Below are 57,671 nucleotides of genomic sequence, written 5' to 3' on the forward strand. Positions count from 1 at the left end.
GCCCGAGGCAGTCCTCACCCGCCGTACGAACGTACCCACCGGCCAAGCCTACCCAGGGTTGTTAGTGACCACCCTGAGCCCCGAAGCTGCAGGTCAACGAGTCACGACACGAAGAATCTTGACCGACCTAGCCAACTCAGGTCGGAGACTCTCGAGGGAGCCGGCGGCGTTGCGGTACCCAATGTTGTTGCGAGTCAGGAGCATTTGGCCGCTCTGGACGCCGCCCACGACAACGAGGTCGTGCCTGATCCACCGATTCCGCCTCAATTCGGTAAGCAGATAGATAGCGCCTTGAGGCAGAAGTTGCACCAGCGACTGCTGCATGCTTCAGGTCAGCTGGGCAGCGTATACAGGGCAATGGTGGCCCATCCCGACGCAGGACCCACGCAGCTTCTTCCGCATACCGAGGCTGCCAACGTAGGCGCCGTAGCGAATCGGAAGGTGGTCGTTGAAGCCATCTTCGAAGGATACGAGCCGTCAGGACCTACCGTCGCGCTCCAGGCGGCTCGCACGGTATCCGGGCTGCTAAAGGCGGAGGCGGAAGACGACGTCAAGAATCACCTAGCCGACGTGCTGACAAGGCTGCAGGCCAGAGCGGGTAACGAGCAGGCCGTCGAGGCTGAGAGCGCCGAGCTGACGGCGCAGTCGGCGGAGTTGGCTACTGCGCTCGAGCAGGCATCCGGTGTTTACGTGTACACATACCCGCATTACTATCGCCATCCCTACATCGCCGGCACCGAGCGACGGATGTTGAAGGTGGGGCGAACCACGAATAAGGCTTGGGGTCGTGTGATCAGCCAGGCGCGCCAAACGGGGATGCCAGAGGATCCATTGTTGTTGCGGGTGTACACGACCGAGGACCCGGTGAGTGTCGAGAAGACCTACCACATGATGTTGGACGCGGCGGGCCATGACCGGAGCATTGGGGCCGCAGTCGGCAAGGAGTGGTTCGTGACAACCCTGGAATTCTGCGACGCCATCGCAAGTGTCTTGAATTTGGAGGCGCTCAAGGGCAGCGAGGAGCCTTGAGCGTTCGTCAGTGCTCAGTGCGGGTCGGCATCGTGCCCCGCAGAGATCGCCTCGGCCGTGGCCGGTAACCAGTAGTGCTGGATCGGGCAGAACATGCTGTCGTTCAGTTCGGACCGACTGATGAAGAATGATTCTGGAAGGTCGTGAGCGCGAATCAGGTGTCGTGTTCACCTGCTCAAGAGGCAGGGGCGTCCGGAGCGCCACGGGTCGTGCCTAGCCATGGCCCAGTCAGGGGGCGAGATCGAGCGAGAGATCCGCGTGGGCACCGACGTAGGCCAGCATCTCCTCCTGCCGCGGTTGACCGAGGGTGAGTCGGTAGGCGCCTAGGGTCTTCAGGAGCCTGCGGTAGTGCTGCGTGCCGCGGCTCATGGGGAGGACCGGCACGAGGCGTTGGATCGTGGCGGCTCCCGCATACACCCAGTCGGGGAAGATCTCAGAATGGTCGCCTCGTTCCGCGGCAGCGAGCTCGAACAGTGCGGGCCAGGGGCTGGAACCGCCGACGAGTGCGGGGTTCGCGCCATGCCGCTGCGCGACGTTCTTGCGCACCGCGTGGCCGCGATATCGATGCACGCGTCCCTCGCGCTGTTCGAGGTCAACCGGGTTGGAGGGAAGGTTCCAGTGCACGACGGCATGGGAGTAGTGGTGGAAGTCGAGTCCTTCTTGGCCCACAGAAGTGGATGCCAGCACGAAGGGCCAGAAGGGTGAGTTGAATGCCTCGCGCACGTGCGTCTCACGCTGCATGGTCTGGTCATCGACCGCCGCTGCGCGGCCATAGCGGGCGGCGAAGTGGGTGCGGATCCAGCGCCTGTCCGGGACATCCGCACCATTGGTGAAGAAGTCCATCCTCTGGGGCGAGGCAAGCAGACCGCTGCCCTCGCGGAAGGTCTCTGCCAGCCTGCGCAACTGCTCGGCCCGATCCTCCCCGCCAAGAGAGTGAGCGGCGACAAGGACGGGGCCATATTCATCCAGCACTGCCTGCAGATTGCCGTCCAGGGCATGGTCGAGCACCTGCCGCCAGTAGGCATCGCCCTCCTGTTCCTCCACCACCGCCATGATCTCGGCACCGTTGAACAGGGAACGCAGGGACCAGGCCCATGCCGAAGCCGTCTCGCGCAGGTCGGGCGCAGCCAGGTCATCGGGGGAGTCGAGGATCCGGGCCAGCGCACGCAGCGAGCACACGCCTGGGCCGCCAACCGCAAGCCCAGCGAGGACCTCGGCGAGATCCGCGGGTCGGGGGCCGAGGTCTTCAGCCCGGATGCCGAGGGCCTCGTCCAGATGTCTCCTGAGCCCGCTGGTCCCGGCATCCGCATCACCAAGACGGCCGAACGCAAGCCCCTCGACGGTGGGCAGCCCGGCCAGCCGGTCCAGCAGGAGAGGGGCTGCCCAGTACCACTTCTGGTCGGCTGCTCCCTCCGACCTGCCCGCAGGAAGACCTCCCAACAGCCGCTCGATGCGCACGCGCACCTCCGCCAGCAGCCCATCACGGTCGAGCGGCAAGGACTTCCCCAGATCGGCCGCGACCCGCAGAGGATCGCCGACTCGTGCCAGCGTGACCGAGGGATTAAGCAGCGCCAGGACAGGCATCCCGGTGAGTCGCCCCTCGCTGACAGTGAGGTTCAACAGGCCACCGCGGCGGGTCGCGAAGTAGCCACGATCGCGCATCGTCGCCGACCGCTCGGCGAGGAGGCGCTCGACCTCGTAGCTCAGGCTGGTTGCGATCCCCTTGGGTGCGACGCTCCAGGACGAGAACACCAGCCGCTTGGTGAAGGACTGGAACGCAGGCTCGGCATAGACGCCGCGGGGAGAGTAGTAGGGCAGGGACGGCGCGAGCCAGGCCGCTTGCCAAGCGCCCGACCCCAGCACATCGTCGACCAGCCACCGAGCGCGGGAGTTGCCGGACTCGATCTTCTCGAAGGTGTTGACGTCATCCGGTGTGAAGCGGGTCCGGAGGAGCCCGTCCAGAGTGCCGGTGCCCGCACTGAGTTCGTCCTCGATCCGCCGCTTGACGTGATAGCGCTCCATCAACTCAAAGACGTGAGGGGAGCTGCGCCAATACTCCAGTCCCTCGTGGGACCCGAGCGCCCGCGAGACCCTGGCCTGGGCGAGGTAGTCCTGGACGTCGACGGTGGCGATCGTGAGGACGTCCCGCCGAGTGGTCAGCATGCCGTCACGATCTGGCGTTGCCGCCAGGCGCTCGGTCCTGGCCATCACTCGGCGCAGTTCGGCCTGTGCGACGTCCTTGGCGGCGACGGCGTCGGCGCGGTCGCCGCGGAGGAGTGCAGCACGCATCTCGCTCATGGCGTCCCGCACGACACGGGCTCGCGCCTTGCCGGCCAGCACCTCGACGGTGTGCAGGAAGTCTCGATAGTGGTCGTCGCCCTCCGGCTCGTCCGGCAGCGTGTACATCTTGAAGGGCGTGGCCGACAGGAGCAGCGTGCGTGCCGTTCGTGTCTCGCCGTCGCGTTCGACCTCAACCGGCCCGAGCAGCGACTGGACCAGGCGCGAGGCGTCGTCGTCACCCGTCAGCAGCTGACTGAAGCGCTGGAACTCGTCGAGGATCACCAGATCCGGGTGCAGATGCGAGATAGAGATCCGGGCAAGTGCCTGCCGCAGCTGGCTGATCAGCCGATAGCGCCGCGCGGACACTGCGTGCGTGACCGATCCACCCTCGCGCACCCAGCGGAACTCATCGACGCTCTCCAGCAGAGCCTCCTGCAGCGGCCGCCCGTCCGAGGCCGGCAGTCGCAGGGCCTCGGCGAAAGCGTCAACCAGCGGTTGTCCGACGGAGGCTCGGCGTGCCTCGTGAATCTCACGCCTGATCCGTGGCTCGCCAGCACCGCCCTGAAAGAACTTCATCCACTTCCGGCCGTTCAGCGCGGCGCCACCCCAGGCTCGTTCGAGCATGACCAACAGCAAGGCCCGCTCCCACACCGTGCCGCCACTGCTGCCGAGGTGGAAGGAGGTGCCCGGCGTGAACGAGATGATGTTGACCTTTTGCTGGTCCATCTCGTGCAGGACGGTGGGCAGCAAGGTTAGCCGGTCGGCATGCGGGATCTCGGTGTGCAGGCCGGCGTGCAGACGGCGCAGGTTCTGCCGGGCGATCTGACTGTTGGAGCAGATATAGACGATGTCGATCCGGTCGTCCCTGTCCCAGAGGTGCTCGACCGTCCGGGCCAGCACGCCCTTGGCCACGAGCGTCTTGCCGAGCCCGACCTCGTCGGCCACGAGGAACCGTGCCGAGGGCTCGTCCTCACCCCACAGCCTCTCGCACGCGGCGTCGACGGTGCGCAGTTGGAAGTCCTTCAGGCCGGCAAGTGCGGCGCTGAGGTCGGGCCGGTTCTCGCTCATCGTCGCTCACCACCGGTGGCCTCCCAGACCGCCTGCCACAGTGCCAGGAACTCCGCCGACACCACACCGGGCTCGTCCTGGTTGATGCCCAGGTCGCGCAGCAACGCCTCCACCCGGTCCAGGGCCTCGCTGCCGTCCGCGGCCGCGCGCAGCAGGGGCTCGAGAATCGACAGGTCCTCGAACGTCACCGGCGGTCGGGTGTGTGTCGTGCCATCAGCCTCGGACAGTCGCAGGTCGTCCCAGAGCGAGCCGACGTCAGCATCGTCGAGCAGGAACCGGAGATAGCGCACGATGCTCTCCTCCGACCCGAGATAACTGCGCAGGACCTCTGATGCCCGGTCCTCTGGCGCTCCCACCAGTTCCGCCTTGAGCACGCTCGCGATCTCCAGGTCGTCATCCCTCCCGTGGACAGGGACCTGAGTGACCACTTCCAGGTATGCCGTGAGCTGGGTCAGGTGCACCCCGCGCCACAGTCCGTGCTCAGGTGATAGGCGGTCGGTCCGTGGCCGGCTGACGAGCCGAACTCGGGTGGTTCCCGGGCTGGTGGGGAGGGGGCGCGCGAAGGTGAGGGACACGGCATACCTGTTGTCGTCGTCCTCGCAGGTGAGTTGTGGACCGGCCTTAAGCAGCGCTTCATGATGGAGTGCCGCGTCCCTCTCAGCCTTCAGCTTCGGATCCTCGACCGCTTCGGGGTTGGGCACCTCGTGATCCTGGATGATGTGGCCGAAGGTGATCCGGTCTCGGGACGGCTCACCGTCGGGGAGGAGCGCCTCGACGCCGCAGACGCGGCGCGGTCCGGTGAGCAGCACCCCGAACTCGACATTGCCGTTGAACGCGGCATGGGTGGCGTTGGCGGAACCCGTGTAGGTGTGCCCCGTGGAGCCGACATCCCAGACCAGGACCTTCGCGTGCAGTCCGGTGCGCACCTCCTCGGGCTGCGATCGCGGCGAGGAGGTGTCGGTGGCCAGCTCCGCCTCAGCATGGGGGTTCAGGACCTTGACGTCGGTGTGCCGGACCGCGTTGGCCCCGATGAGGTCATAGGTCTCCTCCCGGGACACGAGCACCGGGGACCGACGTGCCTTGATCCGGGTGGCCGTCGGGACGTCCAGGAACGGGGAGATCACGACAGCCCGGTCCGGGCGCTCGGGCAAGGGCCAGGCCGAGGCGCCGTCGCGAATGAGTCCGAGCGGGTGGAGCTCGCCGCCGGTGAAGGGCTTGGGCAGCTCGAACCAGACATTCCTCAGCGAGTCGGCGAGGTCCATCGCCTGCGCGGGTCGGTCGGGGGCGATGTGCCCCACGGCCATGCCGGGAAGGGTCCGCACAAAGTCCGCCGCGGGGGAGCCGGCGATCCCAGCGCCGTGCGAGCCCTCATCGAGGATGAGCAGCGTGTCCCAGGACGAGTCGTCCGTCAGATTGCGGCTGCAGACCACCAGGCGATGGACCAGCTCGTCATCACGACGGAAGCGCAGCGCCCACACCTTGGGGTGGAAGATGTGGCCGGGCACCGGCGGCAGGACCTGCACGACGCAGTCTTCGGCGAAGGTCAGCAGCCGTGGGTAGGAGCCGGGGGAGCCGATGGCTCCGGCGTGGCAGTAGACGGTGGTGCGGTCGGCATACCTGCGGACCGACTCCAAGAGTGCCAGCGTGTCGACGGGCGCGTGCCCCTCATCTGGATCGTCCTCGAGGAGTTGGACCTCGCGGTCATGGGCGGCCATCGCCAACGGTGGCAGGAAGAGCATCCGCAGGCCGAGGGTGTAGGTCGTGCCGATGGCCAGGTCGACGTGGTGCCCTGTCGGTGGGCGAAAGGCATCGACGAACAGGGCGCGCGTGGACGGCTCAAGCATCGACCAGCTCCAGTCCTCGGTGGATGTCATCGACGAGCTGCTTGGCCTCGGGCCAGCGATAGAGCATCCGCCCCATGCCGCTGCCGCCCTCCCACGCCTCGAGTGCGTCGCTGTTCACGAAGCGGGAGCGTCGGCCCTTCAGGCTCAGCTCGCGGTCACGAATGAGCTTCTCAGCCATGGGGTCGCGGGTCAGATCACGTCCGTCGCGCACCAGCGCGACCCAGGCGTCCACGTAGGTGTGGGTCGCGGGGTTGTGGCGCCACCGGGCCTGGGCCAAACACCGCCAGAAGTCGTCGCGGTCCCAGGCCGCTGCTGCCTGCTGTGTCTCCTCGTGTGCCGCCCAGGCCTGGAACCGGTCGGTGTATGTCTCCACGCCTTCTGCCCAGCCCTTGTCACGGGCGAGCAGCAGGTTGTAGAGGATGGGCGCACCTTCGTGCAGCAGGCTAAACCTGCGTGCGTGCTCGAGGCTCCTCGCCGGGCCGGTGGGCAGGTCAGCCAGCAGGCTTTGGTCCCAGGGCATGTCGGTGTCGCCGCGGACACCGTGCTGGATCAACCAGCCGAGATAGCGGTCGCTGCACGTGTCGAGGATCCGGTCTCGCAGGAACTCAGCCTCGTCGCGGGTGAGGGCAAAGTCAGTTGTTCGCAACCAGTCATCAGGCTGGGTCGGCAGCTGGCGGAAGCAGGGGTCGACATGCCGGACGTGCTGGGGGTCGTCGTCCTCGTCCACCGACGCGGGTGGCCGCTCCGTCGCGTAGCGCAGGTGCTGCTCGATGGTGTGCCCACATCGCTTGATGCCGTAGATGGCCAGCGCTCCCCAGTATGCGACGCTCGCCATTCGCCCGAGGCTGGCGCGGGCGTCGCGACCGATCACGCCTCCGTCAATGTCGCCGGCACGGAGAGACTCGATGAGCCGGATCTCCTGTTGTCTGAGCTCGTGCACCGCGCGATCGGAAGGGAGGCGACGGGAGGAAACAGTGGTCACCGACCAGGGCACGAACAGCAGATAGCGCGCGCGGGTGTGCAGGGTGGACGTCCCGGGAAAGAGCAGCTCGCTGAACGTGTTCCGGACGGTGCCGACACCCATCTCGTCGACCGTTCCCTTGTCCCGGAAGGCGTCCAGCAACCGATCCATGTCCTCACGGTGGGCCGAGGAGTAGTCGACCCAGGCGAACGATGAGGACATGGGCGCCACTCTGCCTCACCCGGGTCAGGGTCGCTCGCCATGTCGTCAGCTCGGCGACCGACACTCCCCGTTTGGCGCGAGTCACCGATCTATAACAGAACGGGCCCTTCTCTTGCTTGAACCTTGAAGTGCAGGCAACCTTGCTGGGGGTCGTCCGACCGCGAGTTTCGGTCCCTGGTTATGGTCATGTTTCGTCGATGAGGGAGTGACGTGGTGCTGCTTAACCCCATGGCCATCTGGGGCATAGTCTGCGGTCACCCGAGTCCGCCTGAAACTGTCTCGACCAACGCATCGTCCAGGAGCAGTGCCCCGTGAGCAGCGCCTCCCAGCTCGCTGTTGCGCCAGGTTCCGTCGTCGTTGTCAGGGACGCGGAGTGGCTGGTGACCAGCGTCGAGCAGACGACTGACGGAGCGCTTGTTTCCGTGCGGGGCCTCACGGAGCTGGTCCGCGACACCAACGCGATGTTCTATGAGGGCCTCGACGACATCGAGGTCCTCGACCCCGCTGAGGCGACTGTCGTCGGCGACTCCTCGCCAGGCAACCGCACGACACGACTGTGGCTCGAGGCCACGCTGCGCAAGACACCGCTTCCGGTCAACGACACAGCCATCACCGTCTCCGCTGAGGCGCTCGCCGACCCCCTTGACTATCAGAAGGAAGCAGTCAGGAGGGCGCTCAATCCCGCGAACCTGCGCCCTCGCATCCTGCTCGCCGACGCCGTGGGGCTGGGCAAGACCCTCGAGATGGGCATGATCCTCTCTGAGCTGGCGCGGAGGGGCCGGGGCGAGCGGATCCTGATCGTCACGCCCCGCCACGTCTTGGAGCAGATGCAGCACGAGATGTGGACCCGCTTCGCGCTGCCGTTCGTCCGGCTCGACTCGGTCGGCATCCAGCGGGTCCGCCAGCAGCTCCCGGCGACCCGCAACCCGTTCTCCCTCTACAAGCGGGTCATCATCTCGATCGACACGCTCAAGAGCGACCGCTACCTCGCGCACCTGCGCAACCATCGCTGGGACGCCGTCGTCATCGACGAGTCGCACAACATCACCAACTCGGCGACGCAGAACAACCGACTCGCTTCCGTCCTGGCCCCCCAGACGGACGCCCTCATCCTGGCCTCGGCCACGCCGCACAACGGCAAGGCCGAGTCGTTCGCAGAGCTCATCCGCCTGCTCGAGCCGACGGCCGTCCGCCCGGACGGCTCCCTCGACGAGGAGGAGGTCGAGCGGCTGGTTCTCCGTCGTCACCGACACAGCCCCGAGGTCGCCCGCGTCGTCGGGGCAGCCTGGGCCGAGCGCAGGGAGCCCGTCAACAAGCTGGTCCCGGCCTCTCCAGCCGAGGACGACGTGGCCCACGAGCTCGCCGACACCTGGCTGCACCCGCAGAGTGGCAGCACTCCGCACTCCAAGGGCAGCCGACTCTTCTCCTGGACGCTCGCCAAGGCCTTCTTGTCGTCGCCGGCAGCGCTCGAGGAGACCATCACGGAGCGGATCAAGCGGCTCAACGACAAGCTCCCCGCCGAGGCCACCGAGATCGAGGCCCTCGAGCACCTTCGGGATCTCAACCAGGCAGCCCACAAGGAGACCGGCGGCAAGTATGCCGCGCTCCTACACCTGCTCGGCACCGTCGGCATCGCCAAGAACAGCTCCGAGCGGGTCGTCATCTTCGCCGAGCGCATCGCCACGCTGCACTGGCTCGCCGACAAGATCCGCACAGACCTCAAGCTTCCGCACGACGCCGTCGAGATCCTGCACGGTGGTCTGTCCGACCAGGACCAGCAGGCGATTGTGGAGAGCTTCAAGCAGGAGAACTCACCGATCCGAGTGCTTGTCACCGGTGACGTTGCCTCCGAGGGCGTCAATCTGCACCTGCAGTGCCATCAGCTGGTCCACTACGACATCCCCTGGTCCCTCATCCGGCTCGAGCAGCGCAACGGCCGCATCGACCGTTATGGTCAGCGCAAGAATCCGCAGATCACCGCATTGCTGCTGGTGCCCACGCACCCCAAGTTCTCCGGCGACCTGCGCGTCCTCACCCGCCTGGTCGAGAAGGAGCACGAGGCGCACACCACGCTCGGCGACGCGGCCAGCCTGATGGGGGAGTACGACGTCGAGGCCGAGGAGAAGTCCATCCGCGAGGTCCTCGAGGGCAAGAAGGACTTCGACGAGGTGGTCCAGGACGCAGAAGGAGCCGCCGCCAAGGACGACTTCAGCGGGCTGTGGGCGCGACTCCTCGGCAGCGGCACGACGCCCCAACCGGCGCTTGCCGAGGATGTCGAGGACCACGGAGGCCTGTATGCCGAGTCCGCAGACTTCCTGCGCCAGGCACTCGTGCAGGTCTACACCCAGCCGGAGGAGCCCTTGTCTGCCCAGGGTGGCGGAGTGGGCTGGCGAGAGCACTCCCACGAGCGGATCGTCGAGCTCAGCCCGCCCTCGGACCTGAAGAAGCGCCTCGAGGTGCTGCCTCAGTCTTATCTCGCGGACCGCAAGGTCACCGAGCGGTTCAAGCTCGTCACCACGAAGGAACGCGGCAGAGACCTACTGAAGAACGCGCTGAGCGACGAGTCCGACTCCACCTGGCCGGAGGCCCACTTCCTCGGCCCGCTCCACCCGGTGCTCGACTGGATCAGCGACCGGGCCCTGGCCAGCCTGGGGCGCAATGAGGTCTTCGCCGTGCGCGGCGAGGTCGACACCCCGTCCGTCCTGCTGCTCGGCTCGCTCACCAACCGGGCGGGACATACGGTGACCTCGGCCTGGCTGCAGGTGGAGTTCCCCAGCGGCGAGCCGGGCTTCGCCGTGGTGCAGCCCCACGTGTCGCCGGAGTCCATGCTCGGCTCGCTCGGGATCACCGGGCAGATGAGCAACCCTGGCGCAGTGGCCCAGGCGACCGCCCTCAACCGCTTCATCCCGGTGGCCGTGCGCGAGGCCCAGCAATATCTGCGCAACGCTTTCACCGAGGCGGAGGCCGATGCCCGCGCCCGAGTCGACGCATGGGTCAATCGCGCTCAGCACTGGACCGAGGAGGCCGACGCACTCATCCAGCGCTCCCAGATCAAGACCCGCCGGATGAGCGTCGCCGAGGAGCAACGCCTCGCCCGCGAGCAGGCGCCCGATCGACAGCTGGTGCGACCACTGCTGCTGGTCGTCCCCGCCGACCACTCCGTGCAGGAGGGCTGACATGGCCACCAGCGACGCCTTCGTCATCGGCGAGGAGTGGATCAGTGAGCACTACTTCACCTCCGATGCACGCAACGAGTCGTTCCACTCCCAGGTGATCGCCCGCCGCAAAGAGTGGGATGACGAGGAGGCCGAGACCGCCCGGTCCCGGTTCACCGAACAGCGCGGCGATCTGGAGCGTCGCCTCGGTGGGCTCGCCGAGGAGCCGAGCGAGACCGAGCTTCGCGAGTTGTATGCCGATCTGCTGGGTGTGCTGGGATACCGCACCGGGGAGTTCGAGCTGGCCACCGAGGGATCCGTCACCCTCGTGTCCTCGCCAGGCCTGACTGGCCCGGCACCCCTGGCGATCCTGACCGGGCGCCCCGCGGATGCGGTCGAGGACGTCATCGCCAAGGACGCCAGCACGCTGCTGCAGCCGACCGAGTTGGAGGACGGAACCAAGATCTCGTCGATCGCGCGTCAGCTGTCGGCCCTCTTTTTCGCTGAGGACGGCCCGGAGTTCGCGCTGGCGCTGGCCGGTCGCTGGTGCCTGGTGGCCGAGCGGGAGCGCTGGCCCGAGGGCCGCTATCTCGCGATCGACCTGCAACTCGTCGCCGAGCGCAACGACACCAAGCGCGGCGGTGAGATCGACCGCGCCCTCACCTGCCTTGCGGCTCACTCCCTCGGCCCGGACGCCGACGGGTCGATCTGGTGGACCGAGGTGCTGGCCGAGTCCATCAAGCACACCGTCGGGGTCTCCGAGGACCTGCGCGAGGGCGTGCGCCGCTCCATCGAGATCATCGCCAACGAGGTCGTCGACCGCCGCCGGGCAAAGGGTCTTGATCCGCTCCCCGCGGATCAGGCGCAGCCCCTGGCTGTCCAGTCGCTGCGCTATCTCTATCGCATCCTCTTCCTGCTGTATGCCGAGGCCTCACCCGAGCTGGGCGTCCTCCCGACCGGCGCCTCGGAGTATGACGCTGGCTATGGCATCGACCGGCTGCGCGAGCTCACCCTGGTTGACCTGCACACCCAGCAGGGCCGCGACGGCACGCATCTCTATGAGTCGATCCACCTGCTGACCGGGCTGGTCGACCGCGGCCACACCCCGAAAGTCCCAGACTCAGCCGGACCGGATGGGCTGGTGTTCCAGCCACTGCGTGCCGATCTGTTCCGTCCTGCAGCGACAGCTCACATCGACGCTGTCGGCCTCGGCAACGAGGCGGTCCAGCGGGTGTTGCGCCACCTGCTGCTCAGCCAGGAGAAGAAGGGCCGTGAGCGTGGCTTCATCTCCTATGTCGAGCTCGGCATCAACCAACTCGGCGCCGTCTATGAGGGCCTGATGTCCTACACCGGCTTCTTCGCCGAGGAGGACCTGTTCGAGGTCGCCAAGAACGGCGACCCGTCGAAGGGATCCTGGGTGGTCCCGGTCGACCGAGCCGACCACCTCGACGAAAAGGACTTCGTCCGTGAAGAGGACCCGGTCACCGGCGAGGACCGTGCCGTGCGCCACGCGAAGGGCTCCTTCGTCTTCCGCCTCGCAGGCCGGGAACGACAGCAGTCCGCGTCCTACTACACGCCCGAGGTGCTCACCCGGTTCACCGTGCAGCAGGCACTCGAGGAGCTGCTCGACCAGGACGATCAGCGCACCAGCGCTGCAGAGATTCTGGACCTGACGGTGTGCGAGCCGGCTCTCGGGTCCGGTGCGTTCGCCCTGGAAGCGGTCGACCAACTGGCCCGCGAATATCTCTCCCGGCGTCAGGACGAACTCGGCAAACGGATCGACCCGGACGAGTACCCCAAGGAACTGCAAAAGGTCAAGGCGCACATCGCGCTGCACCAGGTGTATGGCGTTGACCTCAACGCCACCGCCGTCGAGCTGGCCGAGGTCTCGCTCTGGCTGTCGACCATGGTCGAGGGTCTGCAGGCACCGTGGTTCGGCCTGCGTCTGCGTCGGGGCAACTCGCTCGTCGGTGCTCGTCACGCCGCGTATCCCGCGGCCGACGTCCGGAACAAGTCCTGGCTGAAGTCCACGCCCGAGGACCTCCCGCTCGCGGACCTGGCCCAAGAGATGGAGGACGTCGGTGTCGGCAACTCCGTGACCGCCAAGGTCTTCCACTTCCTCCTGCCGGCCGAGGGCTGGGGGAGTGCGGTCGAGGTGCCCAAGTCGGTCCGCGACCTCGCCGTCGATGAGGTCAGGGCACTCAAGACGTGGCGATCGTCCATGCGGCGGAAGCCGACGAAACAACAGGTGGACCGCCTTCTTGGTTTGACCCAGCGGGTCGAGCAGTTGTGGAACATCAGCCTGCGCCGGCTGCGGATCGCGGAGCAGGAGTCGAGCCGCAGCCTCGACCTCTGGGGTCGGGACGACACCGAGCAGAAACCTGCTGTCACGCGGGAGCAGATCGAGGAATCGCTGGCCGACGCAGATAGTGCCTATCGGCGTCTCCGCCGGGTGATGGATGCCTGGTGCGCCCTGTGGTTCTGGCCGCTCACCGAGACAGATACCGAGCCACCCACGTTTGATGAGTGGCTCGATGCCCTGACGATGCTGCTCGGGACCGACACGCGCGACAAGAAGCGCGCCTGGATGGACACCTTCCAGGACCTCACCGACTGGGAGCAGCTGGGCGAGGCAGAGGAGCAGGACCGCATATATAGCGGTGCGGTGCGGGTCGACGCGGTCTTGTCCAAGCATCCTTGGTTGGACGTGTGCGAGGTGGTGGCCGGACAGCAAGGTTTCTTCCATTGGGAGTTGGACTTCTCGACCGTGTTCGCCCGTGGTGGGTTCGACCTGCAGATCGGGAACCCGCCGTGGGTGCGGCCGCAGGCGGACGTTGATGCCCTGTTGGCCGAGGGAGACGCGTGGTGGCAGCTTGCCCAGCGCCCCAGCGAAGATGAGCGGGCGAGGATGATGGGGGTGACCCTCGCGCGGCCGTGTGTGCAGGAGCTGGTTCTGGACGCAACCGTTGAGGTCATTTCCCTTCGTGAGTACGTCGGGCATGTGGTGAACTACCCGTATGTTCAGGGGCTTCAACCTGACTTTTACAGATGCTTCATGTCGCAGGTGTGGGCGCATGCATCGACGCGAGGGCGTTCGGCACTGCTTCATCCTGAGAGTCACTTCACAGAGGAACGCGGAGCACTCTTGCGAAGCGCGACCTATGTCCGCCTTAGGAGGCACTGGCAATTCATCAACGAGTTGAAGCTCTTTGTGGATATCCACGATCTGGTGCGATATGGCGTTCATGTATATGGGTCGCGTCAGCCAGTCCACTTTCTTCACGCTGCGGTCCTGTACCACCCAGATACGGTGGAGAGATCCCTGGTGCATGATGGCACGGGACCGGAGCCCGGATACAAGCACGAGGGGAAGTGGGACCTGAGGCCTCACCGGGGGCGCATCCAACTTGTTGACGAACAGGTGCTAACCATGTGGCGGGACGTGCTTGAGCCAGCAGATGTGCCTGCGTTGGCTACCCGAATGGTCTACACGGTCAACTCTGCAGCCAGTTCTACGCTGACGCACTTGGCGGGAGCTAGTCGTATCGGTGCGCTCGACCTGTCGTTCTCGTCAGGCTGGCATGAACGTAGTGACCGTCGGGCGGGACGCTTTGAGAGCGGGTGGGGCGAGGCTGAGTGGGAGGACGCGATTCTGCAGGGTCCGCACCTGCATGTCGCGACCCCGTTTTACAAGTCACCGAACCCTACGATGAAACACAACCAGGACTGGTCGGCTGTCGATCTCGAGGACCTTGCGTCGGACGCGCTGCCGGTGACGTCGTACAAGCCAGCCGGTTCTCTCGCTGAGTACGATGCGCGGTATACGCACTGGGGCGACGAGGGGGAGGTTGCCGCGCGCGATCACTACCGCGTGGCGTGGCGCGCGATGGCGGCGAACACGGGCGAGCGCACGCTGATTCCCGCGCTGATCCCGCCGGGCACCGCGCACATCCATGGAATCTTCAGTGCAGGTAAGCCGGACTTGCCCCTCTCGACACTTGGCGCTCTTGCGGGCGTGCTCTCGTCACTACTAAGCGATTTCGCCGTCCGAGCTGCTCCCAAAGCCACGGTGTACGGATCCGTTATTCAGCGCTTGCCAGCGTCGCGCCCGGAGCACCCGCTCGTGGCAGAGTTGGTTGTGCGAACGCTCCAACTGAACTGTGTGACCGATGCCTACGCCGATCTGTGGAACGAATGTTGGGACGACTCGTTCTTACGGGACTCCGCGGTGCTCGCGCGGTATCAACCGACGGTGGGCACGCGCGAGTGGACAGCTGACGTGCCGCTGCGTCGGGCCGTTGACCGACGCAACGCACAAGTCGAGATCGACGCACTCGTCGCATTGATGCTGGACGTCCCGATCGATGATCTGTGCACGATCTATCGCACCCAGTTCGCGGTCCTGCATGGTTACGACCAGCGTGACTACACCTACGACGCCAACGGACGGCTCGTGCCGAACAGTGTTCTGTCTGTGTGGCGGAAGAAGGGTGACTCGATCACCGAGGAGGAGCGGACAGAGGCGCATCCAGGCAGCGGGATCGAGTACACCTACGAACTGCCGTTCGGCACGCTCGACCGCGAGGCCGACATGCGGACGGCTTACGCCGAGTTCGAGCGCCGGCTCGCCGAGCGGAGCGCTTGATGGCAGAGCTCCTCCCGACCCTGCAGGCCCGGGAACTCGCGAACGGGCTGGTCGACTACCTGACGACGACGTTCGCCCTGGCCGATGCGGAGCCGCGGCGAGCGTTGCAGGAGTTCCTCGAGGATCCGGACGACGGCATCTTCAAGGGGCCCTACCTGAGGCTGCGACTGCCGTTCCGACCCGCGGACGAGGGGTGGCAGCGCAGCCTGGAGTGGCGCCCGGAGTGGACGCCCTACCGCCACCAGGCACAGGCCTACGCCCGGCTGAGCACGTTGGGCCGAGCTGGTCTGGGAGCCCGACCCGAGCCGACGCTCATCACCACGGGCACGGGCTCGGGCAAGACCGAGGCGTTCCTGCACCCGGTCATCGACCACGTCCTGCGGGCCAAGCGGGAGGGCGTCACCGGGACCAAGGCGATCATCCTCTATCCGATGAACGCACTGGCCGACGACCAGGCGCGACGGCTCACAACCACGCTGACACAGGACGCAGCGCTGTCATCGATCACCGCGGCGGTCTACACCGGCAACCAGACCGGCACACGAACGACCGTGTCGGAGGCAGGACTCATCACCGACCGGGCCGTCATCCGGGACAGCGCTCCCGACATCCTGCTCACGAACTACAAGATGCTCGACCAGTTGTTGCTCCGCGCGGACGACCAGCCACTGTGGCAGCAGAGCGCGCTCTCGTTGCAATACCTGGTGCTTGACGAGTTCCACACATATGACGGCGCCCAGGGCACCGACGTGGCCATGCTGCTCCGGCGCCTCGGGCTCGCGCTCAAGCACCACTGGCCCGAGAACCACCCAGAGATCACGGACGAAGACCGCGCACGACCGCTGGGCCGGATCACGCCAGTCGCCACTTCGGCCACGCTTGGTGACGACGGCGACCCCAGCGTCATGCTGTCCTTCGCCAGGACCGTCTTCGGTGAGGAGTTCGACTCGAACGCCGTCGTCACCGAGAGCCTGCTGACCTGGGAGGAGTGGCGCGGCCACGCGGCCTTGCCACCCGGAGTCGCTCCCCGGCGACTGGACGACCTGACGGAGCCCGAACTCGCGGAGTTCGTGGCCCACATTGACGCGCTGGCCGACGATCCCGAGGCGCTGACCACGGAGCTGCTGGGGCGCCTCCACGATGGCGACATCCGTGGTGTTGACGCACTCAGCCTGATCAAGACCCATCCCGACGTCCAGGCCATCGTGGACAGGGCCAGCCGAGCCGCGGCATACCCCGACCTGCTGGGCGTGCTGTTCCCCCGGGGAACGACCGACGAGGCTGTGGAGAGGCTGCGACTCCGTGCCCTGGAGGGACTGGTGGCGGTGCTCAGCCACATTCGCGCTGACGAGGGGAGACGGGCTCTCGGCGTCGAACTGAACTTCTGGGTGCGGGAGCTGACGCGGATCGACCGCGTCGCCTCTGCGGTCCCCGCCTACCACTGGAGTGATGACGGCTCATGGGCCGGCACGGAGGACGCGGACACGCTCGGTGCGACGTTCCCGGCGATCTATTGCCGGCACTGTGGTCGGTCCGGGTGGGGCATCCAGTTAGCGGCCGTGGGCAACGACCTCGCCGCCGAGGACAGCGACATCCGGCACAACCACCTGATCAACGAAGGGCGCTTCCGGCCGCTGCTGCACGCACCGATCGAGGACGAGAAGGCTCTCACGCACGAGGGCGCAGAGGGCCACATCGAGGGGTTGCGCTGGCTCTCGGTCAGTGGACGCAGGCTCCTCGACCGGCGACCGGACGAGGACGACGGAGACCTCAAAGCGGGCCGGATCCTGCCGGTGCTCACCCGCACCGGGCAGGACGCTGACGAGCGGGCGCACAAGGACGACTGCCCCTCGTGCCAACAAGCGGATGGCATCCGGTTCCTGGGCACGGCGATCGCCACGAAGCTGTCCGTCTCGCTGTCGATCCTGTTTGGCAACGCCGTGCTGGACAGCGCGGAGAAGAAGTCCTTGGTCTTCACCGACTCGGTGCAGGACGCCGCGCACCGTGCTGGATTCGTCCAGTCGAGGTCTCACGCGATGACGTTGCGTGCCACGCTGAAGGACGCCATCGGCACGGTGCCGACGACTCTGGACACTCTCGTCGAGGACGTGATGGCCCGGGCCGGCGACGACCGATTCCACCGCTATCGCCTGGTGCCGCCGGACTGCTTGTTGCTGGAGCCGTTCGACCGCTTCTGGAAGGCCGACCGGCTGCAGGACGTGTCCGGGCGGGACCGCTCCTGGGTCAAGCGCCGGTTGCTCTTCGACGCCTCGCTGGAGGTCGGTCTGCAATCCGGGTTCGGGCGGACCCTGGAGTCGACCGGGTCGATCGTGGCCTCGGTCGACGCGGGCCCGAGCAGCACACTCCTGAGCATCGCCCGCACGGTGCTCACGCAGGACGAGGTCGAGCTGCTCGGCATCGCCCAAAACGATGATCGGCTGCTCGTCGCATGGGTGCGCGGGCTCCTGGAGCGGATGCGCCGGAACGGCGGCATCAACCACGAATGGCTGGGGAAGTATCTCCAGGAGGACGGTCGGCGCTATCGGATCTGGGGTGGGCGGCCCAAGACCGGCATGCCTGCCTTCCCCGCAGGTCGGGCCGCGCCGGCATTCCCTCGAGTCGGCGCCCTGCTGGCCCGGCAGTCAGAGAGCGGGCTCGACACGGTCCGCTCGCCGCAAGGCTGGTATGCGCACTGGGCGGTCAAGTGCCTCGGGGTGAACGCCCAGCACGGGGCGAAGCTGGCTGAGCGGCTGCTGGCGGCACTGGCCGCGGCTGACCTGCTGGCGGTGACCGAGACCCAGAGCCAGGGAAAGGTCTACGGCATACCGTCCGGATCGGTGCGCCTCCAGGCGACCGAGGCCAGCGATCTGGAGGACGGGCGCACCCTGCTGGTCTGCGACACGTGCCAGGACCAGCAGCCCGCCGCCCCGGAGGTCGCGGAGCAATTGGACGGTGCTCCCTGCCTCGTCGCCCGCTGCCGAGGCACTCTGCAGCGCACCAGCCGGAGCGACAACTTCTATCGGCGCCTGTATGACTCGGCCGACATGCGCCGGGTGATCGCACACGAGCACACCAGTCTGCTGCACGACACGGTCCGCCGGGAGGTCGAGGAGGGCTTCAAGGCATCCGAGCCCTCACCGGATGCGCCGAACGTGCTGGTCGCCACGCCGACCCTGGAGATGGGCATCGACATCGGTGACCTGTCCACGGTCATGCTGTCCTCACTGCCCGACTCGGTCAGCAAGTATGTGCAGCGCGTCGGCCGTGCTGGACGGCTCACCGGCAATGCCCTCAACCTGGCCTTCGTGACCGGTCGCGGCGACCAACTCCCGAGGCTGGGGAACCCGCTGTCCGTCATCAATGGCGAGGTGCGTCCGCCAGCAACCTATCTCGATGCTGAGGAGATCCTGCGTCGGCAGTATCTCGCCTCAATCATCGACTCCCTGGCCCGCAGCGGCGAGATCACGCTGCCGACGAAGGCGGGTGACGCGTTGCGCTCGTCGGCACCGGGGTCGTTCCTCGGCACGGTCCTTGAGGTTGCGGCGGCGAATGCGGACGAGTACCTCAGCAACTTCCTGGGCGCCTTCGACGGGCTCGACCCCGCCGTCGTCGACGGGTTGCAGCGATGGGCCGTCCCCGATCCGGACTGGGACGTGGAGGAGTCGCTCGGGGCTCTCGTGCACCGTGCCAGCACGCAGTGGCAGCGCGGGGAGGAGTCGCTGGAGCGTCGTGGTCGGGAGATCGAGGATGCGCTGCCGTCGCTGCAGGCCGCGGCGGAGAGCCCGGCTGCCTCCGACGATGACCGGCGAGCGTGGCGCTCGGCCGAGGCGGCCTACAAGCTGACGAAGCGGGAACTGGCCGACCTGCGCACCCAGCACTGGGTGTCAGCACTGGAGGAGCGGGGCATCCTGCCCAACTACACGCTGCTCGATGACATGGTGACGCTCGAGGCACGGGTCACCTGGGTCGACCCCGAGACCGGTGCCTATGAGTCCGAGGCCGAGACCGTGCAGAGGGCTTCATCGCAGGCGCTCCGGGAGCTTGCTCCGGGCGCGACCTTCTATGCCCGCGGCCTCGCGATGCGCATCGACGGCCTGGACATGGGGCAGGACGCCAGCAACGTCCGCAGCTGGGTGTGGTGTGCGGAGTGCGGCTATGCCCTCGACGTCCAGCAGAGTGCGGGCCCGGCCTTCTGCCCACGCTGTGAGAGCAGCCAGCTCAAGGACACGGGCCAGCGGTTCGACGTCGTGCGGCTGGAGCACGTCTATTCCGAGGTGCGGCGCGACCGCGACCTCATCGATGACCGGGACGAGCAGCGGCAGCGGACCGGCTTCTCGATCGCAACGGCAGCAGATCTGGACCCGGCCCAGATGGCCGACCAGTGGCACGTCGCTGACGGTGACTTCGGTGTCAGCCACTACCGCACGGTCAACATCCGCTGGTTGAACCTTGGGCCGCGCTCGCGATCGGGTGTGACGAACGTCGAGATCGCCGGGCAGTCGGTGGCTGCAGCGCTCTTCCGGGTGTGTGCCGGCTGCGGCAAGCTCGACAGCACCGCGAACCTGAACCAGCGAGACGAGCACCGGCCGTGGTGCCGTTATCGCGACAGCAAGGACGAGGACACCCGGTCGGTGGCGCTGAGCCGGGAGTTGCGCACCCAAGGAGTGGTCATCACCCTGCCGATCAGCGTGACCCTGGGGGACCGGTATGCCGTGCCGAGCCTGGCCGCGTCCGTCCTGTTGGGCCTGCGGCAGGAGATCGGTGGGGCACCAGATCACCTGCAGGTCGAGACCGTGCCGGTGCCGGTCACCGGCGGTGGGGGCGATCGGGTGCGGGAGGCGTTGCTGCTGCACGACCTGGTGCCGGGAGGGACCGGCTATCTCGCCGACCTCGCGTCGGCAGAGCGAGTGTGGAGGATGCTCGTCAAGGCCTATGAGGTCATCGCACAGTGCGACTGCCGGGATGAGGGACGCCAGGCCTGCCACCGGTGCATCCTGCCGTTCTCGCGCGGTGGAAGTGTCGAGCTGCTCTCGAACGTGTCGGCCGAACGGCACCTGCGGACACTGCTCCGTCTGGCCGAGGGGGAGACCTGGGAGGATCTCGACACCGAGCAGATGCGCTGGACGATCGAGAAAGGGCAGGCCGCCTCGGTGACCGGTGAGTCCGCGCTCGAGTTGCGCTTCCGGGCCGTCTTCACCGAGCGGCTGGCCGCTGCCGGTGCGACGGTCAAGGAGATCCCCGGTCCAAACGGCAACCAGCTGCAGGTCACCGGGCTGGGGCAGGGACGGGTCTGGCGGCTGGTGCCGCAGGAGAACATGCATGGAGCCAAGCCCGACTTTGTGCTGCGCACCGACGACCCGAACGTGCCAGAGGTGGCCATCTTCACCGACGGGTGGCAGTTCCACGCACACTGGCAACACAACCGGATCGCCGACGACGCCCAGAAGCGGGCCAATCTGCGGGATGCCGGCAAGGCCGTGCTGTCCGTCACCTATGACGACCTGGTGCAGCAGCCGGGTGGGTCAGGACCTGCGTGGCTGCAGCCTGCGGCAGTCGAGCGACTCTTTGCGTCGATGGGTGACAGCGCGGGAGGCATCACGCAGGGAGTGGTCGACGACCTCCGGGACGGGCCGCTGTCAGTGCTCCTCGGCAGGATGCAACGCGTGATCGACAAAGAGCCCCGGCGCGCGCTGAGCCGCAACCTGGGCTGGTTGTTCCTGGTCAACTCGACCTCCCTCGGCGTGCCCGCCGACCGTCCGCTGACCGAGGTCGCCGCCGCGGTGCTTGATGGCGAGCCACTGGAGGGGAACACCCCAGGAGCTTTGTGGCGACACGACCACCTCGTGGTCGTCAGCAGGCTGACCGGTCCGCGAGGGATCGAGACGGTCGTGATGCTGGAGGACCGCCCTGAGATGTTGGAGCAACCCACACACAAGGCGGCTTGGCAGGAGTGGCTGCGCATCAGCAACGCCGTGACTCCCGAGGGCTTCGTGAACGTCACCGCGCGATCGCTCGCACTGGAACCTGAGGAGTCGGTGACGTCCTCGCCGCTGGAGCAGCACCTGGAGACCTTGACTGACGCATGGACGGCCCTCTTCGATCTGGAACTCACCGAAAGGGAGCAGAGACTCGTGGCTCAGCTCGCCGCGAAAGGTGTGCCGGTGCCCGAGATCGGCGTGGAGGTCGACGGTGTGCCGATCGACGTCGCCTGGCCCGAGCGCAAGGTGGCCGTGCTGCTCGAAGCTGACGACGAGTTCGCCACCGAATTGCGCGACGGTGGATGGACCGTCGTCGACCCTGACGCAGACCTCATTGCTGCTGCTCTCAGCACGGAAGGACGCTGATGCCGACCATCGTCATGGCCAAGCAGGAGCGGGCCGTCGAGCCGATCCTGAAGAAGAAGGCTTTCGCGTTCCTCGAGAAGCTCTCCAGCGACGACACGCTCCCGGGCCTCCACATCGAGCCCATCGTCAACTCCGCAGACCCGCGCGTGCGGACCGGGCGGGTGGATGACGGATACCGGGCCGTGCTGTTCAAGATCGCCGACAAGGACGCGGTCACCTACGTCTTCCACGGGATCTGGCCACACGACGACGCCATCCGGGAGGCTGAGCGCACCACGCTGCGGGTCAACCCGATCTCGGGCATCGCTGAGATCCGACGCGTTGAAGTGCCAGCCGCCGAAACTGCTGCAGCGACCGGTGCGGCTCCCGAGCCCAGCGTCACGTCACCCACACCCAGCCCGATGGCCGAGGTGCCGGCGAAGGACTCCCTGCTGACGGCATACGGACTCGACGTTGCGGACCTGACCGGCATCGGGCTGGACGAGGACTTCGCTCAGCGGGCGATGTCGGTGGCCGACGAGGAAGCTGTGCTGGCTCTGGCTGGTGAGGCACCGGCGGACTGGCAGGGGTTGGCGCTGATCGACCTCAGCACCGGCATGTCGGTGGAAGAGGTCACCGAGCGACTCAGCCTCGGGCAGGCGGTGGACACCACCGGCAGTGAGGAGGAGCAGCTCATCCGCGGGCTGCAGCACCCGGCCGGTCAACTCTCCTTCGCCTGGATCGAGGACAACGAGGAGCTGCGCCGCGTCATCGAGGACACCGACTTCGCCGCGTGGCGGATCTTCCTGCACCCGCTGCAGAAGCAGTACGTCGTTCGCGACTACCGCGGGCCCGCGAAGGTGACTGGCGGTGCGGGGACGGGCAAGACCGTTGTGGCCCTGCACCGTGCGCGTCGGCTGGCCCTGCAGGCCGGTGCGCCGCGAGTGCTGCTGACGACCTTCACCCGCAACCTGGCGGATGCTCTGCAGCGGGACATGCGAGTCCTCGACCCGGACGTGGAGATCACGAGTGGACTGGGGGAGCGAGGGCTGCGGATTGCTGGCATTGACCAGGTGGCGCACGCGGTGCTGAAGGATGCCGGGCAGGATGTCGGCCGTGCCGCCGAGGAGGTGCTCGGTGTTGCCACCGTGGACGTCACGCGACGCACTGGACCGGAGGCGTGGAGCGAGGCCATCAGCGCGGTCGGGGCTGACGTGCCCGAGAACCTGCGCAGTCCTGCCTTCTTCGCGGCGGAATACACGATGGTCGTGCTGCCACGTCGGATCACGTCGGCGGAGAAGTATTTCCGTGCTCCTCGCCGGGGTCGGGGGGTGGCACTGAACCGTGGGCAGCGGGCGGCTGTGTGGGCGGTGATCGAGCGTTATCGAGCGTCGGCCAGGGCTCACGGGACACTCGACTTCGCGGAGGTGGCCACCCTTGCTGCTGCGCACCTGGAGCTCTCGGGTCGGCACCTGTTCGATCACGTGCTGGTCGATGAGGGGCAGGACCTCACGCCGGCGCACTGGCAGCTGCTGCGTGCGCTGGTGCCGCCGGGGCGAAACGATCTGTTCATCGCCGAGGACTCACACCAGCGCATCTATGGGCAGAAGGTGACTCTGTCGCACTTCGGGATCGAGACGCGGGGGCGCTCCCGGCGGCTGACGTTGAACTATCGGACCACCCAACAGAACCTGCGGTGGGCGATGGGCATCCTTGATGGCGCGGACTATCGCGACCTTGAGGATGAGGCTGAGGAGCACGATGAGTATCGCTCCGCGCGGTCCGGGCCGGTGCCGCAGGTGCTGCCGTGCGAGTCGTTGTCCGCTGAGTTGGACCAGGCTGCGGCGCTGGTGGGCTCGTGGCTGTCGGAAGAGGAGCCGCCTGCGCCGGAGACTGTGGCGATCCTGGTGCGGGACCGGTTCCAGCGCGACCGTGTCGTGGCCGGACTGGCCGAACGTGGTGTTGAGGTCCGGGCCGTCGATGCGGAGTCCGTGAAGTCTGGTGCACCGGTGGTGATGACGATGCACCGGGCGAAGGGGACGGAGTTCGCTCGAGTGCTGCTCTTTGGTGTGCGGGAAGGCTGGATCCCCTCGTCGATGAAGGAGTACAACACCAGCGAGGCGGATTGGGACGACGCAATGCTGCGTGAACGTTCGCTGCTCTATGTCGCTGCCACGAGGGCGCGCGATGTGCTAGCTGTCTCGTGGTCTGGACAGCAGTCCACACTGCTCCGGGGGGCAGAATCGTGATCTGCGGCGCGGCGACCAGGGAAGCCCCCAGGTGTCTGCCCTAAAGCGGCCGGAGCGCCCAACTGCGGGTCGGCGCACTGTCGAGGCCATGGCTGCCTATGCGATTGAGTCTGGAGCTGCCTCCGACGTGGATGACCTGTTGGACCAGGTCGCTGCCGTACGCGGCCGGAGACTCTTCAACGCCTTGTTGGCCATCTTGCAGATGCCACACGCGACCATGCTGTGCGACGCTGCGGAGTGGCGTCGCAAGTGGCGGCGAGCTGTGAGGCCGGGCGAACGTCCCGTCGTTTTGCTCTTTCCCTTCGGGCCAGTCGAGTTCGTCTTCGACGTGTCGCAGACTGAAGCCACGGACCACCAAGTCGTCCTTCCGTTCGACGCTGCGCCCTTCGAGATGAGACCTTTCCCGCCCGCTGCCGAACTGCTCGCTCGGCTCATCTCAGCAGTTGCGCCCATCGGAGTGAGGGTGCTCACGGCACGCCACGGAGTGCCTCTGGCCGGCAAGATCCAGCGGATTGGTGACACAAGTGGGACACCCATCCTGCAGTTCGGAGACGCTGAGTCCCGTGAGGCTGCAGCAGAGCGTTGGGTGGTCACACTGAATCAGTCGCATGCCCCGACGGAGCAGTTGGCCACCTTGGCTCACGAACTGGGACACCTGTTCTGCGGGCATGTTGGCGCCGACAGAGGAGACAAATGGCCGAACCGTCCTGTCGCAGATCGCGCAGTCCGCGAATTTGAGGCAGAGTCAGTGGCTCGTCTCCTCTTCCGCAAGGTTGCGCCAGGGTGGGAACTGCCAGACTACCTGGATCGCACGGTCGAACTCGATCACTTGTCGCCCGAGAATGGTTTGACCTATGTGGCTCAGGCGGCAGAGACGGTTCTGGACCTGCTTGATCTCCAAGACCGCCCAATACGGGGGTCAATGGAGGTGAAGGCCGCACCCGTTGAGGTTCCTGCCTGGGCCACCTCGCTGGAGGTTCGACAAGGTGCTGAGAACTCGACAGAGGTCATACTCGTGCGCTCAACGCCAGATCACCACGGACTGCCTGAGCGGGTGGCGACTGCCTGGGCAGCTGGCACCTCCACGCTTGCCGACCCATGGATCGCCACGGCGCGAACGGTGGAGGCATTCGACGGGGTTCTGTCGTACTTTGCGCGTCCGCCCGGAGCGGACGCGGACCATGATCGATCTGCCAGTCGTGTGCTGCAGCTGCTTCCCCTGGACAGTCACCGACTGACCGTCGTGTCTGCAGGCGAGGCCGACCAGGGGGCAGTCATCGAGGTGAGCACCGATGAGTCGAACCATGGCAGCGACCTGGTGGCCATATGCCGGTCGCACATACAGGGCGGTGGCCTCGAGTGCATTGAGCCCGACCTAGACCTGTCGTGGCTCAATACGAGAGTCGAATATGCCACCGGTGAGCACGGATGGGAGCAGGTGCTTGGTTGGGAGGAGGTCTTTGGCACGGATGACTGGCGCTTCCGCAGTAGTTCTGAACGGCTCTTTCTGAACGTGCGACCCGATGCCGGCCTCGTCGAGCCACAGGTGATCGAAATCCTGGCACGAGCTGTGTCTACGGCGCGGATAGACTTTGCCGACTACGAGGCCAGTCAGGGCGACGACTCGTACTCCGACCAGTAGACGCCAGCAAATTCGGGTGCGTGGATCCCTTCCGCAGAGCCGCTAGTTGAAAAGGCTCACTGCAAAGCGTAGTTCTTCGACACCGGCTTCATATGCGTCCCGGTCAATTTCTCCGTTCGCGCCCATTGACATCGCAATTGTCGAACCCGCCTGGGCGAACGCTTGTGCTTGTCCCGCCATCTCCAGATATATCTCATCGTTCCCACGAACGAAGGATCCCTGGGCCTTCTGGAGTGCCTCCAATGCCAAGTGCGAACATGTGTGGTACATGGCAGGCGCCTTTTGTATCGCCACTACGGCATTGCCTGCTTCCACTGCAAAGACTGTGTCTCGCGTGGCGTCGTGCAGTTGACGTCCAAACCTTACGATATAGAGCATCTCGTTGTCCTCTGTTTGTGTTCCACGGGGCTTGGGGTCTGCTGGCATTCCGTTGACCCAACTGTAACTGGTGTTTTCGCAGGATAAGGACACTGTGCTTGCTACCCGGGTGCTCGTCTTCGAGTGCTTCAAGCCGGCGGTGTGCGGACGATCGGAGCACCGGCAGCGGGTCAGCCTCTGCCGCCCCGGAGGTGAGGCTGGGGCCCGGTTCTAGCGCGAACACCCGGACCCGCCGCCCGCTGATCCGCTGGCTGTAGGCGCGGTAGCCGACGTAGACCTGCTCCGCCTGCCCAAGGGCGCGCTCGAGCTCAGCGCCGCCCAGCGCCCGGGCCACGACGGTCACCGACTGACCTCCGCGGGCGAGAGTGGCGCCGGGGCCGGCCTCGAGGTTGTGGACCCAGGCCGGTGTGGACTGCTGGCCAAAGTTGGTGCCGACCACCGCGATCGTGTCCCCGTGCGGCACCGCGATGAGGTGGGTGGTGCGGGGCAGGCCGCTGCGCCGCCCGGTGGTCGTCAGCTCCACGATGGGCACCCCGGCGAGCAGGCTAGCGGCCGTGTGCCGTCCGCCCGAGGCGCGCTGGACGAGGCGGTCGAGCGGGGGCAGAGCCCGCGCGAGGACGACCGCCCCGGCGCGCGTGGCGGCCACCGCCTGCACGGCTCGTCGGACCGGGCCGGGGCGCCGCACGCGCAGCCCCAGGTGTGTCGCAGGACCCATGGATCAAGTATGTCGTGGGTGCGGTGCTGAGCGACGCGCTCAACTGCTGGAGCTCGGACGACCCACGCCAGCAGCAGCGGGGCGCGCGGGAGCCGGCACTCCTCGCGGGGGTGGCCCGCCAGGTGGTCCGGGAGTATGACGCGGACCCGGACCAGGTGCACGTCGTCGGCGCCTCGTCCGGGGCGGGCGGGGCCGTGATCCTCGCGGCGACCTATCCCGACATCTTCGCGACCGCATCGTCCGTGGCCGGCGGGGAGTACGGCCTGAACCAGGTGGACCCGGACCACCCGGGCGCCACTCCTCCGGACTACACGGCGCGACAGGCCTGGTCGCAGATGGGGGAGCGGGCGCGCCACGTCCCGCTCCTGATCATCCAGGGCGACGAGGACGCCATCGTGCCGCCGCTGGTCGGCACCCGCCTTGCCGAGCAGTGGGCCGCGGTGAGCGACCAGGTCGATGACGGGCTGCTCAACGACAGCCTGGACCTGGTGGAGGAGTCGAGGTCGCGCCACCGATGGGCCCCGCCCGCCGTGCACTTGAGCACGTCGGATCCGTTTGCCGCCTGGGTTCTGTGCAATCCCCTGAGCCGACACGATCGTGCTGGTACATCAGGGGAGTTGGTCGTGGGAGAACTGTACGAGCAGATAGCGCAGCGGCGTCGTGAACTCGGACTCCGGCAGGTGGATCTGGCCGAGCTGGCTGGTGTCTCAGAACGGTTCGTCCGCCTGCTTGAGTCTGGCGAGGCGAGCGACACCGGCCTCGAACTTGACGTGCGCCGCCTCCAGCGGCGCGTGCAACTGCGGATCGGTTCGTCCACCGTGCGCCGTTGACACTCCCTATAAGTGGGACATATCTTCCATGTATGCGAACTCCTGGACCTGCGCTGCTGCCTGTGTTTCGATCCCAGGTCCAGGCTGAACTGCTGAATTGGCTCTACCTGCATCCCGATGAGCAGTTCGGGGTAAGCGACCTCGCTGCACGACTGAGGGTGCCACTGTCCACACTCCATCGCGAGATCGTGAGGCTCCATGAGTCCGGACTGATTACCAGCGCAACGCTGGGGCGCAACCGGCTCGTCCAGGCCGATCTGACCCATCCGGCGAGCCGTCCTCTCGCTGAGCTTCTCGAGATCACGTTTGGCCCTCGGCTGATTGTCGCGGAGGAATTCTCGATCCCAGGGGCAAGCTCGGTCATCATCTTCGGCTCGTGGGCGGCCAGGTTCCGCGGAGCCTCTGGGCCGCCGCCGGGGGATGTAAACGTGATGGTGATCGGTGACGTTGATCGTGCCGATGTGTCTGAGGCGGCAGACCGTGCTCAAGGGCGACTAGGGTTGGAGGTGAACCCGGTTGTGCGGTCTCGGCAGCAGTGGATCGATGCGAGCGATCCGCTGGTGAGTCAGATCCAAGGCTCGAGTTACGTGGAGGTCATCGAAGAAGGGGGGGACGATGCCACGTTGGCAGCGCGGCGCTGACGAGGTGCAGCGCCAAATCGAAGCCGGTGAGCTGCAGCAACTCGTTGGTGGAGCAGCCAATGGCGAACCGCTCCTCAAGAAGGCTGCTACCACTCTGGAGACCGCGCGCTCGGCGGTGCATTCGGACCCGGATTCGGCCTTCGTGCTTGCCTACGACGCTGCCCGCCAGGCGCTGACCGCACTCTTGGCGCACCAGGGGCTCCGGCCCACGCGCAAGGGTGGTCACATCGCAGTCGAGCGTGCCATGCAGGCGCAGTTTGGGGACGGGTTGGCGTTGAGCCAATAGCCTGCTCGGACAGTTTGGGTTCTTCTAGCCATCTGGGACTCGCGCGACGGCACCCGAAAGCCCCGGCTCAGGACTGACCAGGTCGCGCCATGCTCAGGCCGACACTCAGGGCAGCTCGTCCCCGATCCCCGGGTATGACGACTGCGCACCGGAGTGCTGCACAGAATAGGCCCCGACGCGCACCGCGTGAGTGACTGCAGTCGCCAGGTCCTGACCCTCGAGCAGTCGCGCAGCCAAGGCGCCAGTGAAGGCGTCGCCGGCCCCGGTGGTGTCCACCGCACTGACCCTCGGACTGGCGACCTGATGGGTGTCACCGTCACGGACCAGCACCGCACCCTCGGCGCCGAGGGTGACGACGACCGACGGGGTGCCGGCACCGGCGATCGCCTCGGCGACGGCCTCGGGGGAGTCGCTAGCCGGTGTGAGGCCCAGCTCCTCGACGGCCAGGTGCGCCTCGTGCTCGTTGAGCACCAGCGGGTCCGCCGAGGTCAGCACGTCGTGGTCCAGCGCCATCCACGGTGCGACGTTGAGGATGACGCCGCGGCCGGCGTCACGCGCCGCACGGGCGGCAGCCTCGATGGTCTCGCGAGGCACCTCGCCCTGCATGAGCAGGACGTCGCCCTCGTCCATCCCGGCGATTGCGGTGGTGGCCGCCTCGATCCCGACGTGGGCGTTGGCGCCGGCGATGACCACGATGGTGTTCTCGCCCGCCTCCGAGACGGTGATGATCGCCAGGCCGGTCGGCGCGTCCGGCACCGTGAGCACAGCGTCGAGATCGACACCGGCCGCGCGCATCCCGGCTAGGGCCAGCTCGGCGTCGGCGTCGTCACCGACCGCCCCGACGAAGGTCACGTCGGCGCCCTGCAGCGCGGCGGCCAGCGCCTGGTTGGCGCCCTTGCCACCGGCGGCGCGCTGCCCGCCCGTGCCCAGCAGGGTCTCGCCGGGGGAGGGGTGGCGCGGCACCGTCGTGAACAGGTCGACGTTGGTCGAGCCGATGACCAGCAGCCGCGCACCCATCAGTCAGTCCTCCACGTTGTCCGTGCCCACGCTGAGCACCCGGATCGCCTCGACCACCAGGTCCCAGAACCGGGCGTGGTCCAGCTCGGTGGCGACCTGGTGCCGACAGTCAGCGGCGGGGGGCCTGCGGAAGTCGGCGACCGTCATACCGACAGTGTGCTCGCCCCGCAGCTCGACGGTGAGCGGCACGCGGGTGGTCTGCACGATCTCCGGGTCGATGAGGTAGGCGATGGTGCACGCGTCGTGCACCGGCGGGTCGTCGAAGCCCTGGTGCTCCTGGTAGGCCGTGCGGAAGAAGCCCATCAGCCCGATAAAGAACTCACCGAGGGGCGAGTCGATCGCCCGCACCCGCTCCTCCACCTCGGCGGTCGCCAGCGCCTGGTGGGTCAGGTCCAGCCCCACCATGGTCAGCGGCCAGGCCTCGTCGAAGACGATGGCGGCGGCCTCCGGGTCGACCCAGATGTTGAACTCGGCGACGGCGGTCCAGTTGCCCTCGTGGTAGCCGCCGCCCATCACGACGACCTCCCGGACCCGCTCGACGATGCGCGGCTCGAGCCGCGCCGCCAGGGCCAGGTTGGTCAATGGACCGGTGGCCACCAGGGTGATGGTGCCGGGCTCGGCGGCCATCACCTGATCGATGATGAACCGCACGCCGTGGGTCTCCTGCGCCGGCCGGCTCGGCTCGGGCAGCTCGACGCCGTCCAGGCCGGACTCGCCGTGGATCTCCGGGGCGACCTCGACCCGGCGCACCAGCGGCCGGTGCGCACCGGCGTGCACCGGGACGTCCTCCCGGCCGCACATCACCAGCACGCTGAGGGCGTTGCGGGTGATCTTGTCCAGTGTCTGGTTGCCGCCGACCGTGGTGATGCCGAGCAGCTCGATCGCCGGGTTGCCCAGCGCAAGCATCATGGCGACGGCGTCGTCGTGGCCGGGGTCGCAGTCCAGGATGATCCGGCGCGGCTCAGACATGGTCGGCTCCCTCTGTCGCGGTGGCCGGGACGTGCCCGGTGACCACCTCGTCGTCCTCCGGCTGCGGGATCAGCAGCGACACGGCCAGGGCCAGCAGCAGGAGCACCGCACCAGCGAGTATGCCGAAGCGATAGCCGGCGGCCGCGTCCAGCTGGTTGGTCACGAAGGTGTTGATGGCGAACAGCAGGGCGAAGCTGAGCCCGGCACCGAGGTTGAACGCCCCGGAGTTCATGCCCGGCAGGTACCCCTGGTTGTCCCTGGGGCTGAGCACGATGCCCAGGCCGTTGAGCATGATGTTGCAGACACCGGCGTAGGTCACACCGATGAAGACCGAGATGCTCAGCAGCACGAAGGGGGTCGGGTTGCTGCTGAGGAACGCGGCGGCGGTCAGGCCGAGGGTGGTCAGCACCAACCCACCCTGCAGCACCCGCTTGTAACCCATCCGCGCTGCCAGCTGCCCGGCGATCGGACCCATCACCAGACCGGCCAGGGCGTAGGGCGTCAGGGTCCACCAGGAGACCTCGCCGGCGGAGATGCCGCCCAGCGCCGGGTCCTGGGCGAGGTTGGGGATCAGCCCGTTCATCACCGCGAAGACGCCGGTCATCGTCAACAAGGTGGTCGACAGCAGCGCCCAGGTGCGGCGTTCCTTGAGGTAGGTCGTGGTGACCAGCGGGTGCTCCACCCGCGTCTCGATCGCCCAGAAGACCGCGAAGGCGACCGCGGCCAGCACCATCAGCCCGACGACCATGAGCCAGTTGGCCTCGGCGAGCCGGCCCGCCTGGTCGAAGGCGAAGTAGAGCGACCCGAGGACCACGACGAGGGCGCTGACACCCTTCCAGTCCATCCTGGTGTCCCCGGGGCTGCGCGACTCGAGCGTGCCGGCGGCGATGGCGAGCACGGCCAGGGCCGCGACGACGGCCATCACCCAGAAGACGGAGCGGAAGCCGAAGGTCTCGGCGAGCCAGCCGCCCAGCAGCGCGTCGACGCCGGCGATGCCGCCGTTGATGGCGGTCAGGATGGCCATCAGCTTGGCGTAGCGCCGCGGGTCCGGGACCTGCACGCGCAGCATGATCAGGGCCATCGGCACGATCGGCCCGGAGACGCCCTGGACGATGCGGCCGAGGCTGAGCACCTCGACGTTCGGTGCAACCGCGGAGATGACGCTGCCGACACCGGTGAGCACGAGGATGCCGATCATCAGGCGCTTGCGGCCGATCAGGTCGCCCCAGCGGGGCAGGAAGAGGGAGAACAGCGCGGCGGAGGCGAAGAAGGCGGTCTGCGACAGGCCGATCTGGGCGGCGGTGGTGTCGAGCTCGCGCTCCATGGTGGCCAGCACCGGCGAGAGCATCGAGGCGTTGAGCTGGAAGGCGAAGATGGCCGCCAGCAGGGCGGCGACCAGGGCGGGCACGCTCCCGGTCGTCCTGCGTGGCGTCGGTGGCACGGTGGACATGAGGTCTCCTGGTGGATGGGTTTGGTATGCCGTGTGGCGGGTTTGCGGGGTCGCCGACATGGCCGGAGCCGCGCGGGCTCCGGCCGTCGGTGAGGGGTCAGGCGGGTGTGGGGGTGGAGGGGGTCTGGTCCCCCTCGGTGGCACCGGCGTGGGCCAGCACCCGCCGGGCGAGCGCGTGGGCGGCCTCGACGGCCGCCTCCAGGTCCGGCTCGGGTCCGGTGTCCTGCAGTATGGCGGTCAGGAACCCGGCGTTGAACGCGTCACCGGCGCCGGTCAGGTCGCGCACGACCTCGGCCGGGTGGACCGGCACGGTGGCCAGCACGTCACAGCCGCGCATGATGCGGGTGGCGTCCTTGCCGGCGCGGGCCAGCAGCACGCCGCTGAGCCGCTTGAGCAGCGGCCCGGGGCCGTCCGCGTCGGCCAGGCCGAGCATCGCTGTCTCGTCCTGGTTGGCCGAGATGTAGTCCGGCTCGAGCTCGACCATCAGGTCGACGAACTCGTCCTGACCGTAGAGGTCGATCATGCCCGTGGAGGACACGTCGAAGGAGAGCCTGCCGCCGGCGGCCTTCACGGCCCTGGCGGCCGCGATGACGCTGGAGGCGGTCGGCTCGTTCTGCAGGGAGTAGCCGGTGATGTGCAGGATCTTCACGCCCTGCAACCACGCCGGGTCGACCTTCTCGAGCAGGCCGGAGGCACCGCGGGAGGGGAACATGTTGCGCTCCCCGTCCTGGTCGATGAGGACGACGATCATGCCGGTGTCGCCGCGGCGCTGCAGCCGCACGTCCACGCCACGGTCGGTCAGCTCACGCTCGACCACGTGACCACCCAGGTCGTCGCCCACGCACCCGATGAACCGGGTGCGCCAGCGGGGAGCGGCGAAGGCCGCGACGTTGGCGGCAGAGCCGCCCCTCGTCATACTGATCTGCGACTTGGTGTCCGTGGCGGGGCGGATCTCCTCCTCGGTCCACACGACAATGTCCTGAACGACGTCGCCGATGACGCCGAGCATGTCACTTGCTCCCGTTGCTGGCTTCCAGCGCGACGGCGATCTGTGCCGCGACGCGGGCGTTGTTGCGATAGAGCGCGACGTTGGCGGTGAGGCTGGCGTCGCCGGTGGCCTGGCGGATGAACTCCAGCAGGAACGGCGTGACCGCCTGGCCGCTGACCTTCTGCTCCTCCAGCGCGGCCCAGGCCCGCTCGATGATCTCGTCCAGGCCGGTCGGGTCCAGCTGCTCCTCGACGGGGACCGGGTTGGCAACGAGCACGGCGGTGGACAGCTCCATCGCTCGCTGCGTGCGGTAGATGGTCGCGACGTCCTCGGGGCTCTCGACCCGGTGCGGCACGGTGAAGCCGGACTCGGCGACATAGAAGCCGGGATAGGAGTTGGTGCGGTAGCCGACGATCGGCACGCTGAGGCTCTCGAAGCGCTCCAGGGTGGCGTTGACGTCCAGGACGGCCTTGGCGCCCGAGCTGACCAGCACGATCGGGTTGAGGGCCAGGGCGAGCAGGTCGGCGGACTCGTCGAAGTTCTCGCTCGCGCCGTGGTGGACGCCGCCCAGGCCGCCGGTGGCGAAGACCTTGATGCCGGCCCGGTGGGCCAGGAAGGAGGTTGCCGCGATGGTGGTGCCGGCGTTCTTGCGGTTCACGGCGCCGATCGCCAGCTCGCGGATGCTGGACTTGATCACGTCGTCGTCGTTGCTCAGCTCGACGATCTCGTCCTTGGTCAGGCCCACGGTCGGGACGCCCCCGACGACACCGATCGTCGCGGGCACGGCACCGGCGTCGCGGACGATCTGCTCGGCCTCCTCCGCCACCTCGATGTTGCGCGGGCGGGGCAGCCCGTGGGTGAAGATCGTCGACTCCAGGGCGACGACGCCCTGTCCGGAGCTGACGGCCTCGCTGACCTCGGGTGCGACCTTGATGAAACCGGTGCTCATGTATGTGTCCTCCTTGACGGTGAAAGCTTGTCCTCGGTGAAAAGCTGTTCCCTTTACGGTAGGAGCGGGAGCGAGGCCGGAACCAGACCCAGTTGGCGATCGTGTCATAGAGTCTCTCTATGAGGGCATCCCTCCCGTCCGCGACCGCGCGAGTCGTCACCTTGCGGCAGGTGGCGAGCTGATGGACTTCTCGCTGCGCCAGCTGCGGGTCTTCCGCGCCCTCGCCCGGACCGAGCACTTCGGTCGCGCAGCCGAGCTGCTGAACCTGTCGCAGCCCACCGTCAGCGCCGACCTGCGCGCCCTCGAGCGTGGCCTGCGGCTGCAGCTCTTCGTCCGCTCCCGGGCCGGCACCGCCCTCACCGAGGAGGGTGCGGCGCTGCTGCCCCTGGCCGAGAGCCTCCTCGCCGGGGCGGCCGAGCTGTCCGAGGAGGCCGAGCGGCTGCGGCAGGAGCCGGGCACCGTGCGGCTGGCCGCGACGCCGAGCCTCATCAACCACCTGGTCCCGGCGCTGCTGCAGGAGCTGGAGGCCGAGGGTGCCCGGGTGCAGGTCGAGGTCCTCGAGGTGGCGACCGGCGCCCTGGAGCGCACCCTGGCGGCGGGGGAGGCCGACGTGGGTGTGGGGCACTTCGTGGAGCCCTCACCGCACACCCGGCAGGCACGCATCGCCCGCGACGAGGTGTGCGTGCTGACCGCTCGCGGCGTCCTCGACCCGACGCTCCCGGCCGACCTGACCGCGCTGCCGGGCCGGCGGCTGCTGATCTGGCCGCGGCGTCAGCACGACGACTACTTCGACTGCCTCGTCCGGGCCTGCCGGGAGCGGGGCCTGGACCCCGAGATCGTCGAGTCGCCCGGGGCGGTCTCCGGGGCGCAGTCCTACCAGCTGCGCAACGGCACCGCGTTCTCCCTGGTGCCCTTCGACTTCGCGCGCGAGGCGTCGCCGACCCTGTCCTACGCCCCGCTGGAGCCGCCGCTGCTCATCCCGCTCCAGGCGACCTGGCGGCTGCCGGTCGTCAACGGCGTGCCCGAGGTGGTGGCCACGCTGCGCCGGGTGCGGCGGGGGAGGGGGCGGGCCGCCCGCTGAGCCGCGACGGTGCAGGTCAGCCCGCCGAGCCCGCGACGGTGCCGGTCAGCCCGCTGAGTCCACCGCGGTGCCACCCAGCCGGGGGGCCAGACCGTCCAGCAGCACGCCGAGACCGAACTCGAAGGTCTCCTCCGGGGTGGTGGCGAAGACCTCCTCGTCCAGGGCTGCCATGCGTGGGAACCGCCCGCTCTGCATGGCTGCGACAAGGACCGGGCCCTGGGCCTGCCAGAACTCCTCGGTGCTGACCCCGGAGCGCTCCTCGGCCAGCTCGGCCCCGTTGGTGACGCGGGCGAGGCCCGCGACATAGGTCTCGACCATGCTGAACGCCAGGATCTTGTGGGTGTCGCTGGCCGGGGTGTCGGTCAGTCCGCCCAGCACCGCCTCCATCCCGGTCACGGCGCGGGGGCCCAGCAGCGGTCGGCTCTGGTCGACGAACGGCAGCCACCGGTGGGTGCGATAGAGCGCCCACACCTCCCGGCCGTAGCGTTCGAGCGTGGCGCGCCAGTCGACCGGGAACGGCGTGGGGTCATCGTCCCCGAGGACCCGGTCGAGCATCAGGTCGAGCAGCTCCTCCTTGCCGGGCACGTGACGGTAGAGCGACATCGTGCCCACGCCCAACTCCCCGGCGATCCGCCGCATCGAGACCGCCTCCAGCCCGTCGGCGTCGGCGACGCTGATCGCGGCGTCGACAACGGCCTCCAGCGAGAGTCGTCCGGGCTGGCCCCGCGCGGGACCGCCGGTCGGATCCCACAGCAGGGCGAGGCTGCGGTGGACGTCACCGCTGCCGCTGGTCTCGGTCATCGGAAGCCTCCTGAGAAATTCGCTTGCCAGCACGAGTGCGTACGCCGTACTCTTCTTGCGTACACTATACGCATCACTCTATCCTGGGAGGTTCGGATGGACAACCACCCGCCGGTCGCGCCGCTCGACCCGGCGCTCGCCGTGCACACGGTCGGCCTGGTCAAGCGCTACGGGCAGGTCATGGCACTGGACGGCTTCGACCTGTCGGTGCGCCGCGGCACGGTGCACGGTCTGCTCGGTCCTAACGGCGCGGGCAAGACCACCGCGGTCCGCGTGCTGACCACGCTCACCGAGGCCGACGCGGGCGCCGCGCAGATCGCCGGGGCCGACCTGGGCAGCGACCGACTTGAGGTCCGGCGCCGCATCGGCCTGGCCGGGCAGTATGCCGCGGTCGACGAGGTCCTCACCGGTCGCCAGAACCTCGAGCTGTTCGGGCGCCTGTTCCACCTCGGCCGGCCCAGGGCCCGCACCCGGGCGACCGAGCTGCTCGAGCAGTTCGCGCTCACCGACGCCGCCGACAAGGGCGTGGGTGCCTACAGCGGCGGCATGCGGCGGCGCCTCGACCTCGCGGCGAGCATGATCCTGGCGCCGCAGGTGATGTTCCTCGATGAGCCGACCACGGGTCTGGACCCGCGCGGTCGCGCCGAGGTGTGGGAGGCGGTGCGCGCCCTGGTCGGGCAGGGCACCACGGTGCTGCTGACCACGCAGTACCTCGACGAGGCGGACCAGCTGGCCGACCGGATCACCGTGATCGACCAGGGCCGGCAGATCGCCGACGGCACACCGGCCGAGCTCAAGCGGGCCGTCGGCGGCGCGCAGATCGAGGTCACGGTCGCAGACCCGGCGCAGCTCGACGCCGCCGAGGCCGCCTGTGCCGCTGTCTCGACGCTCAGCCCGCTCGTCGACCGCCCACGCCGGCGGGTCGTCGTGCCGGTGGAAGAGCAGTTGGGCTCGCTCGCCGCGGTCGCCGCCCGGCTCGCCGAGGCCGGCGTCGCGGTGGAGGACGTCGGCCTGCGCAGACCCACCCTGGACGAGGTCTTCCTGCGACTCACCGGACACCGGACCGACGAGGAGCCCGAGCTGGAGGAGGCAACCCGATGACCACCGACCTGCAACCGCTGCGCCGCTCCACGGCATACTGGGCGGTCGCCGACGCCTGGTCGATGGTGTGGCGACAGCTGCTCTACTACGTGCGCCAGCCCACCACCATCCTGTGGCAGCTCGGCTTCCCGATCGTCTCGGTGCTGCTCTTCGTCTACGTCTTCGGCTCGGCCATGGACATCGGCGGTGGCGCCGACTACACCGCCTTCGCGATGCCCGGCATGTTCGCCATGACCATGGCCTTCGGGTTCATGAACACCGCGTATGCCGTGGTGCTGGACAAGGAGAAGGGCGTCACCGACCGCTTCCGCTCCATGCCGATGGCCCCCTCGGCCGTGGTCAGCGGGCGCGGCTTCGGCGATCTGCTGGGCGCCGCCCTGGACCTGCTGGTCATCGCCGCGATCGCGCTGGTCATCGGCTGGCGCTCGCAGGGCAGCCTGTGGGAGACGCTGTATGCCTTCGGCCTGCTGCTCCTGCTGCGCTTCGCGCTGATCTGGATCGGGATCTACCTCGGGCTGGGGGTGAAGAACACCGAGACCGCGGGCAACCTGTTCGCCGTCGCCTTCCCCTTCGCGATGATCTCCAGCGTGTTCACCCCGCCCTCGATGATGCCCGGGTGGCTCGGCTTCCTCGCGACGTGGAACCCGGTGTCGGCGACGGCCACCGCGATCCGGGAGCTGTTCGGCAACCCGGTCGCCGTCGGGTCGAGCTGGCCGGAGCAGAACGCCCAGCTGCTGGCCGTGCTGTGGCCGGTGCTGATCACTGCCGTCTTCCTGCCGCTGGCGGTGCGGCGCTACCAGCGGTTGTCCCGCTGAGGTGCGGTGGCGCGGCACGGTGACCGCACGCCATACCCTTGTCCCATGACCGACCCCGCCGCAGGACCCCGCCACGACGGACGCCAGCCCGACCAGCTCCGCGAGATCCGCATCACTCGCGACTGGCTGGACCACGCCGAGGGCAGCGTGCTCATCGAGTTCGGGCGGACGCGGGTGCTGTGCGTCGCCTCGTTCTCCGAGGGGGTGCCGCGCTGGCGCAAGGGCAGCGGGCTGGGGTGGGCGACGGCGGAGTACGCCATGCTCCCGCGCGCCACGCACACCCGCAGCGACCGCGAGTCGGTCAAGGGTCGGATCGGTGGCCGCACCCACGAGATCTCCCGGCTGATCGGCCGGAGCCTGCGCGCGGTGCTGGACCTCTCCGAGCTGGGGGAGAACACCATCCAGCTGGACTGCGACGTGCTGCAGGCCGACGGTGGCACCCGGACCGCGGCGATCACCGGGGCGTATGTCGCGCTGGTCGACGCCGTCGAGAGGGGCCGCTCGCTCGGGCTGATCAAGGAGGGCGCCGAGCCGATCACCGGCGCGGTGGCCGCCGTGAGCGTGGGCGTGGTCAACGGTGAGCCGGTGCTGGACCTGGACTACATCGAGGACTCCACGGCCGACACCGACATGAACGTCGTGATGACCGGCGACGGCCGGTTCATCGAGGTGCAGGGCACCGCCGAGGGCGTGCCCTTCGACCGCGAGCTGCTCGACGCGCTGCTCGACCAGGCCGCCGAGGGGTGCGGCGAGCTGATCGCCCGCCAGGCCGCGGCCCTTGGCGGCGACGACATGGGCGGCTCCGACGCGCGCGAGGCCGGCATCGACGAGGACCAAGGCCCGCCCACCCGGTGACGGGACGCCGCGTGGCGCCCGCGGAGGTGACGGGCGCACCGGGCGGTGACCGATCGACATACTCTGGCTCAATGACTGAGGGATCCCGCCAGCCGACCGACAACCGCATCGTCCTCGCCACCCGCAACGCGCACAAGGTCGCCGAGCTGCGGGACATCCTGGCCGACGTGCTGCACCGGACCGGTCTGACGCTGGTCGGGGTGACCGACTTCCCGGACGTCCAGGACGTGGTCGAGACGGGCGTGACCTTCGCCGCCAACGCCACCCTCAAGGCGGAGGCGGTCGCCGCCCTAACCGGCCTGCCCGCGCTGGGCGACGACTCCGGCCTGGCCGTCGACGTGCTCGGTGGCTGCCCCGGGGTCTTCTCCGCGCGCTGGTCCGGTGTCACCGGCGAGGACAAGGACCGCGCCAACAACGAGCTGCTCCTCTCGCAGCTGTCCGACGTGCCCGACGAGCACCGGGCCGCCGGGTTCGTCTGCGCGGCGGCCCTGGCGGTGCCGGGCCGGGAGACGATCGTGCGCGAGGGCCAGGTCCGCGGCGAGCTCGGGCGCGCGCCCCGCGGCACCAACGGTTTCGGCTACGACCCGCTGCTCGTGCTGCCCGACGGGCGCACGCTCGCTGAGTACTCCGCCGAGGAGAAGCACGCGATCAGCCACCGCGGCTGGGCGTTCCGAGCGCTCGCCGAGGACATCGCACGCGTCCTGGGCTGACTCCCGCCTCAGCTCTCAGCGGCCTTGCGCCTCTGAGCAGCCGTGTAGGCCGAGCCGAGCCGGGCGGACTCGACGTCCTCACCCCGCGCGACCGCACCCCGCATCGAGGTCAGCGAGGCGGAGTAGGCCGCCATCGCCGAGCCCGCGGCGGCGGGTGCGTAGGTCAGCGACGCGTCGGCGCGCACGCCGAGACCTGCGCCGACCTCGATCGCGTCCTGGTTGGCCCCGAGATAGTGGAAGACCCAGCTGTAGGTCTGCTCCTGCGTCTCGATCAGCGCCTTGATGCCGGCGTGCGTCCACTCCTGGGAGCTGTTCTCGTTGCCGTCGGTCATGATCCCGACGATGACCAGGCCCGGGCGCTGCTCCTCGGGCATGGCAGCCAGGAACTCTCCGGTCTCGGTGACCAGCCGCCCGATCGAGTCCAGCAGGGCGGTCATCCCGCGGGGGTGCAGCGCCAGCGGCTCGACCTCGGCCACGTCCTTGCCGGTGTAGCGCACGACATAGTCTCCAGGCCCCGAGAAGTCCGCGAGGGTGACGGTGCAGCGCCCCGGCTGGGTGCGCTGGTCGGCGATGAAGGCGTCGAAGCCGCCCTCGACGTCGCTCTTGATCGAGGCCATCGATCCCGAGGCATCAAGCAGGAACGCCATGTGGGTGTAGTTCGGGTCAGTCACGGTGGTTCCCCTTGCTGTTGCGTCGGACGAACCTCATCGGTGCGCCCTCTTGGTGGTCGGCCCGCGCGAGCGCGATCCCCTGGGCGTCGACCCGGCCGTCTCGGGAGTATGCCGAGAGCGCGGCTGATCGTGCCAGGCGCGGCGAGACGCTGTTGGGGGCGATGCCCGCGAGCGCGGCGACCTGGCGCAGCGACGCGCCCTCGCGCGTCACGGCCTGGGCCATCGCCTCGTCGAGCGCGGTCTGGACGGCGTCCCGTGCCCGGGTCAGCGAGGTCACGGCAGCGGTGGAGGAGGTCAGGTCGGCCTCGGCCAGCGCGGTGACGGCCTCGTCGTAGCGGTGGGTGAGCTCGTCGTTCATGCCACCAGGATATGCGCAACAACTGCGCATGTGCAAAAGTTGCGCACTCTTTGCCTTCTCAAGGGCGTCCCGGTTGCGCCACCATGAAGGCCTCACGAAGGAGCCAACCGGCATGAGAGCTGCTGTGTACGACCAGTACGGCCCGCCGTCCGTGCTGCGCCTCGAGGAGGTCGCCGAGCCGGAGCCCGGCCGTGGCCAGGTGGTCGTCGATGTGGCCGCGACCTCCGTCAACCTCTCCGACTGGGAGTGCCTGCTGGGCCGGCCGGCATAAGCCCGGATCGGCGGTCTGCGCACACCCGCGCGGCGGACGCTCGGCTCAGACATCGCGGGACGCGTCGCGGCAATCGGCACGGACGTCACCGAGTTCGCGGTCGGCGACGAGGTCTACGGCGACAACCTCCGGCTCAAGGGCGGTTTTGCTGAGTATGCCGTGGCCCCGGCCTCGGCCCTGGCCCGCAAGCCCGCGGAGCTCACCTTCGTCGAGGCCTCGACGATCCCCCAGGCGGGAGCGATCGCCACGCAGGGCACGGAGCGAATGGAGGCCGGGCAGCGGGTCCTCATCAACGGCGCGGGCGGCGGCAGCGGGTCGTTCGCCATCCAGCTGGCCAAGCAGGCCGGCGCGCACGTGACCGGTGTCGACAACGCCGGCAAGCTCGACTTCATGCGCACGGTCGGCGCGGACGAGGTGATCGACTACGAGCGTCAGGACTTCACCCGCCTCCCACCGTTCGATCACGTGCTGGACCTCGTGGCCCACCGTTCGGTGCGGGCCTACCGGCGGGCGCTGTCGCCAGGTGGTCGCTAGCGCTGCGTGGGCGGCTCCGTGCCGACGATGCTGCGGGTCCTCACCGCCGGAACGGTCCTCGGCGGCCTGACCGGGCGCAGCATCGGCGTCCTCGGTGTGAAGCTGGGGCCTGACCACTTCGAGCCGATCGCCCGGCGGTGCGTCGCCGGAGAGGTGCAGATCCACGTCGACCGCACCTTCGACCTCGACGACGTCGCGCAGGCGCTGGCCCACGTCGGTGAGGGTCGCACGCTCGGCAAGGTCGTCGTGGTCCCTCGCTGAGGCCGGACCGTCCGCCTGACGCGTGCTCGGAGCGGCTTCTGCACCCGCCGCCCGGCCTCGTAGACTCGCGAGCGGGCACGCTCGCCCAGCACACGGCATACTCCCGAAAGGCTCCCCATGGCTCACCAGTGGCGCGGCGTCATCGCCGAGTATGCCGACCGCTTGCCGGCCTCGATCACCGGCACCGTGGTCACGCTGCGGGAGGGCGGCACCCCGCTGATCCCGGCCGAGCACCTGTCCGAGCTGGTGGGGGCGCAGGTGCACCTGAAGTACGAGGGGCTCAACCCCACCGGCTCTTTCAAGGACCGTGGGATGACCGCCGCGATCTCCGAGGCCGCCGGGCGCGGCGCGAAGGCGGTGATCTGCGCGAGCACCGGCAACACGAGCGCGTCGGCCGCGGCCTACGCCACCAAGGCCGGGATGACCTGCGGCGTGCTGGTCCCTGAGGGCAAGATCGCGATGGGCAAGCTCTCCCAGGCGATCGCGCACGGCGCCACGTTGCTGCAGGTGGACGGCAACTTCGACGACTGCCTGACGTTGGCGCGCAAGTTGGCCGAGGCCTACCCGGTCGAGCTGGTCAACTCGGTCAACCCGGCGCGCATCGAGGGGCAGAAGACCGCCGCCTTCGAGGTCGTCGACGCCCTCGGTGACGCTCCCGACATCCACTGCCTGCCGGTCGGCAACGCGGGCAACATCACGGCCTACTGGAAGGGCTACCGCGAGTATGTCGACGGGCCGGCCACCCACCGCCCGGCCATGTGGGGCTTCCAGGCCGCCGGCGCCGCGCCGATCGTGCTCGGCCACCCGGTCGACGAGCCGGAGACCATCGCGACCGCGATCCGCATCGGCAACCCGGCCTCGTGGCAGCAGGCCGAGGCCGCGCGCGACGAGTCCGGCGGCATCATCGACAAGGTCAGCGACGAGGAGATCCTCGCCGCGCACCGGCTGCTGTCCTCCCGCGAGGGCGTCTTCGTCGAGCCGGCCTCGGCCGCCTCGGTGGCGGGCCTGCTGAAGATGGCCGGCGGCGGCCTGGTCCCGGCCGGGGCCACCGTCGTCTGCACGGTCACCGGCCACGGGCTCAAGGACCCGCAGTGGGCGCTGAAGAGCCTGGACGGCGCCGAGGTCGAGCCGACCCGCGTGCCGGTGGACGCGGTCACGGCTGCGCGCGCGCTGGGGCTCGACGACTGATGCTGGCTGCGGGGGACCGGGTCGCGGTCAGCGTCCCGGCGAGCTCGGCCAACCTCGGGCCGGGGTTCGACGCGGTGGGCCTGGGGCTCGGCCTGCGCGAGGAGTATGCCGTGCACGTCACCTCCGCCCCTGGTCTCGTCGTGACCCTGGCCGGCGAGGGGGCCGAGGAGCTGGCCACCGACGAGACGCACCTGGTCGCCCGGGCCCTGCGCACCGCCCTGGAGGTCTGTGGTGTCGACTGGCTCGACGGGCTGCGGGAGCGCGGGCTGGGCCTGGAGCTGGAGTGCCGCAACGCGATCCCGATGTCCGCCGGACTCGGCTCCTCCGCGGCGGCACTAGTCGGTGGGCTGGCGTTGGGATTTGCGCTCGTGCGGGGCGGCTCGCTGACGGATGACGACCTGACGCTGGTCAACACCCACGCCGGCATCGCCGAGGGGCACCCGGACAACTCCTCGGCCTCGGTCTACGGCGGGATGACGGTGTCCTGGATGCCGTCGCCGACGACGGTCCGCACCGCGCACCTCACCGTGCACGAGGGCATCGAGCCGCTGGTGCTGCTGCCCGCCTCGACGCGGCTGTCGACGAGCACCGCCCGGGGTGTCCTGCCGCCGGTGGTGTCGCGCTCCGACGCCATCGAGCAGGCCGCGAAGGCCGCGCTGCTGACCCACGCCATGACGACCGACCCGACCCTCCTGTTGGACGCGACCCAGGACCGGCTGCACCAGGAGCAGCGGCGCGGGGTCTACCCGGAGTCGATGGGCGTGGTCGACGAGCTGCGCTCGCTGGGTCACGCCGCGGTGATCTCCGGCGCCGGTCCGGCCGTGCTCGTGCTGGCGCGTCGTGCCGTGGCTGACGCCGTCGTCGCCGAGGTGCGGTCGTGGGGGAGGACCTGGCGGGTGTTGCGACCGGGCGTCGCGGCGGAGGGTGTGCGCGTCGAGGGCTGACCGCCGCAATCTGGCGGGTCAATCGTGTGCGCTGGAGCGACCTCAACTTCCCCACGAGGCGAGCGGCAGCCCCCACGCGTGCGGCGGTCACCCGACCTATACAGATAGCCTGCGAAACGACATACTATCTGTATGAGTTCGGCACTGGGAGACGTGATGACGGTCGGAGCGGCCGCCGAGATGCTCGGCGTCACCACCGCGCACGTGCAGCACTTGGGACGGCTCGGCCAGGTGAACTACGTGGCCAGGGGACTTTTGGACGGCACGTCCGTGCGGGACTACCACGCTGTGCGACAGGGAAGGCGCGCACGTGGGTGGTCCTCGCGCACCGCCTGGGCGGCCATCGATCTGCTGTCCGGGGGAAGTCCGGAGTGGCTCGGCCAGGCGCAGCTCTCCAGGCTCAGGTCGCGACTGCGCACGATGGACGCCGAGGGGCTCGTCGCCGCGAGCCGCGACCGGGCCAGGCGGTGCCGCTATGCCGGCCACGAGTCGGCGCTCGGGCGGATCCGGGCGGGTGGGCGCGCGGTGGAGATCCAGTCCGTGCCGGGATTTGCCGGGCGGATGAGCACCTCGCCGCTCGAGTGCTACGTCGACGACGCACTCATCGAGGAGCTCGTCAGCAGGTTCCGATTGGAGCCGGATGTGCGCGGCAACGTCGTGCTGCACGCTGTGCGCTCGGACGCTGATGGTCTCGGTGCGCGCGGTGTCTCCATAGATCTCGTCCGCAGCCTGATGGACGGCGAGATCCTCCCCGCCCTTGACGCGGCCACGAGCGAGGATCCCCGCGAGCGTGGCCTCGCCCTCGAGGTGCTCGCCGAGAACCTCAGGTGGTTCGTCGATCATGGCTGACCGCGGGCAGTCCCGTCCCACAATCCGGGTGGGCGCGCCCGCCGGTGGCTGGCCCGACCCGTGGGCGAACGTGGCCGAAATCGCGGACTCCTTCGCTGGAGACCTGTGGACTTTGGTGGGTGGGCTGATGACCCAGCTGCACGCCATACACAAGGGGGTCGGGACTGTCCGGCCGACCCGAGACGTTGACATGCTGCTGCACATCGAGATCGCGCGCGGGGTGCCGGCACGCGCGGCGGCAGCCCTCGAGGGCCTCGGTTATCACCTGCTGCCGTCCATCGATCCGCGAACGACGACAGCGCACCGCTGGGTCCGCGGTGGTCAGGTGGTCCCCGTCAGGGGCGCCGGTGTCGAGGTCGTTGACGTCACCGGCAGCCCGGACACGGTGGATCTGCTGCGGGCCGACCATCCGGCGGCGGCCGTCGTGGAACGCCTGCGAGGACAGGACATGGTGGCCATCGCCGGGGGGACCCAGGCGCTCAAGCGAACGGTCAACGCCCAACTGACGATTCACCCAGGCCGCACAACGACGCTCTCGGTGCCCCGACCCTTCGGGGCCCTGATCCTCAAGGCCGCTGCTTACCTCGCAGACTCCCGCGACCGCGACCGGCACCTCTTCGACGCCGCGACACTTCTGGCGTGCATCGATGACCCGTTTGACGAGGCGGAGCACTTGCGTGGATCTGACAGACGACGGATCGGCACGCTGGTGGAGCGGCTCACTGAGGATCACGCCGCCTGGCGTGTCCTCAACCAGCGCGCTCGCGTCAACGGGCAGGCCGCGCTGCGGATCCTCGCGACGACCTGACTTCGGTGCTAGCGTCGAGTATGCGCGTCGCCGAGATCCTCAGGAAGAAGGGCAGCTCCGTCCTCACCCTGCCGTCCGCCGCGACCGTCGCGCAGCTCCTGGAGTGCCTCGATGACCACAAGATCGGTGCCGTCGTCGTGGTCGACGACGACAAGGTCGTCGGGATCGTCTCCGAGCGCGACATCGTGCACCACCTGCGGGCCGGCCGGGACCAGACGAGTGCGCTGTCCGAGATCATGTCTGCTGATGTCCACGTCGTCACGACCCAGGACGACCTGGATCAACTCGCCACCATCATGACGGAGCGGCGTCTGCGCCACCTGCCCGTCGTCGAGGATGGCGTCCTCAAGGGCATCGTGTCGATCGGGGACGTGGTCAAGACCCGTCTCGACGCCCTCTCCGCTGAGCGGGACCACCTGGAGGACTACCTGCGACGCGCGCCCTGATAGGTCGATCGGGCCGCGATCAGTCGCCCAGCTGCAGACGCGCCACGGCCTCGCCGTCGTCCATCTCGCCGGTGAGCACGAAGCCGGCCCCGAGATAGAACGGCTCGGGACCACCGGGCGCCTGCACCCAGCTGGCCTCGACGGCCGTGTGTCCGGCGGCGTGCAGCTCGCTGGTCCACTGGTCGAGCGCTCGTCGGCCGATGCCACGGCCTTGATGGCTCCGGTCGATGAGGAAGCGCCAGAGATACGGGTCAGGGGTGCCCTCGTTGATGGCGTCGGCCCACATGAGGAACCCGGCCGGCTCTCCGTCGGCCTCGATCCCGCGCAGCACCGCGACCACGGGGTGACCCTCCTCCGGCTCGGGGAAGAGGGCGTCGATGAAGGACTGGTCCATCGTCGCCACGAACCGCTCCTGGGAGCGGTGGGTGCGGAGCCGTCGATAGCTCCAGACGTTTTCGTGGGTGAGCTCGATGAGCCGCACCTGATCCGGCGGGGTGAGCGGCCGGTCCCTCCAGGCACGCCGCTCCTCACCGGTCATCGAGTAGAAGAGGTTGTCGTCCCAGGCCCCCCGCCACCAGAACGACTTCTCCGCGAAGTACTCGAAGGTCATGCCGAGGCGCTCCAGGAGACGGGCGGAGGCCAGGTTGTCCGGCGACAGCTCAGCCACGAGTCGATGCACACCCACCCGATCGACCAGGTCGTCGACGACCGCCGACGCCGCCTCCACGGCATACCCCTTGCCATGGTGCTCCGCGGCGAGACTGAAACCGATCTCGGCGATGCCGGCATGTTCATCCAGGCCGACGTAGATGTCCCCGATCAGCTCGCCGTCCAGGTCGATGGCGAGCTGGGTGCCCTTTCCCGGCAGGACGTCGTCCCGGCCGGCGTGCGCCGCAACCAGACGCTCAGCACGCTCTCGCGGATAGGGCAGGTCCCAGTCCTGCAGCGCCGACACTCGCGGGTCGTTGCGGTAGGCGGTCAGGGTGTCGATGTCCTCCGGGCGAAACATGCGGAGGAGGAGCCGGTCGGTGCGGAGGGGATAGGCGGTGTTGGTCATGCATCATCGTTGAACGTGACCGCTTGGTCATGCAACGGGGTATCCCGGCGCCAGGTGAGGCTCGTAGTCAACCGCCCTGTCGGAGCGATGGATGTCACCGATCTGCGGGTGGGAACTCCTCGGCGCCCGGACGGGTCAGGCCAGCCCGCGCGAAGTCATCACCGACGAACAGCAGTTCCTCTCCGGTCGCACGGTGCAGGGCGTAGGCGTAGCAGTCACCCATGTTCAACCGTGCGGGGTGACTGGATCCCTTCCCGAAGTCCCGGTATGCCTCGCGTGCAAGAGACCACTGCTTCGCGTCGAACGGGACGATCTCGACCTCGAGCGTTTCCAGGAGGTCATCGAGGCGTCGGCGTTGCTGCGGTGACGATCGGCTGTCCAGCACGATCGATGCCTCGAGGGCGGTGGCGGCGCTCATCCTGAGATGGGTCGCCGCCAGTGCCGTTGTCAGCAGGAACTCGCTCTCCTCCTCGTCGGCCAAGATGGCTACCAAGGCTGAGGTGTCGAGGATCACCGGGGCAGCCCCTGCTCGTCATAGAGCCAGTCGTCCGCAGTGCGGAGGCGCTCACGGTCCTGCTCAGACATGTCCTGCCGGAAGGCGTGAGCGATCCTTCGGGCACGCTCGTGCCGCTGGCGCTCCTCAGGAGTGGTGAGGCCGTCAGCCGCCCGGAGCTCGGCGAGGCGGCGACGCACCGCGTCCTCGACCGCGGCGGTCTGGGACTGGCCAGTCGCCTCAGCCAGGTCACGCACGAGCCGGTGTGTCCGCGGGTTCTTGATGTTCAGGCTCATGGTAGAAGTCTACCCATGCGAATCGGGTCGTCTACCTAAAGGTCGTCTACCTAAAGACCGACCGTCACGTGCTTCGGCGCGCGAAGGCGTCCAGCACCTCAGCACTGATCCGCCCGCGGTCGGACACGGCCAGCCCCTGGTTGCGTGCCCACTCGCGGACCTCCGCCGGGCTGGGCGGCGCGGCGGAGGGCAGGTCGGAGGCCTCGGTCTCGACGTGGGTCTCCTCGCCGTGATGGACGAGCGCCGCGGCCAGGAAGCGGTAGGTCCACTCCTGCGCCAGCGCCCGCGTCTCACAGAAAACGATCGGCACGGTGGGGAAGCGTGCGTGGCACTCGCCGAGGGAGTCGGCCACCACGGCGGGCCGGACCCGGTCGAGCTTGAAGACCGAGGAGTAGCGGTCCTCCACCACGACCGCGGCCGCCGGCAGCGCCGAGAGGTCAGCCAACAGATAGCGCATCTTCCCGCTGGTCAGCGTGCCGACCAGATCCTGCAGCGACTTGCGCTCCACCGCGGCCAGCACCCGGTCGCCGTCCACCACGCCGTAGTCGCCCGCTCTCAGTGCACGTCGCGTCGTGGTGACCTGCTGGTGCTCGAACTTCCAGGCATAGCGCTCGTGGCTGTCCACGACGATCTCGAGACCGGCGACCCCCGAGCCGCGTGCGGTCGGGATCGCCACGGCGGGCCTGGCCTGCTTGGCGGTGCGCGCGGTCTGCCAGAAGATCGCCTCGCGCCCGCCCCGGATCCGCGTGAGCACGAACTGCGAGCGGTTCTCCCGGCCACGGTCCAGCACCAGGTCGATGCTCGCCCCGCGGCGCACGCACGACCGCACCGGCACCTGCTCGATGATCTCCGGGTCCCGCGGCCACCCCACGGCCCGGTGACAGTAGACCTTGCCGGTCCGCGGCCACGTCTCCTTGGCCTTCAGCACCACCCCGTCCGGCCCCCACGGGATCCGCAGCAGGTAGGGCAGCGTCGTGCCCTCCTCGGGGTTGCGGGCGATGACGAAGTCGTCCGGCATGAAGTCAGAGTATGCCGTGTGGCGGCGCAGGTGGACGGCCGCCGCTTCACCGTGGGAGCAGGGAGATCGTTGGCACGCCGCAGTGGGTGCTGAGCGTCTCGAAGTCTCGGTCGCGGTGCAGCACCGGGATCCCGAGCCGCAGCGCCACGGCAGCGATCAGGCAGTCGCCCAGGTTGCGCACCGTGTCGCCGCTGCGGCGGCACTGTCGCTGTAGTCGCGCAGCGGTGAGCGAGTCGACACCCGGTGTGAGAGGAACAACGTCGAAGGACTCAAGCATCCGCCGACGCCGCGCCGCCACCGCCTCGTCTGTCGTGCCGCTCAGGAGTTCCAGCATGACGGTCTCCGGGACGACGAGGTGCTCCCTGCCTCGGATCAGCGACTCGAGATGATCCCCCGCTGCTGATCGGCCCGGCCTCAGGAACTCGATCCAGACCGAGGTGTCGACGATCACCCCCCAGCCGTCCAGTCGCCCTCGATCTCCTCATTGTCGGCGTCGATGCCGTTGCCCCGCATCGCGAGGATCTCATCGAGCGGGAGCGGCTCGCGGACGAGCTGTCTCAGGGCGAAGTCGACAGCGGAGCGCTTGGACTCCAACTGGTAACGCGCCATGACAGCAGCCACCAGGTCGTCGTCCAGGTCGATGTTCGTCCTCGTCACTACACCACCGTACACCTTGATGTGTATTAGCCCCTCCACGAGCCCGCGGAGGCCGGGGCGAACCCGATCAGCCGGATGCCGTCGGCAGACAGCGGCGCGCCCTCAGCCCTCTACCAGCGCCCGGATGTCGTCCGCCGACAGCGGCGCGCTCATCAGCCCCTCGTCGTCCACGACCTTGGCGAACAGGTCGCGCTTCTTCTCCTGCAGGGCGACGACCTTCTCCTCGATGGTGTCCTCGGCCACGAGGCGATAGACCATGACGGTGCTGTCCTGCCCGATCCGGTGGGTGCGGTCCACGGCCTGGGCCTCGACGGCCGGGTTCCACCAGGGGTCGAGCACGAAGACGTAGTCGGCCTCGGTCAGCGTCAGCCCGGACCCGCCGGCCTTGAGACTGATGAGGAACACCGGGTCGTCACCGTCGGTGAACTGGGCCACCCGGCGCGGCCGGTCGCGGGTGCGGCCGTCCAGGTAGACGTGACCGATCCCCTCCGCGTCGAGGCGCTCGCGCACGATCCTGAGGAAACGGGTGAACTGGCTGAACACCAGGCACCGGTGCCCCTCCGCCGCCACCTCCACCAGTTGCTCGATGAGGACGTCGACCTTGCTGGGCCGCACGCTGGTCGGGGCGTCGGGCTCGACGAGGTGCACGTCGAGGCTGAGTTGCCGGAGCTTGGTGAGCGCGCTGAGGATCGCGATGCGGTTGCGGTCCACGTCGTCCAGCAGCCCGAGGATGCGCTGGCGCTCACGCTGCAGGTGCGTGTCATAGATCCGCCGGTGCGCGGGGTTGAGCGCCACCGACAGCACCTGCTCGATCTTGGGCGGCAGGTCGGGGGCCACCGCCTCCTTGGTGCGGCGCAACATCAGCGGTCGCACCCGGCGACGCAGCGTGGCCAGCAGCTCGGGCGCACTGCCGGACTCGATCGGCTTGCGGAAGACTTCGCCGAACTTCTGCGGCGAGGAGAACAGCCCTGGCGCCACGATCGACAGCAAGGACCACAGGTCCATCAGCGAGTTCTCGAGCGGTGTGCCGGTGACCGCGAACTTCACCGGTGCCCGCAGGCTCCGTGCCGCCTGGTAGGTCCGCGACCGGTGGTTCTTCACCGCCTGTGCCTCGTCCAGCACCACGGCGCTCCACGTGATGCCGGTGAGGTGCTCCTCGTCGATGCGCAGCAGGGCGTAGGAGGTCACGACCATGTGGGCGCCGGTGATGGTCTCGGTCAGCGGCCGACCACTGCGCCTGACCGTCTCGGTCAGCGCCGCCACCCGCAGACCCGGTGTGAAGCGCTCGGCCTCCCGCACCCACGCGCCGACCACGCTCGTCGGTGCGACGACCAGCATCGGCCGCTCGGGGCTCAGCAGCCCCTGCTCTCTCGCGCGCTCGGCCGCGGCCAGCACCTGGACCGTCTTGCCCAGCCCCATGTCGTCGGCCAGGATCCCGCCCAGCTCGTGCTCCCAGAGGAACGACAGCCACTGAAAGCCGTCGAGCTGGTAGCTCCGCAGCGACGCCGTGAGCCCCTCGGGCGGATCGGGGTGCGGCAGCTCCTCCAGCGCCAGCAGGTCCCCGACGGTGCGCTGCCACCGCTCGCTCTGCTCCGCGACGACCCCGAGGCTGACCAGCTCCTCCCACAACCCGGCCTGGAACCGGTTGATGCGCAGCCCTTCGCCCTCGTGGTCTTGCAGCGCGCGGGCCTCCTCGACCAGCCGACGCAGCGCGTGGAGCTCGGGCACGTCGACGCTGAACCAGGTCCCATCGGGCAGGATCAGCTGCTCCGCCCCGTGCGCCAGGGCGGCCAGCAGGTCGGGGAGCGGCACCGGCTGATCGCCGACCGTGACCTCGATGCCGAGGTCGAACCAGTCCCGCGAGGCGTCCTCACCGAGCTGTATGCCGTCCGGCTCGCTCCCCGGGCCCCGCTCACCGGGATCTCTGGTCGAGACCGCGACGACGGGCGGTTCGTCCGCCTCGTCATAGTCGAGCGGCTCGCCGAAGACGCTTATGTCGATGTCGTCGCGCGCCTCCAGCGCGGGCAGCACGTCGTTGACGAACTGCACGGTGTCCCACCCGTCCAGCTGCGGCTCGATCACCACACCGAGGCGGTTCCTGCCCGGCAGTGGCACCCGCAACCCAGGGGCGCCGTCGAGCACGGAGAGGCTGGCGAGCAGCTCCTCCTCGCGGGCGGCGTCGCGCACGAGGGGACCGTCCTCGCCCGTGGGAGCACGGAGTAACGGGACGGTCCGGATCGCCTGCCCCACGGCATACCGGAAAGTCCAGCGCAACCGGGTGCGGTGGTGCGCCTCGAAGCGCACCTCCAGCCCGAGCCGCGGCGGCTTGATCTCCGGGAACTCGACGCTGTCGTCCGAGGACGTGACCGTGACGTGCTGGCGCAGTGCGGGGTAGTAGCCGGTGAGGAAGCGGTCGGTGTCCGACTCCGGGATTGTCGGCGCCGTGCCACTGAACAGCCTCGTCAGCGCCGGGGTCAGCGGCTTGGCGAGGGCGGCCAGGTGCAGCTCGCCGCGCACCGTAGAGACCAGACCGTGCCCCGGATCCCCGAGGATGGCCGGCTCCCCGGGCAGGCCCAGCACGGTCTGCAGCGCGAGCGCTCCGTCGGCCGTGCGGGTGAGGTCGAGGGCCAGCTCGACCGGCTCGGCCCGCAGGTGCACTCGCTCCTTGCCCTGGTAGCCGGTGACCAGCGGGACGCCGGCCTGCTCGACCTCCCGCAGCATGGGCCACAGGGCCGGGCCGAGGCTCCCGCCCTCGATGGTGTCGGTCAGGGTGTACCAGTAGCCCGTCCGGGTCCGAGTGGCATTGAGCAGTGCGGCAAGGGCCGAGCGCTGCGCCGCCCCCCACTGCCGGTCGCCGTACGTGCTCTGCACGTCGGACCACGAGACGCCGGTCTTGATCCAGGCTCCCGAAGCGCCCCTCATCAGCGGGCGCATCTCGAGGCGCTGCCGACCCGGTCCGGAGCGGCTGGGCCCCGCGCCGGCCTCGAGGTGGAGCGCGAGCGGGGTCACGGCCGGGCTGGGGGCTGGTGGCTCGGTCTCGGCGACCACAGGTGCGAGCAGCGCCTCCCAGTCGGGGACGGCGGGCTGGGACACGACATGGATCGGCCGTGACGGTGCTGATGGCTCGGTTGGCACACGCGACGCAGGGCGGGCCGCGCCGAGGTCGCCGGCCCGCGCGCGGGCCTGCGCCTCGAGGATGGTGGCGGCCGCGTGCTTGCAGGTGATGCCGACCGGGCAGGAGCAGTGGGCCGCGAATGTGCGTCCGTCGGGACGCCGGGCCGTCTGTGACACGGTGGTGCGATAGCGACGGGTGCCGTGGACCGTGGAGGTGATGACACCGCTCTGTGTCACGGACAGGTTGCGCACCACGCCCCGCCGCTGATAGGTCCTCCCGCGGGTGAGTGAAGTGCGTCCGAAGGCGCGCAGGAGGTCGTCCTCGGTGACGTCCAGCACCCAGGATGGCGCGACGAAGGAGTGCGGTTCTCGCGGGTTGCTGGTCATGCGCACCTTCCTTTCCCACTGGGCCACGGCAAGGGTATGCCGTGGGGCCGACACAGCCGGGACGTCCTGTGGACAAGGTGGTCTCCGGGCGCTCATCTGGCTCGACGCGCGTGGACCGCGTGGCTCCGACAGCGGCTCGCCCATAGCCAGGCTGCGCCGTCTCTGGCAGTATGCGGCCAACCTCAGCGACCGGTCATCGGTCGCCCGCTGTGCGAGTGAACGGAGCTTCGAATGGCCGACAGCAGCACGCGCGTGCTCATCAGTCCCCAGGACCTTCACCCGGCCCCCGGCTTCAGCCACATCGCCATCGCGGAAGGGAGCAGGGTCGCCTACGTGGCCGGGCAGGTGGCGCTCGGCACGGACTTCTCGGTCATCGGCGGCGACGACCTCCGGGCCCAGACCGTCGCCGCGATGAGGAACCTTGAGATCGCACTGCAGGCGATCGACGCGTCCTGGGATCAGATCGTCCGGCGCACCGTCTACACCACCGCTCCGCAGGACTTCGAGACCATCACCTCCGGCATCGAGGAGGTCCAGGGATCGGATGAGCACCCGGCGCAGACCATCATCGGCGTCACCGGACTGGCGGTCGCTGGCTTGATGATCGAGATCGAGGCCACGGTCGTTCTGCGCTGAGCGCTCTCCTGCCACCGCGCGGTGATCACGACCGCGCGCGACGATGGGTGCCATGGCGAAGTACGGGGTCAACGAGGCCGGGGTCGCGCGCTGCCGCGAGCTGATCGCGAAGCGGCAGTACGTGCTCGACAGCGAGTGGGGCGACAGGCAGCCGGACGCGGCCGCCGAGAACGCCTACCTGGAGCGGCACTCCTGGGAGGACTACGCCGCCTGGCACCTCGGCCTCACCACGGGCGCAACCGACGAGACCAAGGCGCGCTACGCCTTCGTCTACGGCGACTTCCGACGGGTGCACCGCTCGGCGCTCATCGCCTCGGTCTTCCGCGCCGCGCAGTGGCGGCACAAGGAGGTCGAGCTCGCCGCGCACGATCTGCTGCAGGAGCTGGACGCGGCGAGCGGCTGATCACCTGTCTGCGTCAGGGCCGCTGGTCGCTGGCCGCCAGGGCGCTGTCCCACGCGCCGGTGCGCCGCTCGTCGGTCGCGCCGGTGAGCAGACCGGCCTCATGGTCGAGCTCGAGTGCCTGGACCGACCCGAACAGGTTCCAGGACAGGGGGACCGGCGTGACGGCATACTCCATGCTGGTGAGCTCGTCGACGGTGGCGGCCGGCAGTCCCTCCACCTGCAGGACACCGTCGGCCAGGTGGGTGCGGGAGGCGTCGACGGCGGTCTGCAGGTCCTGGTCGTGCAGGGCCCACCGGGAGATGACGGCCGCCTGGATGTTGGGGATCCGCATGCCGCCGGGTGAGCCGATCACCAGCACCGGCCGCTGCTGGGCGTCGAGCAGGACGGCGGGAGTCATGTAGCTCACCGGTCGCTTGCCGGCCTCGGGCTCGTTGGCGTCGGTGCGCCCGGTGCTGCCGAAGCGGATGAGGTGGTTGTTGACGAAGAACCCGCCGACCACGACCCTCGAGCCCCAGAACGAGGTGATCGTGTTGCTCATCGACACGGCCAGCCCGTCGGCGTCGACCACGCTGAGGTGGGTCGTGTTGCCCGGGGCGGGACGACCAGCCAGTATGCCGGGGACCTGGGTGCCCCTGGCCGCGCCAGCGACGCCGACGGCCTCTGACTCCGCGAGGGTCGCGTTTGCCTGCGGGTCGGTGAGCTGGTCGACCGGGACGTCGACGAAGTTGGGGTCGCCGAGCACCGTCTCGATGGAGTCCTCGGCCACCACCCAGGCGTCGGTGAGGGTGTCGATGTGGGCCGCCGAGCCGGGCTCGGTGTCGGCCACCCCCGCGGCCTCGGCCACCTGGAGGAGCTGGATCAGCCCGACGCCGGAGAGGGCGGGCGCCGCGGCGAGGACCTCGTAGTCGCCGACGGCGCCACGCGGGGGCTCGCGCACGTCGACCTGGTAGGTGGCCAGCCCCTCGGCGTCGATGCCGTCGACCTCGCTGAGCTGTGCCGCGAGGTCGCCCTCGTAGAAGTCGCGCGGGTCGCCGGCGATGTCCCGGAGGGTGTCGGCGAGCTCGGGCTGGAAGAGCACGTCGCCCTCGCTAAGCAGGTCACCGTTGTCGAGGTGGAACTGCGGCAGCGGCGCCGTGGCCGCGCGGCCGGCGTCCGTGCGCATCTCCTGGGCCACGAACCAGGAGATCGGCACGCCCTCTTCGGCCTGCCGGATCGCAGGTCGGAGCACCCGCTGCCACGACAGCTGGCCGTGCTCGGCGTGGATCTGCGCCATCCCGGCGACGAAACCGGGGATGCCGGTGCTGCTGTCGGGGACCTGGCCGGAGGACTGCACGACCTCGCGGTAGTCGTAGGCCACCGGCTCCGCGGGGTGTCCCGCCACGCTGCTGCCGGGCGGCGCGACAACCAGCGTGGCGCCGCCACCGCCCGGTCCGGAGGTCAGCGGCTCGAGCACGGCCATCGAGAACGCCGTCGCGACCGCCGCGTCCACGGCGTTGCCGCCGTCCTCGAGGACCTCCATGCCGACCTGGACCGCGCGGGGGTGCCCCGCGGCGACCCCGTAGTCGCCGAACGCGTCCTCCGGCGGCGTGGTCGTCGTCTCCTCGGGGCTCTCGGTGGGCGTGCTCGTCTCGTCGGTCGGGTCCGCGGGCAGCGACTCGGTGGGGGAGGGTGTGCTCGTGGCGACAGCCGGTGGGCTGGTCGTCTCGGTCGGGGCGTCGGTGCTGACGACCGGGTCGTCGTCGCCAGAGCAGGCCGTCAGGACCAGCAGGGCAGCCAGGACCGACGCGACGATGCTGCGGTGCCTCCAGGCCATCGGACCTCCCTCCGCCCAGCCTGCCTCCGCACCCGTCATCTGTCGAGGACGGCGCGCGGACCAGTCAGTGCCGGATCATCAGATGTGGGGTAGTGCGTCCAGTGGGGTGGCGAGGGCCGGGAGCTGGTTGTGCGGGAATCTTCTCCGGAGCCGGTCGATGATCAGGGCGTTCTGTGCCCCGCCGTAGGCGAGGTAGACCGCGGCGAGGCCCCGGGGCACCTTGCGCCTGTGCATCACGGCGGTCCACACCTCGGCCACCACCTCGGCGGGGTTGGCCTGTGCGTACTGCCACCGAGCCGGGTAGTTCCGAGCGTTGAGTGCCGCGAGGATCTGAGTGTTGACCGCAGCAATCGTGAACAGGTGGGGCTGATCCGCCAACGGTGCTGCAGCGGCGACATTGGCATCGACCGTGGCCGCCTGGAACGAACCCATGTCGTTGAACGCGTGCAGGAGGTGACCCATCTCGTGGATGACAGTGGCCTTCTGCCAGCGGGCTGTCTTTGAGGTGGTCCTGTGTCCCCGTATCGACTCACTCCCGGCCTGCGAGGTGTCGCGCGCGGTCTGATCGACGGCCCCGAACTTTCCGTATCGGAAGACGATCCGAAGCGTCGGTCCTGCCCCCGGGCCGCCCTGCGTGAACAGAGCCTGCTGGCGCACGCCGCCGGTCGCCTTCGTCATGATCATGACCAGTCGCTGTGGTGGTTGGGCCAACCCCGCCACGTGGGTCTGCACCAGATCGACGAGACCGGAGCGGATGTTGGCGATGAGCGGGTTGTACTCGGCAGGGACCAGGGTTTCGTAGGGGGCGAACATCGCGCGGTTCGGGCTCTGCGGGTTGGTGGTCCACGGCCGGGTGATCACGTACTCGACGGGGACAGGAACGCCGTTGTGGGTCAGATTCTCGCCGGAGACATGGTGGTACTCGTGCTCCTGGGTGACCGTGATCTCCTGGTCCAGGTCCTGCCACAACTGCGTCTGGTCGGGTCGCGCCACGGCGATGTCGCTGATCGCCTCGTCCATGGTGAGGGGGATGACGGTCGGTCCCGCAGTCACGTTGACGCCGGGACCGGTCTTCGTGAACGTCAGTTGGTAGGTGTGGGATGCCGAGTCGATGGCCATCGACCGGGTGATGGTGAACGGCCCACCGGCGGCGTGGAGGGGCAGCCACGGGCCTCCGGCGCCGCGGTCGCGGTACTGGTACACCTGGGTTCCGACCAGCGTCCAGGTTCCTCGGGAGAGGTTGGCCTGCCCACCGGGAGCCGTGAAGTAGAGGCCGAACCCCGCTCCGGCGTGGTCGTCGGTGCCTCCGAGCCCCTGCATCGCGCCAGCTACTTTGGTCAGGATGTTGCCGGCGAGTTGCATGTTGGGGACCATGTGGACCACGGCGGCATAGCCAGGCATGTCAGTCGTTGGGGCGTGGTTGAACACGATGTGCTCACGCATCTCCACGTCCGCGAGATCAGCTGCCACGTTGGTGCTGCTCTGCCAGGCCTTCTGGGTGCTGATCGTGAGGCCAGCGGAGTTGGCAACGGCATTGGTGACGGTGAAGTTGGTCGGCACAGCACCGTTGAGGCGCTGGAGTGACAGTGGCTGTCCACCGACCAGACGGGAGACTGCCCGGTTGCCGGCGGCGCGCTGGAGGGCGACCGTGTGGTCCACCAACGAGCCACCCCCTGGGCGGCGTCGCGCTGCGGGCGGCTCCGGCAGGGGCCGTGGTGGCGCGGTGGTGTGGTGCACCATCGTTCCATCCTCGGCCCGCGCCGGATGCTTCGGAAGGACTTTAGAGGCATGTCAGGGTGCCCTTCGGTGCAACGCGCAGCCAGCCCCAGGCACTCAGCCTGATCAGCGGAGCTGATCAGGCTGAAATGCTGCTGTCGGCCTGGAGATTGAAGAGCAGACCTAGAGGACCGTGACGGTCGCCGGCACGCCGGTCGAGCAGCAATATGGCGTCCTCAGGGCGCACTGGAGCCCGGGCCGAGGGTCTGTCGCGGGAGAGACCCAGTGTGGGGAGGAGCGGCGGCGCATGCGACTCGTAAGTGTGGCCCGTCGGTGTCGTCACCCGGACGATGTGCAGCCCCTTGCGTGACTCGATCGTCTCGTGGCGCCACCCTGGCGCCTCCTTGTCGTAGTTGCAGGCCTCGCAGGTGCCCTCGCCGTTGTGCTCGGTGGTGGCGCCACCGCGGGCGAAGGCCAGGACGTGGTCGGCGTGCCGCACGGGTGCGTCGCACCACGGGGTGCGGCAGACCTGGTCACGCGCCACCAGGAAGCGGCGGAGGGGCCCGGAGAAGAGCCGTCGGCGCTGGTCCTGACCGGTCAACACCCCGGTGACCGCATCGGCATACAGCCGTCGGAGCCAGACGCGTGCCGTCTGCGCGAGCGTTCCCGCCTCGGCGTCCACTGGGTCGGCGTGCTCCGCGTTGGCGTCCTGCCTTTCAGGGCCGTCCGCCTCGGCTGATGCGGCCC

The 57,671-nt window shown here is 68.8% G+C and carries 44 protein-coding genes and 1 pseudogene (1 of these 45 running past the window's edge); 23 read left to right on the forward strand and 22 right to left on the reverse strand.

Annotated features, from left to right (window positions below; all coding sequences use genetic code 11):
- Window positions 1-204 precede the first annotated feature (204 nt).
- Window positions 205-1,029 carry a GIY-YIG nuclease family protein gene (locus tag MWU75_RS17850; protein WP_247093484.1) on the forward strand — a complete coding sequence of 275 codons (825 nt, stop codon included), beginning with the start codon at window positions 205-207 and terminating at the stop codon, window positions 1,027-1,029.
- 228 nt (window positions 1,030-1,257) lie between these two features.
- On the opposite strand, the gene MWU75_RS17855 is transcribed toward MWU75_RS17850, so the two are convergent.
- Genes MWU75_RS17855 through MWU75_RS17865 form a run of 3 tightly spaced genes read right to left on the reverse strand, consistent with a single transcriptional unit; the run spans window position 1,258 to window position 7,404 of the window.
- A complete protein-coding gene (locus tag MWU75_RS17855) occupies window positions 1,258-4,377 on the reverse strand; it encodes a helicase-related protein (RefSeq protein WP_247093486.1) in 3,120 nt (1,039 codons plus the stop codon).
- Window positions 4,374-6,251 (reverse strand): phospholipase D family protein, encoded by a 1,878-nt coding sequence (locus MWU75_RS17860; RefSeq protein WP_247093488.1) that lies wholly within the window; start codon window positions 6,249-6,251, stop codon window positions 4,374-4,376. The genes MWU75_RS17855 and MWU75_RS17860 overlap by 4 nt, the downstream gene beginning before the upstream one ends.
- Window positions 6,214-7,404 (reverse strand): DUF6361 family protein, encoded by a 1,191-nt coding sequence (locus MWU75_RS17865; protein WP_247093490.1) that lies wholly within the window; start codon window positions 7,402-7,404, stop codon window positions 6,214-6,216. The genes MWU75_RS17860 and MWU75_RS17865 overlap by 38 nt, the downstream gene beginning before the upstream one ends.
- 311 nt (window positions 7,405-7,715) lie before the next feature.
- On the opposite strand from MWU75_RS17865, the gene MWU75_RS17870 reads away from it, so the two are divergent.
- The 5 genes from MWU75_RS17870 (at window position 7,716) to MWU75_RS17890 (ending at window position 25,418) form a co-directional block, all read left to right on the forward strand.
- Window positions 7,716-10,580: a helicase-related protein gene (locus MWU75_RS17870; RefSeq protein ID WP_247093492.1), complete on the forward strand. Its 2,865-nt coding sequence runs from the start codon at window positions 7,716-7,718 to the stop codon at window positions 10,578-10,580.
- A 1-nt stretch (window position 10,581) separates the two neighbouring features.
- Entirely contained in the window at window positions 10,582-15,204 is a 4,623-nt protein-coding gene (locus MWU75_RS17875; RefSeq protein WP_247093494.1) for a class I SAM-dependent DNA methyltransferase, read from the forward strand.
- Window positions 15,204-21,548, forward strand: coding sequence for a DEAD/DEAH box helicase (locus MWU75_RS17880; protein ID WP_247093495.1), 6,345 nt, complete (start codon window positions 15,204-15,206; stop codon window positions 21,546-21,548). The genes MWU75_RS17875 and MWU75_RS17880 overlap by 1 nt, the downstream gene beginning before the upstream one ends.
- Window positions 21,548-23,776, forward strand: coding sequence for a UvrD-helicase domain-containing protein (locus MWU75_RS17885; protein ID WP_247093497.1), 2,229 nt, complete (start codon window positions 21,548-21,550; stop codon window positions 23,774-23,776). The genes MWU75_RS17880 and MWU75_RS17885 overlap by 1 nt, the downstream gene beginning before the upstream one ends.
- Before the next feature lie 88 nt (window positions 23,777-23,864).
- Complete coding sequence (locus MWU75_RS17890) at window positions 23,865-25,418, forward strand: ImmA/IrrE family metallo-endopeptidase (RefSeq protein WP_247093500.1); 1,554 nt, start codon at window positions 23,865-23,867, stop codon at window positions 25,416-25,418.
- Window positions 25,419-25,460: 42 nt separating this feature from the next.
- Here the strand turns inward: MWU75_RS17890 and MWU75_RS17895 are convergent, their stop codons facing one another.
- Window positions 25,461-25,796, reverse strand: coding sequence for a hypothetical protein (locus MWU75_RS17895; RefSeq protein WP_247093502.1), 336 nt, complete (start codon window positions 25,794-25,796; stop codon window positions 25,461-25,463).
- A gap of 699 nt (window positions 25,797-26,495) precedes the next feature.
- Here MWU75_RS17895 and MWU75_RS17900 point away from each other — a divergent pair.
- From MWU75_RS17900 to MWU75_RS17910, 3 genes are all read left to right on the forward strand, one after another.
- Window positions 26,496-27,341, forward strand: coding sequence for a PHB depolymerase family esterase (locus MWU75_RS17900; RefSeq protein ID WP_247093504.1), 846 nt, complete (start codon window positions 26,496-26,498; stop codon window positions 27,339-27,341).
- Window positions 27,342-27,403: 62 nt separating this feature from the next.
- Complete coding sequence (locus MWU75_RS17905; protein WP_247093506.1) at window positions 27,404-27,982, forward strand: MarR family transcriptional regulator; 579 nt, start codon at window positions 27,404-27,406, stop codon at window positions 27,980-27,982.
- Complete coding sequence (locus MWU75_RS17910) at window positions 27,957-28,268, forward strand: hypothetical protein (protein WP_247093508.1); 312 nt, start codon at window positions 27,957-27,959, stop codon at window positions 28,266-28,268. Before MWU75_RS17905 ends, MWU75_RS17910 begins: the two co-directional genes overlap by 26 nt.
- A gap of 105 nt (window positions 28,269-28,373) precedes the next feature.
- On the opposite strand, the gene MWU75_RS17915 is transcribed toward MWU75_RS17910, so the two are convergent.
- The 5 genes from MWU75_RS17915 to MWU75_RS17935 form a co-directional block, all read right to left on the reverse strand.
- Entirely contained in the window at window positions 28,374-29,285 is a 912-nt protein-coding gene (locus tag MWU75_RS17915) for a ribokinase (protein ID WP_247093510.1), read from the reverse strand.
- Between the two features lie 3 nt (window positions 29,286-29,288).
- The gene (locus MWU75_RS17920) at window positions 29,289-30,254 is read right to left on the reverse strand and encodes a nucleoside hydrolase (RefSeq protein ID WP_247093512.1); all 966 of its coding nucleotides are present in this window, start codon (window positions 30,252-30,254) and stop codon (window positions 29,289-29,291) included.
- Entirely contained in the window at window positions 30,247-31,704 is a 1,458-nt protein-coding gene (locus MWU75_RS17925) for an MFS transporter (RefSeq protein ID WP_247093514.1), read from the reverse strand. Before MWU75_RS17925 ends, MWU75_RS17920 begins: the two co-directional genes overlap by 8 nt.
- A 97-nt stretch (window positions 31,705-31,801) precedes the next feature.
- Window positions 31,802-32,713 carry a PfkB family carbohydrate kinase gene (locus tag MWU75_RS17930; RefSeq protein ID WP_247093516.1) on the reverse strand — a complete coding sequence of 304 codons (912 nt, stop codon included), beginning with the start codon at window positions 32,711-32,713 and terminating at the stop codon, window positions 31,802-31,804.
- 1 nt (window position 32,714) lies between these two features.
- The gene (locus tag MWU75_RS17935; RefSeq protein ID WP_247093517.1) at window positions 32,715-33,641 is read right to left on the reverse strand and encodes a pseudouridine-5'-phosphate glycosidase; all 927 of its coding nucleotides are present in this window, start codon (window positions 33,639-33,641) and stop codon (window positions 32,715-32,717) included.
- Window positions 33,642-33,822: 181 nt separating this feature from the next.
- Between MWU75_RS17935 and MWU75_RS17940 the strand changes: the two genes are divergently transcribed.
- Entirely contained in the window at window positions 33,823-34,722 is a 900-nt protein-coding gene (locus MWU75_RS17940) for a LysR family transcriptional regulator (protein WP_247093519.1), read from the forward strand.
- A gap of 45 nt (window positions 34,723-34,767) precedes the next feature.
- On the opposite strand, the gene MWU75_RS17945 is transcribed toward MWU75_RS17940, so the two are convergent.
- Window positions 34,768-35,523 carry a TetR/AcrR family transcriptional regulator gene (locus MWU75_RS17945; protein WP_247093521.1) on the reverse strand — a complete coding sequence of 252 codons (756 nt, stop codon included), beginning with the start codon at window positions 35,521-35,523 and terminating at the stop codon, window positions 34,768-34,770.
- A gap of 96 nt (window positions 35,524-35,619) precedes the next feature.
- Here MWU75_RS17945 and MWU75_RS17950 point away from each other — a divergent pair, with 96 nt between their 5' ends.
- The 4 genes from MWU75_RS17950 (at window position 35,620) to rdgB (ending at window position 39,004) form a co-directional block, all read left to right on the forward strand.
- Complete coding sequence (locus MWU75_RS17950) at window positions 35,620-36,624, forward strand: ATP-binding cassette domain-containing protein (protein ID WP_247093523.1); 1,005 nt, start codon at window positions 35,620-35,622, stop codon at window positions 36,622-36,624.
- On the forward strand, window positions 36,621-37,439 hold the full coding sequence (locus MWU75_RS17955; RefSeq protein ID WP_247093525.1) for an ABC transporter permease: 819 nt from the start codon (window positions 36,621-36,623) through the stop codon (window positions 37,437-37,439). The genes MWU75_RS17950 and MWU75_RS17955 overlap by 4 nt, the downstream gene beginning before the upstream one ends.
- A 45-nt stretch (window positions 37,440-37,484) precedes the next feature.
- Window positions 37,485-38,294, forward strand: coding sequence for a ribonuclease PH (rph, locus tag MWU75_RS17960; RefSeq protein WP_247093527.1), 810 nt, complete (start codon window positions 37,485-37,487; stop codon window positions 38,292-38,294).
- Between the two features lie 71 nt (window positions 38,295-38,365).
- The gene (gene rdgB, locus MWU75_RS17965; RefSeq protein ID WP_247093529.1) at window positions 38,366-39,004 is read left to right on the forward strand and encodes an RdgB/HAM1 family non-canonical purine NTP pyrophosphatase; all 639 of its coding nucleotides are present in this window, start codon (window positions 38,366-38,368) and stop codon (window positions 39,002-39,004) included.
- Between the two features lie 8 nt (window positions 39,005-39,012).
- On the opposite strand, the gene MWU75_RS17970 is transcribed toward rdgB, so the two are convergent.
- Window positions 39,013-39,675 (reverse strand): VWA domain-containing protein, encoded by a 663-nt coding sequence (locus tag MWU75_RS17970; protein WP_247093530.1) that lies wholly within the window; start codon window positions 39,673-39,675, stop codon window positions 39,013-39,015.
- The gene (locus tag MWU75_RS17975; RefSeq protein ID WP_247093531.1) at window positions 39,668-40,033 is read right to left on the reverse strand and encodes a hypothetical protein; all 366 of its coding nucleotides are present in this window, start codon (window positions 40,031-40,033) and stop codon (window positions 39,668-39,670) included. Before MWU75_RS17975 ends, MWU75_RS17970 begins: the two co-directional genes overlap by 8 nt.
- Window positions 40,034-40,145: 112 nt before the next feature.
- Here MWU75_RS17975 and MWU75_RS17980 point away from each other — a divergent pair, with 112 nt between their 5' ends.
- The 7 genes and pseudogenes from MWU75_RS17980 (at window position 40,146) to MWU75_RS18015 (ending at window position 45,334) form a co-directional block, all read left to right on the forward strand.
- Window positions 40,146-40,304: a hypothetical protein gene (locus MWU75_RS17980; protein ID WP_247093532.1), complete on the forward strand. Its 159-nt coding sequence runs from the start codon at window positions 40,146-40,148 to the stop codon at window positions 40,302-40,304.
- 264 nt (window positions 40,305-40,568) lie between these two features.
- Window positions 40,569-41,099, forward strand: a pseudogene (locus MWU75_RS20430) (zinc-binding dehydrogenase).
- Window positions 41,100-41,216: 117 nt separating this feature from the next.
- A complete protein-coding gene (thrC, locus tag MWU75_RS17995) occupies window positions 41,217-42,287 on the forward strand; it encodes a threonine synthase (RefSeq protein ID WP_247093536.1) in 1,071 nt (356 codons plus the stop codon).
- Window positions 42,287-43,231 carry a homoserine kinase gene (locus MWU75_RS18000; RefSeq protein WP_247093538.1) on the forward strand — a complete coding sequence of 315 codons (945 nt, stop codon included), beginning with the start codon at window positions 42,287-42,289 and terminating at the stop codon, window positions 43,229-43,231. Before thrC ends, MWU75_RS18000 begins: the two co-directional genes overlap by 1 nt.
- 132 nt (window positions 43,232-43,363) lie before the next feature.
- Window positions 43,364-44,080 (forward strand): hypothetical protein, encoded by a 717-nt coding sequence (locus MWU75_RS18005; RefSeq protein WP_247093541.1) that lies wholly within the window; start codon window positions 43,364-43,366, stop codon window positions 44,078-44,080.
- A gap of 190 nt (window positions 44,081-44,270) precedes the next feature.
- Window positions 44,271-44,888, forward strand: a complete 618-nt coding sequence (locus MWU75_RS18010) for a hypothetical protein (RefSeq protein ID WP_247093542.1) — start codon at window positions 44,271-44,273, stop codon at window positions 44,886-44,888.
- A 20-nt stretch (window positions 44,889-44,908) separates the two neighbouring features.
- Window positions 44,909-45,334 carry a CBS domain-containing protein gene (locus MWU75_RS18015; RefSeq protein ID WP_247093545.1) on the forward strand — a complete coding sequence of 142 codons (426 nt, stop codon included), beginning with the start codon at window positions 44,909-44,911 and terminating at the stop codon, window positions 45,332-45,334.
- A 19-nt stretch (window positions 45,335-45,353) separates the two neighbouring features.
- Here MWU75_RS18015 and MWU75_RS18020 read toward each other — a convergent pair whose 3' ends face one another.
- The 7 genes from MWU75_RS18020 to MWU75_RS18050 all read right to left on the reverse strand — a co-directional run bounded on the left by MWU75_RS18020 (window position 45,354) and on the right by MWU75_RS18050 (window position 52,356).
- Window positions 45,354-46,391 carry a GNAT family N-acetyltransferase gene (locus MWU75_RS18020; RefSeq protein ID WP_247093547.1) on the reverse strand — a complete coding sequence of 346 codons (1,038 nt, stop codon included), beginning with the start codon at window positions 46,389-46,391 and terminating at the stop codon, window positions 45,354-45,356.
- A gap of 94 nt (window positions 46,392-46,485) precedes the next feature.
- Window positions 46,486-46,905, reverse strand: a complete 420-nt coding sequence (locus tag MWU75_RS18025; RefSeq protein ID WP_247093549.1) for a type II toxin-antitoxin system VapC family toxin — start codon at window positions 46,903-46,905, stop codon at window positions 46,486-46,488.
- Window positions 46,902-47,180, reverse strand: a complete 279-nt coding sequence (locus MWU75_RS18030) for a type II toxin-antitoxin system VapB family antitoxin (protein WP_247093551.1) — start codon at window positions 47,178-47,180, stop codon at window positions 46,902-46,904. Before MWU75_RS18030 ends, MWU75_RS18025 begins: the two co-directional genes overlap by 4 nt.
- Before the next feature lie 64 nt (window positions 47,181-47,244).
- Window positions 47,245-48,198 carry a histone-like nucleoid-structuring protein Lsr2 gene (locus MWU75_RS18035; RefSeq protein ID WP_247093553.1) on the reverse strand — a complete coding sequence of 318 codons (954 nt, stop codon included), beginning with the start codon at window positions 48,196-48,198 and terminating at the stop codon, window positions 47,245-47,247.
- Between the two features lie 46 nt (window positions 48,199-48,244).
- Window positions 48,245-48,649, reverse strand: a complete 405-nt coding sequence (locus MWU75_RS18040; RefSeq protein ID WP_247093555.1) for a PIN domain nuclease — start codon at window positions 48,647-48,649, stop codon at window positions 48,245-48,247.
- Window positions 48,646-48,855, reverse strand: coding sequence for a type II toxin-antitoxin system VapB family antitoxin (locus MWU75_RS18045; protein WP_247093557.1), 210 nt, complete (start codon window positions 48,853-48,855; stop codon window positions 48,646-48,648). Before MWU75_RS18045 ends, MWU75_RS18040 begins: the two co-directional genes overlap by 4 nt.
- 102 nt (window positions 48,856-48,957) lie before the next feature.
- Window positions 48,958-52,356 (reverse strand): DEAD/DEAH box helicase, encoded by a 3,399-nt coding sequence (locus MWU75_RS18050; RefSeq protein ID WP_247093559.1) that lies wholly within the window; start codon window positions 52,354-52,356, stop codon window positions 48,958-48,960.
- A gap of 231 nt (window positions 52,357-52,587) precedes the next feature.
- On the opposite strand from MWU75_RS18050, the gene MWU75_RS18055 reads away from it, so the two are divergent.
- Complete coding sequence (locus tag MWU75_RS18055) at window positions 52,588-52,992, forward strand: RidA family protein (RefSeq protein WP_247093561.1); 405 nt, start codon at window positions 52,588-52,590, stop codon at window positions 52,990-52,992.
- Between the two features lie 52 nt (window positions 52,993-53,044).
- A complete protein-coding gene (locus tag MWU75_RS18060) occupies window positions 53,045-53,395 on the forward strand; it encodes a hypothetical protein (RefSeq protein ID WP_247093563.1) in 351 nt (116 codons plus the stop codon).
- A gap of 13 nt (window positions 53,396-53,408) precedes the next feature.
- Here MWU75_RS18060 and MWU75_RS18065 read toward each other — a convergent pair whose 3' ends face one another.
- The 3 genes from MWU75_RS18065 to MWU75_RS18075 form a co-directional block, all read right to left on the reverse strand.
- Window positions 53,409-55,208 (reverse strand): gamma-glutamyltransferase, encoded by a 1,800-nt coding sequence (locus MWU75_RS18065; protein WP_247093565.1) that lies wholly within the window; start codon window positions 55,206-55,208, stop codon window positions 53,409-53,411.
- 78 nt (window positions 55,209-55,286) lie between these two features.
- On the reverse strand, window positions 55,287-56,948 hold the full coding sequence (locus MWU75_RS18070) for a hypothetical protein (RefSeq protein WP_247093567.1): 1,662 nt from the start codon (window positions 56,946-56,948) through the stop codon (window positions 55,287-55,289).
- Between the two features lie 115 nt (window positions 56,949-57,063).
- On the reverse strand, window positions 57,064-57,671 hold the 3' end of the coding sequence (locus tag MWU75_RS18075; protein WP_247093569.1) for an HNH endonuclease signature motif containing protein. It continues 1,012 nt past the right edge of the window; only the last 608 of its 1,620 coding nucleotides appear in the window; its start codon lies beyond the right edge, outside the window; it ends in the stop codon at window positions 57,064-57,066.

Source organism: Ornithinimicrobium sp. F0845 (genome assembly GCF_023015765.1).
GTDB lineage: Bacteria > Actinomycetota > Actinomycetes > Actinomycetales > Dermatophilaceae > Ornithinicoccus.

Bases quoted from the DNA above. Each gene is read 5' to 3' on its own strand.
- MWU75_RS18060 (WP_247093563.1), top strand. From the start codon at position 53,045: ATGGCGAAGTACGGGGTCAACGAGGCCGGGGTCGCGCGCTGCCGCGAG.
- MWU75_RS18010 (WP_247093542.1), top strand. From the start codon at position 44,271: ATGCTGCTGCACATCGAGATCGCGCGCGGGGTGCCGGCACGCGCGGCG.
- MWU75_RS17855 (WP_247093486.1), bottom strand. From the start codon at position 4,377: ATGAGCGAGAACCGGCCCGACCTCAGCGCCGCACTTGCCGGCCTGAAG.
- MWU75_RS17885 (WP_247093497.1), top strand. From the start codon at position 21,548: ATGCCGACCATCGTCATGGCCAAGCAGGAGCGGGCCGTCGAGCCGATC.
- MWU75_RS18030 (WP_247093551.1), bottom strand. From the start codon at position 47,180: ATGAGCCTGAACATCAAGAACCCGCGGACACACCGGCTCGTGCGTGAC.
- thrC (WP_247093536.1), top strand. From the start codon at position 41,217: ATGGCTCACCAGTGGCGCGGCGTCATCGCCGAGTATGCCGACCGCTTG.
- MWU75_RS17865 (WP_247093490.1), bottom strand. From the start codon at position 7,404: ATGTCCTCATCGTTCGCCTGGGTCGACTACTCCTCGGCCCACCGTGAG.
- MWU75_RS18005 (WP_247093541.1), top strand. From the start codon at position 43,364: ATGAGTTCGGCACTGGGAGACGTGATGACGGTCGGAGCGGCCGCCGAG.
- MWU75_RS18015 (WP_247093545.1), top strand. From the start codon at position 44,909: ATGCGCGTCGCCGAGATCCTCAGGAAGAAGGGCAGCTCCGTCCTCACC.
- MWU75_RS17950 (WP_247093523.1), top strand. From the start codon at position 35,620: ATGGACAACCACCCGCCGGTCGCGCCGCTCGACCCGGCGCTCGCCGTG.
- MWU75_RS17910 (WP_247093508.1), top strand. From the start codon at position 27,957: ATGCCACGTTGGCAGCGCGGCGCTGACGAGGTGCAGCGCCAAATCGAA.
- MWU75_RS17875 (WP_247093494.1), top strand. From the start codon at position 10,582: ATGGCCACCAGCGACGCCTTCGTCATCGGCGAGGAGTGGATCAGTGAG.
- MWU75_RS17920 (WP_247093512.1), bottom strand. From the start codon at position 30,254: ATGTCTGAGCCGCGCCGGATCATCCTGGACTGCGACCCCGGCCACGAC.
- rdgB (WP_247093529.1), top strand. From the start codon at position 38,366: ATGACTGAGGGATCCCGCCAGCCGACCGACAACCGCATCGTCCTCGCC.
- MWU75_RS17890 (WP_247093500.1), top strand. From the start codon at position 23,865: ATGGCTGCCTATGCGATTGAGTCTGGAGCTGCCTCCGACGTGGATGAC.
- MWU75_RS17860 (WP_247093488.1), bottom strand. From the start codon at position 6,251: ATGACATCCACCGAGGACTGGAGCTGGTCGATGCTTGAGCCGTCCACG.
- MWU75_RS17880 (WP_247093495.1), top strand. From the start codon at position 15,204: ATGGCAGAGCTCCTCCCGACCCTGCAGGCCCGGGAACTCGCGAACGGG.
- MWU75_RS18000 (WP_247093538.1), top strand. From the start codon at position 42,287: ATGCTGGCTGCGGGGGACCGGGTCGCGGTCAGCGTCCCGGCGAGCTCG.
- MWU75_RS17955 (WP_247093525.1), top strand. From the start codon at position 36,621: ATGACCACCGACCTGCAACCGCTGCGCCGCTCCACGGCATACTGGGCG.
- MWU75_RS18065 (WP_247093565.1), bottom strand. From the start codon at position 55,208: ATGGCCTGGAGGCACCGCAGCATCGTCGCGTCGGTCCTGGCTGCCCTG.
- rph (WP_247093527.1), top strand. From the start codon at position 37,485: ATGACCGACCCCGCCGCAGGACCCCGCCACGACGGACGCCAGCCCGAC.
- MWU75_RS18050 (WP_247093559.1), bottom strand. From the start codon at position 52,356: ATGACCAGCAACCCGCGAGAACCGCACTCCTTCGTCGCGCCATCCTGG.
- MWU75_RS17945 (WP_247093521.1), bottom strand. From the start codon at position 35,523: ATGACCGAGACCAGCGGCAGCGGTGACGTCCACCGCAGCCTCGCCCTG.
- MWU75_RS17915 (WP_247093510.1), bottom strand. From the start codon at position 29,285: ATGGGTGCGCGGCTGCTGGTCATCGGCTCGACCAACGTCGACCTGTTC.
- MWU75_RS18020 (WP_247093547.1), bottom strand. From the start codon at position 46,391: ATGACCAACACCGCCTATCCCCTCCGCACCGACCGGCTCCTCCTCCGC.
- MWU75_RS18070 (WP_247093567.1), bottom strand. From the start codon at position 56,948: ATGGTGCACCACACCACCGCGCCACCACGGCCCCTGCCGGAGCCGCCC.
- MWU75_RS17935 (WP_247093517.1), bottom strand. From the start codon at position 33,641: ATGAGCACCGGTTTCATCAAGGTCGCACCCGAGGTCAGCGAGGCCGTC.
- MWU75_RS17895 (WP_247093502.1), bottom strand. From the start codon at position 25,796: ATGCTCTATATCGTAAGGTTTGGACGTCAACTGCACGACGCCACGCGA.
- MWU75_RS17975 (WP_247093531.1), bottom strand. From the start codon at position 40,033: ATGAACGACGAGCTCACCCACCGCTACGACGAGGCCGTCACCGCGCTG.
- MWU75_RS18055 (WP_247093561.1), top strand. From the start codon at position 52,588: ATGGCCGACAGCAGCACGCGCGTGCTCATCAGTCCCCAGGACCTTCAC.
- MWU75_RS17940 (WP_247093519.1), top strand. From the start codon at position 33,823: ATGGACTTCTCGCTGCGCCAGCTGCGGGTCTTCCGCGCCCTCGCCCGG.
- MWU75_RS17980 (WP_247093532.1), top strand. From the start codon at position 40,146: ATGAGAGCTGCTGTGTACGACCAGTACGGCCCGCCGTCCGTGCTGCGC.
- MWU75_RS17925 (WP_247093514.1), bottom strand. From the start codon at position 31,704: ATGTCCACCGTGCCACCGACGCCACGCAGGACGACCGGGAGCGTGCCC.
- MWU75_RS17930 (WP_247093516.1), bottom strand. From the start codon at position 32,713: ATGCTCGGCGTCATCGGCGACGTCGTTCAGGACATTGTCGTGTGGACC.
- MWU75_RS18035 (WP_247093553.1), bottom strand. From the start codon at position 48,198: ATGCCGGACGACTTCGTCATCGCCCGCAACCCCGAGGAGGGCACGACG.